The 57,671-nt window shown below is 38.5% G+C and carries 58 protein-coding genes; 34 read left to right on the plus strand and 24 right to left on the minus strand.

Annotation, left to right across the window (positions count from 1 at the left end; genetic code table 11):
* Positions 1 to 562 precede the first annotated feature (562 nt).
* Both GJU39_RS15075 and GJU39_RS15080 read right to left on the minus strand, forming a co-directional pair.
* Complete coding sequence (locus tag GJU39_RS15075) at positions 563 to 1,573, minus strand: inorganic phosphate transporter (protein WP_154281805.1); 1,011 nt, start codon at positions 1,571 to 1,573, stop codon at positions 563 to 565.
* A gap of 12 nt (positions 1,574 to 1,585) precedes the next feature.
* Positions 1,586 to 2,227: a DUF47 domain-containing protein gene (locus GJU39_RS15080; RefSeq protein ID WP_029281757.1), complete on the minus strand. Its 642-nt coding sequence runs from the start codon at positions 2,225 to 2,227 to the stop codon at positions 1,586 to 1,588.
* A 330-nt stretch (positions 2,228 to 2,557) separates the two neighbouring features.
* Here GJU39_RS15080 and GJU39_RS15085 point away from each other — a divergent pair, with 330 nt between their 5' ends.
* The 4 genes from GJU39_RS15085 (at position 2,558) to GJU39_RS15100 (ending at position 7,794) form a co-directional block, all read left to right on the plus strand.
* Positions 2,558 to 4,345, plus strand: coding sequence for a hypothetical protein (locus GJU39_RS15085; RefSeq protein ID WP_154281807.1), 1,788 nt, complete (start codon positions 2,558 to 2,560; stop codon positions 4,343 to 4,345).
* A gap of 64 nt (positions 4,346 to 4,409) precedes the next feature.
* Positions 4,410 to 6,230 (plus strand): hypothetical protein, encoded by a 1,821-nt coding sequence (locus GJU39_RS15090; RefSeq protein WP_154281809.1) that lies wholly within the window; start codon positions 4,410 to 4,412, stop codon positions 6,228 to 6,230.
* 50 nt (positions 6,231 to 6,280) lie between these two features.
* Positions 6,281 to 6,838, plus strand: coding sequence for a LemA family protein (locus GJU39_RS15095; protein ID WP_154281811.1), 558 nt, complete (start codon positions 6,281 to 6,283; stop codon positions 6,836 to 6,838).
* Complete coding sequence (locus GJU39_RS15100) at positions 6,838 to 7,794, plus strand: DUF3137 domain-containing protein (RefSeq protein WP_154281813.1); 957 nt, start codon at positions 6,838 to 6,840, stop codon at positions 7,792 to 7,794. Before GJU39_RS15095 ends, GJU39_RS15100 begins: the two co-directional genes overlap by 1 nt.
* Before the next feature lie 10 nt (positions 7,795 to 7,804).
* Here GJU39_RS15100 and GJU39_RS15105 read toward each other — a convergent pair whose 3' ends face one another.
* The 8 genes from GJU39_RS15105 to gltX form a co-directional block, all read right to left on the minus strand.
* On the minus strand, positions 7,805 to 8,170 hold the full coding sequence (locus GJU39_RS15105) for a response regulator (protein ID WP_154281815.1): 366 nt from the start codon (positions 8,168 to 8,170) through the stop codon (positions 7,805 to 7,807).
* Between the two features lie 30 nt (positions 8,171 to 8,200).
* Complete coding sequence (locus GJU39_RS15110) at positions 8,201 to 8,788, minus strand: chemotaxis protein CheB (protein ID WP_154281817.1); 588 nt, start codon at positions 8,786 to 8,788, stop codon at positions 8,201 to 8,203.
* Positions 8,773 to 9,591, minus strand: a complete 819-nt coding sequence (locus GJU39_RS15115; protein WP_342448214.1) for a CheR family methyltransferase — start codon at positions 9,589 to 9,591, stop codon at positions 8,773 to 8,775. The genes GJU39_RS15110 and GJU39_RS15115 overlap by 16 nt, the downstream gene beginning before the upstream one ends.
* A gap of 1 nt (position 9,592) precedes the next feature.
* Positions 9,593 to 9,964 (minus strand): response regulator, encoded by a 372-nt coding sequence (locus tag GJU39_RS15120; protein WP_154281819.1) that lies wholly within the window; start codon positions 9,962 to 9,964, stop codon positions 9,593 to 9,595.
* 15 nt (positions 9,965 to 9,979) lie between these two features.
* Positions 9,980 to 13,567 carry a response regulator gene (locus tag GJU39_RS15125; protein ID WP_154281821.1) on the minus strand — a complete coding sequence of 1,196 codons (3,588 nt, stop codon included), beginning with the start codon at positions 13,565 to 13,567 and terminating at the stop codon, positions 9,980 to 9,982.
* A gap of 23 nt (positions 13,568 to 13,590) precedes the next feature.
* A complete protein-coding gene (locus tag GJU39_RS15130) occupies positions 13,591 to 14,718 on the minus strand; it encodes a sensor histidine kinase (RefSeq protein WP_154281823.1) in 1,128 nt (375 codons plus the stop codon).
* Between the two features lie 105 nt (positions 14,719 to 14,823).
* Entirely contained in the window at positions 14,824 to 15,666 is an 843-nt protein-coding gene (gene ypfJ, locus GJU39_RS15135; RefSeq protein ID WP_154281825.1) for a KPN_02809 family neutral zinc metallopeptidase, read from the minus strand.
* A 148-nt stretch (positions 15,667 to 15,814) separates the two neighbouring features.
* Positions 15,815 to 17,320, minus strand: coding sequence for a glutamate--tRNA ligase (gltX, locus tag GJU39_RS15140; protein WP_154281826.1), 1,506 nt, complete (start codon positions 17,318 to 17,320; stop codon positions 15,815 to 15,817).
* A 136-nt stretch (positions 17,321 to 17,456) separates the two neighbouring features.
* On the opposite strand from gltX, the gene GJU39_RS15145 reads away from it, so the two are divergent.
* The 3 genes from GJU39_RS15145 to GJU39_RS15155 are packed head-to-tail and all read left to right on the plus strand — an operon-like array spanning position 17,457 to position 19,567.
* A complete protein-coding gene (locus tag GJU39_RS15145) occupies positions 17,457 to 18,665 on the plus strand; it encodes a sensor histidine kinase (RefSeq protein WP_154281827.1) in 1,209 nt (402 codons plus the stop codon).
* A complete protein-coding gene (locus tag GJU39_RS15150; protein WP_154281828.1) occupies positions 18,646 to 19,155 on the plus strand; it encodes a DinB family protein in 510 nt (169 codons plus the stop codon). The genes GJU39_RS15145 and GJU39_RS15150 overlap by 20 nt, the downstream gene beginning before the upstream one ends.
* Positions 19,145 to 19,567: a hotdog fold thioesterase gene (locus GJU39_RS15155; RefSeq protein ID WP_154281829.1), complete on the plus strand. Its 423-nt coding sequence runs from the start codon at positions 19,145 to 19,147 to the stop codon at positions 19,565 to 19,567. Before GJU39_RS15150 ends, GJU39_RS15155 begins: the two co-directional genes overlap by 11 nt.
* Before the next feature lie 51 nt (positions 19,568 to 19,618).
* On the opposite strand, the gene GJU39_RS15160 is transcribed toward GJU39_RS15155, so the two are convergent.
* Positions 19,619 to 19,984: a DUF6249 domain-containing protein gene (locus GJU39_RS15160; protein ID WP_154281830.1), complete on the minus strand. Its 366-nt coding sequence runs from the start codon at positions 19,982 to 19,984 to the stop codon at positions 19,619 to 19,621.
* A 116-nt stretch (positions 19,985 to 20,100) separates the two neighbouring features.
* Between GJU39_RS15160 and GJU39_RS15165 the strand changes: the two genes are divergently transcribed.
* From GJU39_RS15165 to GJU39_RS15180, 4 genes are all read left to right on the plus strand, one after another.
* Positions 20,101 to 20,664, plus strand: coding sequence for a Crp/Fnr family transcriptional regulator (locus tag GJU39_RS15165; protein ID WP_154281831.1), 564 nt, complete (start codon positions 20,101 to 20,103; stop codon positions 20,662 to 20,664).
* Between the two features lie 68 nt (positions 20,665 to 20,732).
* On the plus strand, positions 20,733 to 21,053 hold the full coding sequence (locus GJU39_RS15170; protein WP_154281832.1) for a DMT family transporter: 321 nt from the start codon (positions 20,733 to 20,735) through the stop codon (positions 21,051 to 21,053).
* 224 nt (positions 21,054 to 21,277) lie between these two features.
* On the plus strand, positions 21,278 to 21,859 hold the full coding sequence (locus GJU39_RS15175) for an RNA polymerase sigma factor (RefSeq protein ID WP_154281833.1): 582 nt from the start codon (positions 21,278 to 21,280) through the stop codon (positions 21,857 to 21,859).
* On the plus strand, positions 21,856 to 22,338 hold the full coding sequence (locus tag GJU39_RS15180; protein WP_154281834.1) for an anti-sigma factor family protein: 483 nt from the start codon (positions 21,856 to 21,858) through the stop codon (positions 22,336 to 22,338). Before GJU39_RS15175 ends, GJU39_RS15180 begins: the two co-directional genes overlap by 4 nt.
* A 78-nt stretch (positions 22,339 to 22,416) precedes the next feature.
* On the opposite strand, the gene GJU39_RS15185 is transcribed toward GJU39_RS15180, so the two are convergent.
* The 6 genes from GJU39_RS15185 to GJU39_RS15210 all read right to left on the minus strand — a co-directional run bounded on the left by GJU39_RS15185 (position 22,417) and on the right by GJU39_RS15210 (position 29,141).
* Complete coding sequence (locus tag GJU39_RS15185; protein ID WP_154281835.1) at positions 22,417 to 22,944, minus strand: RBBP9/YdeN family alpha/beta hydrolase; 528 nt, start codon at positions 22,942 to 22,944, stop codon at positions 22,417 to 22,419.
* A gap of 102 nt (positions 22,945 to 23,046) precedes the next feature.
* A complete protein-coding gene (locus GJU39_RS15190) occupies positions 23,047 to 23,238 on the minus strand; it encodes a cold-shock protein (protein ID WP_025141747.1) in 192 nt (63 codons plus the stop codon).
* Between the two features lie 104 nt (positions 23,239 to 23,342).
* Positions 23,343 to 24,269 (minus strand): hypothetical protein, encoded by a 927-nt coding sequence (locus tag GJU39_RS15195; protein ID WP_154281836.1) that lies wholly within the window; start codon positions 24,267 to 24,269, stop codon positions 23,343 to 23,345.
* A 14-nt stretch (positions 24,270 to 24,283) separates the two neighbouring features.
* Positions 24,284 to 25,150 carry a phosphodiester glycosidase family protein gene (locus GJU39_RS15200; RefSeq protein ID WP_154281837.1) on the minus strand — a complete coding sequence of 289 codons (867 nt, stop codon included), beginning with the start codon at positions 25,148 to 25,150 and terminating at the stop codon, positions 24,284 to 24,286.
* 140 nt (positions 25,151 to 25,290) lie between these two features.
* Positions 25,291 to 27,804 carry a zinc-dependent metalloprotease gene (locus GJU39_RS15205; protein ID WP_154281838.1) on the minus strand — a complete coding sequence of 838 codons (2,514 nt, stop codon included), beginning with the start codon at positions 27,802 to 27,804 and terminating at the stop codon, positions 25,291 to 25,293.
* An 89-nt stretch (positions 27,805 to 27,893) separates the two neighbouring features.
* On the minus strand, positions 27,894 to 29,141 hold the full coding sequence (locus GJU39_RS15210) for an aspartyl protease family protein (RefSeq protein ID WP_154281839.1): 1,248 nt from the start codon (positions 29,139 to 29,141) through the stop codon (positions 27,894 to 27,896).
* Between the two features lie 49 nt (positions 29,142 to 29,190).
* Here GJU39_RS15210 and GJU39_RS15215 point away from each other — a divergent pair, with 49 nt between their 5' ends.
* The 4 genes from GJU39_RS15215 to GJU39_RS15230 all read left to right on the plus strand — a co-directional run bounded on the left by GJU39_RS15215 (position 29,191) and on the right by GJU39_RS15230 (position 33,705).
* The gene (locus tag GJU39_RS15215) at positions 29,191 to 30,522 is read left to right on the plus strand and encodes a D-alanyl-D-alanine carboxypeptidase (RefSeq protein WP_245227929.1); all 1,332 of its coding nucleotides are present in this window, start codon (positions 29,191 to 29,193) and stop codon (positions 30,520 to 30,522) included.
* 7 nt (positions 30,523 to 30,529) lie between these two features.
* Positions 30,530 to 31,543 carry a glycosyl hydrolase family 18 protein gene (locus tag GJU39_RS15220; protein WP_167515701.1) on the plus strand — a complete coding sequence of 338 codons (1,014 nt, stop codon included), beginning with the start codon at positions 30,530 to 30,532 and terminating at the stop codon, positions 31,541 to 31,543.
* Between the two features lie 3 nt (positions 31,544 to 31,546).
* Positions 31,547 to 32,593: an aminotransferase class I/II-fold pyridoxal phosphate-dependent enzyme gene (locus GJU39_RS15225; protein WP_154281841.1), complete on the plus strand. Its 1,047-nt coding sequence runs from the start codon at positions 31,547 to 31,549 to the stop codon at positions 32,591 to 32,593.
* A gap of 611 nt (positions 32,594 to 33,204) precedes the next feature.
* The gene (locus GJU39_RS15230) at positions 33,205 to 33,705 is read left to right on the plus strand and encodes a SixA phosphatase family protein (protein WP_154281842.1); all 501 of its coding nucleotides are present in this window, start codon (positions 33,205 to 33,207) and stop codon (positions 33,703 to 33,705) included.
* 62 nt (positions 33,706 to 33,767) lie between these two features.
* On the opposite strand, the gene GJU39_RS15235 is transcribed toward GJU39_RS15230, so the two are convergent.
* The 4 genes from GJU39_RS15235 to porX form a co-directional block, all read right to left on the minus strand.
* Positions 33,768 to 34,451, minus strand: coding sequence for a M15 family metallopeptidase (locus GJU39_RS15235; protein WP_154281843.1), 684 nt, complete (start codon positions 34,449 to 34,451; stop codon positions 33,768 to 33,770).
* Positions 34,452 to 34,572: 121 nt separating this feature from the next.
* The gene (locus GJU39_RS15240; RefSeq protein WP_154281844.1) at positions 34,573 to 35,799 is read right to left on the minus strand and encodes an alanine dehydrogenase; all 1,227 of its coding nucleotides are present in this window, start codon (positions 35,797 to 35,799) and stop codon (positions 34,573 to 34,575) included.
* Positions 35,800 to 35,874: 75 nt separating this feature from the next.
* On the minus strand, positions 35,875 to 36,291 hold the full coding sequence (tsaE, locus tag GJU39_RS15245) for a tRNA (adenosine(37)-N6)-threonylcarbamoyltransferase complex ATPase subunit type 1 TsaE (protein ID WP_154281845.1): 417 nt from the start codon (positions 36,289 to 36,291) through the stop codon (positions 35,875 to 35,877).
* Positions 36,292 to 36,527: 236 nt separating this feature from the next.
* Positions 36,528 to 38,081 (minus strand): T9SS response regulator signal transducer PorX, encoded by a 1,554-nt coding sequence (porX, locus tag GJU39_RS15250; RefSeq protein WP_154281846.1) that lies wholly within the window; start codon positions 38,079 to 38,081, stop codon positions 36,528 to 36,530.
* 111 nt (positions 38,082 to 38,192) lie between these two features.
* Between porX and GJU39_RS15255 the strand changes: the two genes are divergently transcribed.
* From GJU39_RS15255 to GJU39_RS15295, 9 genes are all read left to right on the plus strand, one after another.
* Positions 38,193 to 39,416: an HD domain-containing protein gene (locus GJU39_RS15255; protein WP_167515702.1), complete on the plus strand. Its 1,224-nt coding sequence runs from the start codon at positions 38,193 to 38,195 to the stop codon at positions 39,414 to 39,416.
* Between the two features lie 122 nt (positions 39,417 to 39,538).
* Positions 39,539 to 40,615: a UDP-3-O-(3-hydroxymyristoyl)glucosamine N-acyltransferase gene (gene lpxD, locus GJU39_RS15260; protein WP_154281847.1), complete on the plus strand. Its 1,077-nt coding sequence runs from the start codon at positions 39,539 to 39,541 to the stop codon at positions 40,613 to 40,615.
* Positions 40,605 to 42,020: a bifunctional UDP-3-O-[3-hydroxymyristoyl] N-acetylglucosamine deacetylase/3-hydroxyacyl-ACP dehydratase gene (locus tag GJU39_RS15265; protein WP_154281848.1), complete on the plus strand. Its 1,416-nt coding sequence runs from the start codon at positions 40,605 to 40,607 to the stop codon at positions 42,018 to 42,020. Before lpxD ends, GJU39_RS15265 begins: the two co-directional genes overlap by 11 nt.
* A complete protein-coding gene (lpxA, locus tag GJU39_RS15270; RefSeq protein WP_154281849.1) occupies positions 42,017 to 42,802 on the plus strand; it encodes an acyl-ACP--UDP-N-acetylglucosamine O-acyltransferase in 786 nt (261 codons plus the stop codon). Before GJU39_RS15265 ends, lpxA begins: the two co-directional genes overlap by 4 nt.
* 40 nt (positions 42,803 to 42,842) lie before the next feature.
* Positions 42,843 to 43,304, plus strand: a complete 462-nt coding sequence (locus tag GJU39_RS15275; RefSeq protein ID WP_154281850.1) for a GNAT family N-acetyltransferase — start codon at positions 42,843 to 42,845, stop codon at positions 43,302 to 43,304.
* 50 nt (positions 43,305 to 43,354) lie between these two features.
* Positions 43,355 to 43,969: an ABC transporter ATP-binding protein gene (locus GJU39_RS15280; protein ID WP_154281851.1), complete on the plus strand. Its 615-nt coding sequence runs from the start codon at positions 43,355 to 43,357 to the stop codon at positions 43,967 to 43,969.
* A gap of 658 nt (positions 43,970 to 44,627) precedes the next feature.
* The gene (gene efp / locus GJU39_RS15285) at positions 44,628 to 45,188 is read left to right on the plus strand and encodes an elongation factor P (protein ID WP_154281852.1); all 561 of its coding nucleotides are present in this window, start codon (positions 44,628 to 44,630) and stop codon (positions 45,186 to 45,188) included.
* A 104-nt stretch (positions 45,189 to 45,292) separates the two neighbouring features.
* Entirely contained in the window at positions 45,293 to 45,853 is a 561-nt protein-coding gene (locus GJU39_RS15290) for a 5-formyltetrahydrofolate cyclo-ligase (protein ID WP_154281853.1), read from the plus strand.
* A gap of 6 nt (positions 45,854 to 45,859) precedes the next feature.
* On the plus strand, positions 45,860 to 46,018 hold the full coding sequence (locus GJU39_RS15295; protein WP_154281854.1) for a hypothetical protein: 159 nt from the start codon (positions 45,860 to 45,862) through the stop codon (positions 46,016 to 46,018).
* A gap of 28 nt (positions 46,019 to 46,046) precedes the next feature.
* On the opposite strand, the gene GJU39_RS15300 is transcribed toward GJU39_RS15295, so the two are convergent.
* On the minus strand, positions 46,047 to 46,814 hold the full coding sequence (locus GJU39_RS15300; protein ID WP_154281855.1) for an exodeoxyribonuclease III: 768 nt from the start codon (positions 46,812 to 46,814) through the stop codon (positions 46,047 to 46,049).
* Positions 46,814 to 47,542 carry a peptidylprolyl isomerase gene (locus tag GJU39_RS15305; protein ID WP_154281856.1) on the minus strand — a complete coding sequence of 243 codons (729 nt, stop codon included), beginning with the start codon at positions 47,540 to 47,542 and terminating at the stop codon, positions 46,814 to 46,816. Before GJU39_RS15305 ends, GJU39_RS15300 begins: the two co-directional genes overlap by 1 nt.
* Before the next feature lie 94 nt (positions 47,543 to 47,636).
* Here GJU39_RS15305 and GJU39_RS15310 point away from each other — a divergent pair, with 94 nt between their 5' ends.
* The 8 genes from GJU39_RS15310 (at position 47,637) to GJU39_RS15345 (ending at position 53,123) form a co-directional block, all read left to right on the plus strand.
* Positions 47,637 to 48,041 carry an HYC_CC_PP family protein gene (locus GJU39_RS15310; RefSeq protein WP_154281857.1) on the plus strand — a complete coding sequence of 135 codons (405 nt, stop codon included), beginning with the start codon at positions 47,637 to 47,639 and terminating at the stop codon, positions 48,039 to 48,041.
* 161 nt (positions 48,042 to 48,202) lie between these two features.
* Positions 48,203 to 48,739 carry a heavy-metal-associated domain-containing protein gene (locus GJU39_RS15315; protein ID WP_154281858.1) on the plus strand — a complete coding sequence of 179 codons (537 nt, stop codon included), beginning with the start codon at positions 48,203 to 48,205 and terminating at the stop codon, positions 48,737 to 48,739.
* A gap of 4 nt (positions 48,740 to 48,743) precedes the next feature.
* Positions 48,744 to 49,556 carry a transporter family protein gene (locus GJU39_RS15320; RefSeq protein ID WP_154281859.1) on the plus strand — a complete coding sequence of 271 codons (813 nt, stop codon included), beginning with the start codon at positions 48,744 to 48,746 and terminating at the stop codon, positions 49,554 to 49,556.
* Between the two features lie 7 nt (positions 49,557 to 49,563).
* Positions 49,564 to 50,067, plus strand: a complete 504-nt coding sequence (locus GJU39_RS15325) for a DUF3347 domain-containing protein (protein WP_154281860.1) — start codon at positions 49,564 to 49,566, stop codon at positions 50,065 to 50,067.
* Positions 50,067 to 50,627: a helix-turn-helix domain-containing protein gene (locus tag GJU39_RS15330; protein WP_154281861.1), complete on the plus strand. Its 561-nt coding sequence runs from the start codon at positions 50,067 to 50,069 to the stop codon at positions 50,625 to 50,627. The genes GJU39_RS15325 and GJU39_RS15330 overlap by 1 nt, the downstream gene beginning before the upstream one ends.
* Positions 50,628 to 50,736: 109 nt before the next feature.
* Positions 50,737 to 51,219 (plus strand): YceI family protein, encoded by a 483-nt coding sequence (locus GJU39_RS15335; protein WP_245227932.1) that lies wholly within the window; start codon positions 50,737 to 50,739, stop codon positions 51,217 to 51,219.
* Between the two features lie 178 nt (positions 51,220 to 51,397).
* Positions 51,398 to 52,222 (plus strand): 4,5-DOPA-extradiol-dioxygenase, encoded by an 825-nt coding sequence (gene ygiD / locus GJU39_RS15340; protein WP_154281862.1) that lies wholly within the window; start codon positions 51,398 to 51,400, stop codon positions 52,220 to 52,222.
* Between the two features lie 181 nt (positions 52,223 to 52,403).
* The gene (locus tag GJU39_RS15345; RefSeq protein ID WP_154281863.1) at positions 52,404 to 53,123 is read left to right on the plus strand and encodes a heavy-metal-associated domain-containing protein; all 720 of its coding nucleotides are present in this window, start codon (positions 52,404 to 52,406) and stop codon (positions 53,121 to 53,123) included.
* Between the two features lie 53 nt (positions 53,124 to 53,176).
* On the opposite strand, the gene GJU39_RS15350 is transcribed toward GJU39_RS15345, so the two are convergent.
* The gene (locus GJU39_RS15350; RefSeq protein WP_154281864.1) at positions 53,177 to 53,704 is read right to left on the minus strand and encodes a YfiT family bacillithiol transferase; all 528 of its coding nucleotides are present in this window, start codon (positions 53,702 to 53,704) and stop codon (positions 53,177 to 53,179) included.
* Between the two features lie 110 nt (positions 53,705 to 53,814).
* Here GJU39_RS15350 and GJU39_RS15355 point away from each other — a divergent pair, with 110 nt between their 5' ends.
* Complete coding sequence (locus GJU39_RS15355) at positions 53,815 to 54,999, plus strand: hypothetical protein (protein ID WP_154281865.1); 1,185 nt, start codon at positions 53,815 to 53,817, stop codon at positions 54,997 to 54,999.
* Between the two features lie 169 nt (positions 55,000 to 55,168).
* On the plus strand, positions 55,169 to 57,553 hold the full coding sequence (locus tag GJU39_RS15360) for a S9 family peptidase (protein ID WP_167515703.1): 2,385 nt from the start codon (positions 55,169 to 55,171) through the stop codon (positions 57,551 to 57,553).
* Positions 57,554 to 57,671 lie beyond the last annotated feature (118 nt).

A 57,671-nucleotide genomic window follows, 5' to 3' on the forward strand; every position in this document is an offset into this window, starting at 1 on the left:
GTAAGAGAAGGCGCAAAGAGCGCAAAGTTGGGTGGTTAGTAAAGTTGGTTTTACTACAGAGCACTGATAACACAGAATTGGGTGGATAGTATAGCGAGGTTTAACCGCAAAGAGCGGTAAGAGAAGGCGCAAAGAGCGCAAAGTTGGTGGTTAGTTAAAGTTGGTTTTACCACAGAGCGCACCAAGGAAGGCACCGGGAATACAGAGGTGGCGGCGGCTAGTTTATAGCGAAGTTTAACCGCAAAGAGTAGTAAGAGAAGGCGCAAAGAGCGCAAAGTTGGGTGGTTAGTAAAGTTGGTTTTACTACAGAGCACTGATAACACAGAATTGGGTGGATAGTATAGCGAGGTTTAACCGCAAAGAGCGGTAAGAGAAGGCGCAAAGAGCGCAAAGTTGGTTGGTTAGTTAAAGTTGGTTTTACCACAGAGCGCACCGAGGAAGAACACAAAGCTGGATAGACAATCAACGGGAATGTAATTAAAAGAAAGTAGGTAAAGGTGAAAATTACAAAAAAAGACCAAAGCCGTTAAGCCTTGGTCTTTAATATTTTAAAGGGCGTCTTCTATTTAAAGAAATAAATACCGGCGTAAATAATTGCAGCCAAAGTAGCTGAAACAGGAATGGTTAATACCCAGGCCCAGATTAAATTGATGGTTACACCCCAACGTACAGCGGAAACACTTTTCACTAATCCTACCCCTACAATTGAACCGGTAATGGTGTGTGTGGTAGAAACCGGAATAGCGAAATGCTCTGTAATTCCCAGCGTTACTGCGCCGGCAGTTTCAGCAGCAACACCTTCCAGTGCCGTAACTTTAGTAATTTTTGATCCCATTGTTTTCACAATTTTCCAGCCACCGCTCATGGTACCTAATGAAATTGCAGAGTAACAGGCAATCGGTACCCAAGTTGGTAAGGCTTCAAAATTTGGAATTACTTTAGAAGCGATTAAAGCAGTCGCGATAATTCCCATTACCTTTTGTGCATCGTTACCCCCGTGGAAGAAACTCAAGGCCGCAGATGATAGTAACTGTAAGCGCTTAAACCATTTTTCTGCTGTTGATGGCTTAGCATAACGGCAGATATTGATAATGATTAACGTGATCACCACCGAAATTACCATACCAATTATTGGTGCCAATACAATGAATGATACAATTTTTACCACATAACTCATGTTTACGGCATCCAGCGGACTAGCGCCAGTAAGCAAGGCATGTGTCATACCAGCACCTGCGAAACCGCCGATAAGTGTATGCGATGAACTGGAAGGAATACCGTACCACCAGGTTAACAGGTTCCAGATAATTGCGGCAACAAGTCCGGCAAGAATCACTTCCAGTGTAATATAATTTTCAATTACCGTTTTAGCAACCGTGTTGGCTACCTTATGATCGGTAAAATAAAAGTAAGCAGCAAAATTGAAAAGTGCAGCCCACAAAACCGCCTGAAAAGGCGTAAGAACTTTTGTAGAAACAACCGTTGCGATCGAATTCGCGGCATCGTGAAAGCCATTTATGTAATCGAAAGCAATGGCCAGAATTACAACAACAACCAATAAGGTAGTTACCATGTTTGTGTTTTATTAAGCGTTTTTAACCAGGATAGTTTCAAGTACATTCGCTACGTCTTCACACTTGTCTGTCGCTTTCTCTATCGTTTGTAAAACCTCTTTTTGTTTAATTAATTCGATTGCATTGGTTTCATATTCAAATAAACGGGCAACCGCCAAAGTAAATACATAGTCTGCCTGGTTTTCGCCGCTGTTAATGCGGATACAAGCATCTGCAATTACACGAATATTTTTGAAACTGCGCAATTCTTTAATCGCCTTATCAATATCAGTACACATTTCTACCAATAGCTCAGCGATTTTTACAATTGGCTCGTTAATGGTGTTCATATTATACATTTGCATGCGATTTGCAGTGCCGTAAATATAATCTGCAACATCATCTACCGCAGTAGCCAGCTGGTGAATATCTTCACGATCAAATGGTGTGATAAAGTTCCTGCTCAGCTCTAAGAAAATTGAATGGGTAATATCATCACCTACGTGTTCTAAACGTTCAATTTCCTTGAAAATAGTTTTTCTGCTTTCAGCATCAGCTGTGCTAACCATTTCTAAAAGAGATTCTGCGATTTTTAATGCATTACTGCCAGCTTGCTCAAAAAGAGGATGAAACTTTCTATCTTGAGGGGTAAAGAACTTAAAAATATTGTTCATGTTAATTCTTAATATGTTACAAAGCTACACGCTCAATGTTAAGTTAATGTTAAGTTACAGATTATTATTAAGGATTCAGGCAAATTTATCTAAGTTTCTGATTATCTGCGGATAATAAATCGTATCCCAGGTGTAGCCCAACCTGTTATCGTATGCTATTTATTAAACTACTGGTTAGAATTAACATTGGGTTTTAAAATTCCTCTTATTGAGCATTGGATTGAGAGTAACCTGATTAAGAGGTGCTTATATCTACCTATAACCGGTTAGACAAATGGTTGGAAAAAACCTTTCTAACGTTGGTGTGTTTAATAGCGATAACCCACAAAGATGACAGCTCAGAACAGAACCAAACTTTGGGTTTGGATTGGAAGTATTTTCGGATTGTTAATATTAATTCTGGCTTTCGGCGCCATGTTCATCAGCGCCAGATGGAAGCCTATACTCACAGAAAAGATCAAGCAGAGTGTTTATAATGGGTCTAACCATCTTTACACGATAGATTTCAAAAGCATTAACTTAAATGTCGTTACCGGGAGTCTTGCCTTACGGGAGGTTACTTTAATACCGAACCAATCAGTTTATGACAGTTTGAAAAAACAAAGGCTGGCACCGACACATGTTTTCGAAATTAAACTTAAAAAATTACAAATTACCAGGGCCAGTATCTTAACCGCTTACTTTAAGAAACGGCTGGATATTAATGCCATTATCCTCGATCGCCCATCTATTAACGTTACCTTCAATAGGGTTCCGAAACAGATCGATACGAACAAGGTTGAAAAATCACTTTACGGGCAAATCTCCAATACCTTTAAATCTGCCAGAGTTCATGCCATTAAAGTGATCGATGCCGACTTCAGCTACATCAATAGCGGTGCCCCTAAAAAAACCAGAAATGTGATCAAACATTTGGATATTACTGTTAAGGATTTCCTTTTAGATTCCCTTTCTGGTAAAGACACTTCCAGATTTTATTATACCAAAGATATTTCTTTTGAGATTGCGGGTTATAAATCTGTTACAAAAGATAAAATGTATAACATGAAGGTTGATACCATCAGGGGATCTACATCTTCAGAAAAAATATCAATCAAAGGCCTAAAATTAACGCCCCGCTATCCTGAATTGGAATTTACCAGAAAGTATAGTATTCAAAAAGATCGTTATGACCTTACTTTCAATGACATCGAATTTAATGGAATGGATTTTACCAGCCTGAATACCGATGAAAAGATCTATTCAAGGTCTGTAACTATCGGTCCGGCCAAGGTAGCGGTATTTATGAGTAGAGAGTCGCCACCATCTACCAAACTTGATAAAGGGGAAAACTATCCCCACATGGTACTAAAACGACTAAATATTCCAATTGCTATTGATACGGTAAGGCTTAAAAACGTTGATGTGAAATATTCCGAATATAGCCCGGCGAGTAAAAAAACCGGTACGGTATTATTTAGTTCGTTAAACGGAACTATCCTGAATGTGACCAATGATAGCTTAAAACTAATTAAAAACAACCATGCTAAAGCCAACCTGAATACACTCTTGATGGGTGCCGGAAAGATGAATATCAAAATAGATTTCAACCTTACCGATGCAAATGGTGCATTTGGTTATAGCGGAACCCTTGGTGCATTCAACTTCAAAAGGCTTAATTCGCTGGCTACTGCTTTAGGCCTGGTTAAAATTGAAAGCGGAAATATTCAACATCTTGATTTTAAAGCAAACGGAAATAAAACTAGCGCCTGGGGTTCGATTAATATGCTTTATACTAATCTCAAGGTGAAGTTATTATCAGACAATATCGATGGCGAAGGAACCAAAGAAAAAGGCCTTTTATCATTTTTAGCAAACTCGATTTTAATAAAAGATGCTAACCCTATAAAAGGAGACGTTCCCCGGACTGCAACAATGACGAATACCCGACTTAAATCTGCATCCTTTTTTAACCTGATGTGGAAAACCGTTTTCGTTGGGATAAAGGACATTGTTGGCGTAGGCATCGTGCCTGAAAAAAACCCGGTGAAACAGCAAAAAGATATTGCTAAAAAGATCCGTAAACAAAAAAGAGCTGATAAACGGGAAGCAAGAAAAGCAAAACGAGAGAAAAATTAATGTGCAGGGTTTAAGAAATACGTTTATAAATGTATATTGCTGTAGAATCCAGTCCATTCGTTAAATGCCAGAAACCAGAAGATACAGATATAAAATTATTAAATGGATTGCAGCGACATTTGTTATCGCTTTCGGCCTCCTGGCAGCCATTGCCTGGTTTTTAAATGTAAAATCGCGCCCACTTCTAACTGAACAAATTAAAACGCTCCTATACAAATCTACAGATAGCCTGTATACCATCAGTTTTTCAAAAGTTACCACCAATGTTTTAACGGGTAGTGCCACTTTGCAAAATGTTAAGATAACGGCTGATACCGTACGGTTTAAAGAATTAATCCGGTTAAAAAGAGCGCCAAACAACCTTTACACAGTTACTTTAAAAAAATTAGTCGTAAGGCATTTCCATCCCATCACCCTGTATCGTCAAAGAAAACTTCAAATTGAAGAAGTCATTTTTGATAAGCCGGAGGTACTTATGATGAACAGGCAGTTTGATTTTAATGAAGACAGGCCCCCCAGGCCAATTAAATCTCCTTACGCTTTCATTTCCAAAAATCTGGAAGAGTTCAGAATCAAAGCCATTCGTTTTCAGGATGCGAGTTTTAAATACGTTAATAAAAATGTAAATAAGCTGAATGTATTTGCTATTGACGACCTAAACATTACACTTACAGATTTACTGGTTGATTCTACTTCTGCTGATGATCCAACGAGATTCTACTTATTAAAAGACGTAATTATCAACCTCAATGATTATCAATACACCACACCCAATAAAATGTACAATATTAAGCTCAATAAGCTCGATTTTCGTGCATCAACCGGGAAGTTACGGGTAAATAAATTTGAACTCGAGCCACGTTATGATGAAATGCAATTTGCTAAAGTTGCCGGTCATGCCCTTGATCGGTTTCATATCCAGATGAGTGATATTTCCATGAGCGGCATAGATTTACCGGTTTACATTAGTAAACAAGAATTACGGGCAAAGGAAATGGGAATTACCAATGGCTTTATTTCTGTATTTAATAATGGAAGCGTTGACCAACAAGTGGGAGAATTAAAGATAGGCCGGTTTCCACACCAGCTCTTACAGAAGTTAGCCCCGCCTGTGCTGGTACAAAAAATTAAGTTAAAAGATGTTGATGTAAGTTACATCATCTATAATAGTGAAAGTCAGCAAAGGGGCAGAATATCTTTTGAGCATACATCCGGCATATTTAAAAATGTAACAAACCTTCCTAAAATTAAGGCTATAAATCCAACAATGGAGGCCAGCTTAAATACCCAGCTATTGGGGCAGGCCAGCTTGGATTTGAACTTCAAATTCAATTTAGAATCACCAAAAGGATATTTTGAATATAAGGGTGTTTTGCACAATTTTAATGCTAGGGTGCTCAATCAGATTACAAAACCATTAGGCCTGGTCAGAATAAACAGGGGAATTGTAGATAAGTTACAATTTGATTTTAAAGCCGATAATACCGGTGCTGTAGGAAAGGTAGATTTCTATTATTATGATTTATCCGTTGCTTTAATGCGAAATGATCCTGCTAAGGATCATCTGGTGGCTCGGGGTTTAATTTCAATTCTTGCCAATGCGCTGATCATTAACTCAGAAAATCCAAACCGAAATAATGAGTTCACTTCTTCTGTGGTGAATTATAAAAAACCTGACAGCTCATCATTTTTCAGTCTGATTTGGAGAAGCTTGTTTGAAGGCATTAAAAACAGTATTGGCATTACCGAAGAAAAGCAAAATGAAATTAAGCAACATATTGCTAATTTTAAGGAAATGCAGATAAACCACCAGATTAGAAAGCGTAATCGTTTAAAGCGGAGGCAACAGCGGGCACGCGAACACAGGCTAAATGAAGCGCGATAGGTGGCATGTTATTATATGTTTAGCTATATTTAAAAACAAAAAAGACAGATATGATTATTGTTTTAGTTATTCTAATCGCCTTATTTTTATTCGGCATTTTCTTCTATAATGGTTTAATTGGTAAAAAAAACCAGGTTACCAATGCATTTTCAGCCATAGATGTGATGCTTAAGAAACGTTTTGATTTAATTCCAAATCTGGTAGAAGTGGTTAAACAATATACCACCTACGAACAGGAAACGCTTACAAAAATTGTAGCGCTCCGCACAAAAGCTACAGCCGGAAATATTTCCGAAGCAGAAAAGGCAACCCTTGACGCGCAACTCAGTAGCAGCGTTAACGGCTTAATGGTCAATGTAGAAAACTATCCTGATTTAAAAGCAAATACGAATTTTATTAACCTGCAAACCACCTGGACAGAAAGCGAAGAACAAATTGCTGCTGCCCGAAGAACTTACAATTCTGCAGTGACCAGTTACAATAATTCCATTATGATGTTTCCGGGAAGCATTTTTGCTGGCATGTTAAATTTTCATCCTATCGCTGTTTTAGCTACCGCGGAAGAGGAACGAAAAAACATTAGTGCGAAAGACCTTTTTAACAATTGATGCAAGACTTTTTAGCGGGTAATGTGGCTTTACAAAATACTCTGGCCACCATGGAAGTTGAGCGCAGGAAAGTTGCTGCCGAGCAAAAAAGGGGTATTATTTACATTGGGATTGGCATTGGAGTTTGCATTGTTGGCCTTTTATTAGGCCTTCTTTTCTGGGCAGTGCTTGCTGGTTTAATACCCGTTATATATGGTATAATTGTGTTAGTTAAGATCCGCGAAGCAACGAAAGCTTACGAACGCGCTTATAAGCAAAATGTAATTGGCGAGGCGTTAAAGTTTATCGATCCAAATTTAACTATAAATCCTCTGGATGGAATTTCATCAGATGAGTTCAGTTATGCACAACTGTTTAATAAGCAGATTGATCGTTACAAAACAGAAGATCTGGTAAGCGGAAAAATTGATAAAACAAGCTTTTATTTTGCCGAGGTTCATGCAGAATACAAAACGGAGCGGGAAACGAAAGATGGCACAAAAACTTCCTGGATCGATATTTTTAGAGGCATTGTATTCGTTGCAGATTTTAATAAACACCTGAGCGGTGTAACTATTGTTAAACCGAAAGATCTGGTAAATACAGTAGGCTCATGGTTTTCAAAAAACATTTTTTCCTTCAGTGATCAGCATGTGATTCAATTGGAAAATCCTGCTTTCGACAGAACGTTCGTTACTTATGGAACTCATCAAATTGAATCCCGGTATGTTTTAACACCCGCTATGATGGAACGAATCCTGTATCTTAATGCCAATGCCCTTCAAAGTATTTCCTTATCTTTTATAGAATCGAAAATGTATATTGCTTTCCCTTTAGATCGAAATTATTTCGAAGCGCCCATATTTGAATCGTTACTTAATCCGGTTTCTCTAAATACAGATATCAATACCATTCGTTTCCTTTGCGATATTGTAAAAGAGCTTGATCTTAATACCAGAATCTGGGGTAAGGAATAATTGAAATGGCCTAACTCAAATGTTTTTTAACAATGTCTTCTAATGCAGCAATATCGAAAGGCTTAGAAAGATAGCTATCTGCGCCAGCCTCATCAGCTAATGCAGAAATATCATTATTTGCAGAGAAATAGATTACCGGGATATGTTTCAATGCAGGGTTGTTTTTTATGGCACGTGTAGCTTGTATACCACCCAAATCAGGTAGCCAGTTATCCATAAAAATAATATCTGGCATAAAAGCCGAAACTTGCTTTTCTATCTCATTTGCACTCTCTGATGTTTTAATTTCATAACCCGCATCCTCCAAAATGAATGTACACAGATCTAAAATATCTCTGTTATCATCGAAAACAAATACTTTTTTCGTATCAGCCATAACTCTATCTCCCGAAGGCAAATCTAACTACTATTTATTAATTAACCCGTTTATAAATGCGGCCATTTTTAAGCTATCCAATATAATACTGGGTTTCGCATAATTTAACGCCTGCTGAGGCATGTACGGCATAATAGCTGTTTCCGGATTCTGTATAACCGCTAAACCGCCATATTTCTTCACTATTTTCAATCCTTCTACACCATCTGCATTTGATCCCGACAATAGAATACAAACCAATTCATCTCTAAATACCTCTGCAGCAGACTGAAAGGTTACATCGATAGATGGACGGGAATAATTTACCTTTTCTGAATAATCCAATGATATCGTGTGGTTATTCTCAATCAGCAAATGGTAATCTGCGGGAACAATATAAATATAACCAGGCAATAATTTCGATTTTTCTTCTGCCTCCTGAACGGTTAAACTGGTTCTGTTTTTCAACAGATCCGTTAGCAATGAATCATTGCCAGATTTACGGTGCGTAACCACAAGAATTGGAAAGTTGATCCGGGTACTCAAATTCGGAAAAATTTCCAGCAAAACATCTAAACTTCCGGCAGAACCTCCAATGACCAAGGCACTACATTTACCATGAATTAAAGTTTCCGCCATATTTTTTCGGTTTTTATGCGTTTGTAGTCTTTTGCATTGGACCAAAAATCAAGACTTTCTTTACTTCCCAATGCCAGATAGCCAAGTTTTTCCAGGCTGTTATCAAATAATTGGAAAACTTTGTGCTGCAAATCCTTATCGAAGTATATTAATACATTTCTGCATAAGATAAGCTGAAACTCATTAAAGGAGTGATCAGAAACTAAATTATGCGTGGAAAAGATCATTTTACTGCTCAGAGACTCATCGAACTTAGCCAGCGTATAGTTTGCTGTATAATAGGATGAAAAATCTTTCAATCCGCCAGATTGTACATAATTTTCAGAATACCCCTTCAAATAATTTATTGGGAACATGCCCTGCTTTGCCTTTTCCAAAACCGAAGGATTAATATCAGTGGCATAGATGAGCGATTTGTTTAACAGATTGAGCTCTTTTAAAACTATAGCTAAAGAATAAGCCTCCTCGCCAGTTGAACATCCTGCCACCCAAATCCGAATAAAAGGATAGGTGCCCAATGCTGGTAAAACATCGTTCCGTAACGACTTATAGAAAGTTGGATCGCGAAACATTTCGGTCACGTTTACCGTAATTTCCTCTAAAAACCGCTTAAAATATTTATTATCGGTTCTAACAGCGTACCTGAACTCCGCAAAACTCACAAAGTTATCCAGCGTATATAAACGGGTAATTCGTCTTTTGATCGATGCATGAGAATACTCCAGAAAGTCGTATCCGTGTGCTTCCAGTACATCATTCAGAAGCGTTTCTACCTGTTCATTATCTATTGCGTCAATTATCACCTTATTTTGTTACCTCTTCTATTTGCTCTAATAATTCATCAACATTTATGGGCTTGGAAACATAGCCCGAAGCTCCGGCACTGAGGCAACGCTCCTTATCGCCAACCATGGCTTGTGCAGTTACGGCAAGTACCGGAATATTCTGCATTTTCGGCGATTTCTTCATCGCAGCCATTGCCTGGTAACCATCCATATCCGGCATCATCATGTCCATCAATACTACAGAAACATTTTCCCTTTCTTCAATAATGGCAAAACCATCCCGGGCACTTATAGCCGATAAACACTCGAAACCCTTAGCCTTTAAAACAGCTTTTAAAGCAAAAATGTTTCGGTTATCATCGTCTATTACAAGAATTATCTTTTGAGGCATATAATGTTAAACGTACTAAGATTTATAATGATTTTCATAGAGCCAAACGCGTAAAAGCGATACCAGCTGATCCATATCTACCGGCTTACTGATATAATCTGAAGCACCGGCAGCAATGCACTTTTCACGGTCGCCCATCATGGCTTTTGCTGTAACAGCTAAAATGGGTAAATTTCTGTATTTAAAATCCTGTCTGATGGCTGTTGTTGTTTCATAGCCATCTAACTCCGGCATCATCATATCCATCAAAACTACATCTACAGACGGGTTTTCATCCAACAATTTCAGGGCTTCTTTTCCATCTGTAGCAGCCAGCACCTTCATCTGATGCTGTTCTAACATTTTTGTTAGGGAAAAAATATTTCGAATATCATCATCAGCAACCAGAACAGTTTTGCCTTTCAGCACATCCTGCAACTCCGAGAATTTTTTGGGTGCTTTTGTTTTTTCCTTACTTTTTTCTTCTACCAGGTGGAGAAACAAACCAGCTTCGTCTAAAATTCTTTGATAAGAATGGGCAGTTTTAACCACAATCGAATCTGCATACTGCTTAATTCGGTTTTCTTCGCCTTTGGATAAGTTTTTACCTGTAAAAATAATAATCGGCAGGTTTTCCAGCCCTGGTGTTTTTTTAACAACTTCAAGGGTTTCATAAGCGTGTTTATCTGGAATTCCCATATCTAGAATTACACAATTAACATCTGTCTTATGCAATGCTGATACGCTTTCCCCTACCTGGTTTACAATTTCTGTTTGAATATTGAAATTGCTTAAGAAGTAACTTAATGCTTTTGCATGTTGCTCATTTTCTTCTACAATTAATACTTTTTTCGGGTGGCGGCTTAAGGCATGCTCCAACTTTGAAAAAATTTCCTGCATGTGCTCAAAAGCGAAAGGCTTATTGATAAAATCTACTGCTCCTTTAAGCAAACTCTCTTTTTTAACCTGAAGAGATGACATAATGTGAACGGGAATCGGACGTGTCTCCGGATCAGATTTTAACTCTTCCATTACCTGCCATCCATCTTTTACCGGCAATTGGATATCCAGCAAAATCGCCACAGGTTTATAAGCCTTGGCCATTTCGATACCCACATCTCCGCGAACAGCCACTAAACCCTTATAATTTCTTTTTCTGGTAAAATCCAATAGCGTTTTGGCAAAAGGCGTATCATCTTCAACAATCAGGATAACCTTATCGCCACTTTCGATATTATCACGGTCATCATCAATTTCCTGAGGAATATTCTCAACGGTTAAGTAACTTACCTTAGCTACCGGCGCTTCAACCGGTGCTATAAAAGATTTTTCCACCAAAGGCAGCGAGCCTTCAAAACCTTTATTTTTGTCGATTGGAAGGGTTAATGTGAATATACTTCCTTCATTTTCTTTACTTTTCAAATCGATGAAACCACCTAAAAGTTTCGCCAGTTCTCTACTGATTGATAAACCTAAACCGGTGCCACCAAACTTACGTCTGGTAGAGCCATCAGCTTGCTGAAAAGCTTCAAACACCATTGCCTGTTTATCCTGTGCAATGCCTACCCCGGTATCAGTAACCTCAAAAATTAAAGCATTTAGTTTCTCGTTTTTGCTGATCTTAAGCGTTACTGAACCATTCGGTGTAAATTTGATTGCGTTTGAAAGCAGATTTTTAAGAATCTGTTCTAAACGCATTTTATCGGTATTAAAATACTCAGGCACATCATCAGCCTTACTGATCACCAGTTCGAGTACTTTTTCTTTTGCAAGGGGATTAAACAACGACCGCATATTTAAAGCAATATCACTCACCTTAACATTGGTGCGATCGAGTTCCATTTTACCGGCCTCGATTTTAGATAAATCCAAAATCTCATCAATCAGGCTAAGCAAACCTTGCCCTGAACTTTGGATAACTTCAGCATATTCCTGATGTTCTTTATCGATCTCCTCATTCTCTGCCATCAACCGTGAAAGCAATAGAATCGAGTTTAGGGGAGTTCTTAACTCATGAGACATGTTGGCCAGGAATTCAGATTTATATCGGGTGCTTAGCTCTAGGGCTTCTGCTTTTTGTTGAATTTCCAGATTCCTTTGCTCGATCAATTCGTTTTTTTCTTCCAGTAGGCTGCTTCTTTCTTCAAGTTCCTGATTGCTCTGTAAAAGTTCTTCCTGTTGAACACGTAACTCCTCTTCAGAGGCTTGTAATTTTTGCGACTGGGCTTCAAGCTCAGCATTCATGCCCTCGAGCTCGTTATGCTGCACTTGTAATTCCTCAGACTGCGCCTGTGTTTCTTCTAATAACTGTTGTAATTTCTGCCTGTTCTGTGCACCCAGCAGTGCTGTTCCAACATCAGATAGAATTAAGTTTAAAAAGTGTAATTGTAGATCAGACAGCGGTTTTACTGCCCCGATCTCCATTCCTCCAACAGATATGCCGTTTCTAATAATTGGCAAGACAATTAATTGAGCCGGTTTTATATTTCCTGTGGCGTGTGTAATGGTGAGTTCATTTTGTGGTACATCATCCAAGATAATCGCTTTGCCAGATTTTACTGACTGACCGATTAAACCTTGCCCTAATTCTAAAACCGGCACCAGATTTTGCCCTTCTAGTGCATATTTGCCTTTTAAATGGAGGTAGCCGTCATCTTTAAATAAGTAGATCGCTCCGATCTGGCTTTTAGTATAAGTAACCAGAAAATCAATAATATCATCCGCCAGGTGGAAAACATCTTTCTCACCAACCATTTTCATATTAAGATTGGCCACACCTGTTTGAATCCATTCATTCTCTGCCAGTGTATCAAAAGATTTTTTCAAAGAAGAAGACATTGCATTTAAAGATCCCGAAAGTTCTCCAATGTCATCACGCGTTTGCGTATCTAAGGTAACGCCATAATTGCCGTTTGAGATTTGATGCGCAATTTCCTTTATGGCGATGATACGTTTCTCCATCTCCGTTTTCTTATCTTCAATCTCCTGCTGAAGCTTAACCCGCTCATCAAAATCCACGGATACCTTTTTGTAGAAAAACAGCGTAATCAATATGGCTAAAAATGCCGCCATCATGATCAAAATCGGAGTATAAGAAGTTAATTTGTTAAGTTCATTCGTACGGTCGACTAACAATCTCCGCTCCTCTTTCACCATCTTATTTACCGCACCGCGGGCCTGGTCCATGTATGTTTTACCCTGAAGCAGCACTGTTGGATCTATTCTCCCGCCAAGGGTTTTAATTTCAATAGTGGAGGTGATGATGTTTAAGCGCCGAACCAGAATCTCTTTTAGTTCTCCAATTGTTTTCTGCTGTGCAGGATTATCTTGTGTGGCTCTCGAGATGGTATCGATTGTTCTGAGCGCCAGGTCAGTAGCTCCGTTATAAGGCTCCAGGAATATTTTATTTCCGGTTAAAAGGTATCCTCTTTGTCCGGTTTCTGCATCTTTTAAGGTGGAAATTACACCTTCTAAATTCAGGATTACCTGATCGCTGTGCTTTACCAGTTCTGTGCTTTTAATCAGGTTCCGAATGCTTACGTAAGAGGCCAGCGAACTGATAAAAAGAATAATAAGCGACAAGCCTAAGCCTAAACGTAGATTATTTTTCAGGGTGGTTTTCATTAATATATTTTAGAGATCTTAGATTAATTATTGGGTACCTGTTCTTCGGTAATGGGAATGATGAAATAGAATTCAGAGCCTTCATCGGGCACGCTGTTTACACCAATGGTACCGCCATGTCTGTTGATAATTTCAGAACAGATGTACAGCCCGATGCCTAAGCCATTGAAACGATTGCTGTGTTCTTCCACACGATAAAATTTATCAAATATTTTAGCTTGCTGTTCTGAAGAAATGCCGATTCCGAAATCTTTAACAGCAAGGTAAAGTTTGCCATTTTTAATATTGGTGGTCACATTTACCTGGTTGGTTCCAGGAGCGTATTTTATGGCGTTGGTAATGAAATTGATCACCACCTGCTCCAAGCGCATTTCGTCGCCGTAAATATTGTCATCTGTTTTCCCAAGTTTGTTGATGGTAAAACCCGGGTTGGATTGTTGCAACATTTCTATGGCATTATTTACCATATTATCAGCGCAAAAATATTGCATGTTGAACTTCATTTTTCCACTTTCAATTTTGGAAATATCAAGTAAATCAACAATCAGTTCATTCAGTTTTTCTAACTGCACGCTGGCTTTGGCCAGGTGGTTCTGCGCCATGGTTTTATCATCCTTATTTAAACTGCGCTGAAGCAATTGAATGTAACCTTTTACACTGGTTAAAGGAGTTTTTAATTCGTGACTGGCAATGCTGATGAATTCGTCTTTTTTATTTTCTGCTTGTTTCCGAAATTCGATTTCTTCTAAAAGCTTCTCCTGTACTTCATTTAGCTTTCTGCTTTGCTCATAGATGCGGTAAAATGTTTTGATTTTGAGCAGCAGGACATTGATATCTACAGGTTTGGTAATATAATCGAGGCCGCCGCTGAGGTAACCTTTTGTTATAAATTTAAGTTCTGTATTTACTGCTGAGAGAAAAATAATGGCTGTGTCTTTGGCTTTACTAAAGCCCGAGATGGCTTCTGCTACTTCAAAACCATCCATATCTGGCATCTGAACATCAAGAATGATCAGCACATAATTGTTTTTCAGGACTTTTTTAAGCGCATCTTCACCTGATGATGCGGTATCAACCTCAAAATTGTGTGCTTGGAGTACTTTTTGTAAGGAGATCAGGTTTTCAGGCCTGTCATCAACTATAAGAATCATCTTTTATTATACAAATGAGAAGCCCGAAATAATTACGTTTGGTTCAGATACAAAATATCTTTAAATGTACACAAACATCCGACTTCGTAAAAAAGTTTTAATTATTTATAAATTATTTGAACTAAAGGTATCCCCTTGTTTGAAATCTCCGGTTTCGAAACCCTTTTTAAACCAGAACATCCGTTGTTCCGAAGTACCATGAGTAAAAGAATCTGGCTGCACATCGCCTGTAGCTTGCTTTTGCAGCTTATCATCGCCAATGGCATTGGCAGCTGTTAATGCTTCTTCTATATCGCCTTCTTCTAATTTAAAATCTTTTAGGTTTTGAGCATGATGAGCCCATAAACCTGCTAAAAAATCAGCTTGTAGCTCTAATTTCACTGATAGCCTATTGTATTCTTTTTCGCTTACCTGCCCACGGGCCTGATCCAGTTTTTCTGAAATGCCTAAAATATTCTGAACGTGATGACCAACTTCATGTGCAATTACATAAGCCTGCGCAAAATCACCAGCAGCACTGAAACGGTTTTTTAAATCATCATAAAAAGATAAATCAATGTACACTTTTTGGTCGCCAGGGCAATAGAACGGGCCTACATTCGCGTTTGCATTTCCACAAGCCGTTTGAACACCTTCTCTAAAAAGTCTTAGTTTCGGATATTCATATTGCTTACCCATTGCCTGGAATTGTTGGTCCCAAACCTGCTCCGTAGACTCCAAAACGCCAGAAACAAACTGGCCCTGTGCATCATCTGCAGGCACACCTTGTTTTACCTGCTCCGTACCTCCATTTGAAGGTAACTGACTCACTACACCTGTTAAATCTTTTCCAAATATTAAGCCTAATACAACGACGATTATTCCAATTCCGCCGCCCAAAATAGTTTTTCCACCGCCACCACTTCTTCCGTCTTCAACATTATTACTGCCTTTACCAAACCACTGCATAATTTATTTTTTTTTATTGTATGAATAACCTGATTACCAAAAAATTGTTATGCTAAAATAGAAAATATTTTACGCAATATCTTTTAGTGATAATATAGATACAAAAAGGGCCAAACAACCTATGTCTGGCCCCTCTTCTATTTTATTATTAAACGTTAAATGCCGCTATGGCTTTTGCTATTCTTGCTTTTGTTTCTTCCACGCCTAATAAAAGGGCGATATCGAAAACACCGGGGCCAAATTTACCACCTACTAACATGATCCTAAAAGGTAACATCAACTCACCAGGTTTAAAACCCTTTTCTGCTGCCAAAGTTTTGAAGGCTTCTTCTGCAGAGACTGCGTCTGTTAAAGATAAATTTTCAGCATAAGCATTAAAAAATGCTGCTTTTTCTTCCGTCCATTTTGGTTTAACAGCGGCTACATCATATGCTTTGGGGCTTGCGAAAAAGTATCCGCTTTGTGCTACAAAATCAGGCAATAACGTACAACGATCTTTAATTAAATCAATAATGGTATTTAAAAACGCATCATCACTAACATTAATTTCTGCCTTTTGCAATTCGTTTTTGACTGGTACGTGCAAACTTTCTGCTGATGACTGCTTAATCCACTCATGGTTATACCATTTTGCTTTTTCGAAATCAAACTTCGCTCCGGCCTTGCTAATTCTATCAATAGAGAATTTTTCTTCCATTTCTTTTAAAGAAAATAATTCCTGATCAGTTCCATCGTTCCAACCCAACAAAGCCAACATATTTACAAAAGCTTCCGGTAAGAATCCCATTTCTTTGAATCCATTGGTGGTGCTTCCTGTTGGATCTGTCCAGTTCATGGCATACACCGGAAAACCTAAACGATCCCCGTCACGTTTGCTTAATTTACCGTGACCATCTGGTTTCAAAATTAATGGCAAGTGAGCCCATTGAGGCATGTCGGCTTCCCAACCCAAATATTTCCATAATAAAATGTGCGTTGGTGCAGATGGCAACCATTCTTCCCCGCGGAAAGCATGGGTAATTTCCATTGCTTTATCATCTACCACAACGGCTAAATGATAGGTTGGCATTCCATCTGCCTTTAATAAAACCTTATCATCTACCAATGACGTTTCGAAGCTTACATCGCCACGAATTAAATCAGTGAAATGTACAATCTCATTTTCAGGCACCTTGATCCGGATCACATGCGGTGTTTTCGCAGCAAGCAAATCTTCTACTTCACTAATGGTTAAAGTTAAAGAGTTGCGCATTTGCATCCGCGTAGTTTGCCCATATTGAAAATTAGGAATCTCCTTTCGCTTAGCATCTAATTCGTCAGGCGTATCAAAAGCATAATAAGCATAACCATCGCTAATTAGTTGTTCTGCAAATTTTCTATAACTTGGTTTGCGTTCACTTTGGCGATACGGACCGTAATTACCAGGATTGGATGGGCTTTCATCGGGCGTAATGCCACACCAGTTTAAACAATCTACAATGTATTCTTCTGCACCTTCTACAAAGCGGTTCTGATCTGTATCTTCCACACGCAAAACAAAGGTTCCGTTGTTTTTTCTGGCAAACAAATAATTGAATAAAGCCGTGCGAACACCGCCTAAATGTAGGCCTCCGGTTGGGCTTGGGGCAAATCTTACTCTAACTTTCTTATCCATAATTAGTGTGTTGAGCGGTGGGCGGTGGGCGTTAGGCGTTTGAGACGCTTATCGCCTGGCGCTAAACGCAAGACGCCACAAAGATATGTTTTTTCTGTTTTTTTCGTTTTGTTATTGTAATTTGGCTACCCAAAGCATGAATCCCTATCAAAAGAAACGCCGCTGGAAGTTTTTCCTTCTCATTTTTGCAATCTTAATTGGCATTGCCTCAGTGTTTTACACGGATTCTTTTGTAAAGAAAATGGAACGCGAAGAAGCTGATCAGTTTCACCTTTGGGTAAAAATTCAGGAACGGGCGATGTTTTTATACGATAATGATGATTATCGGGTGGTTGTAGAAACCGTAAGGGAAAACACCAAAACGCCGGTAATTATGGTAGACTCTTCCGGAGTGATCAGCTCATTTTTCGGTTTAGATAGTACAAAAACCAATTATCCAATTGCCGATACCAAGCTAACTTATGACAGTGTTTACTTTGTTCGCCAGTTGCGGCAAATGAAGGCGCAGCATCCACCCGATGAAATGAATATTTTCGGGAAAAAGTTTAAGGCGTACTATCGTGATTCGTTTGTGCTCACACAACTTCGCTATTTCCCCTACATCCAGATGACGGTAATTTTTCTTTTCCTGCTCACCGCCTATGCTGCATTTAGTTCTGCAAGGAAAGATGAACAAGATCATGTTTGGGTAGGTTTGGCAAAAGAGACTGCACACCAGTTGGGCACGCCAATCTCATCATTAATGGCCTGGACCGAATTAATGAAATCCAAATTTGATGCAGAAGATGATCCTTTAATTGCCGAAATGGAGAACGACATTAAACGCCTGGAAATCATTGCCGATCGCTTTTCAAAAATCGGATCTAAACCCATTTTAGAAGATCATACGGTTTACATTGTGATCAGTGATTTTATCAGGTATTTTAAAGTAAGAACATCTGATAAGGTAAAATTCAGTATTTCTGGGGATGAACAGGTAAGGGCATTATTAAATGTTCCTCTTTTTGACTGGGTGACGGAAAACCTATTGAAAAATGCGGCAAATGCTATTGAAAATGAGGGATCAATTTCTATCAATATTATTGAAAATTTAGCCAAAGAACAGGTTTTTATTGATGTAACCGATACGGGAAAAGGTATCCCCAGATCAAAATTTGATGCCGTTTTTCAGCCTGGCTATACTACCCGAAAACGCGGCTGGGGGTTGGGTCTTTCACTTACCAAACGGATAGTTGAAAATTATCACAGCGGTGAAATTTTTGTAAAAGAATCTGAAATTGGCAGGGGAACAACCTTTAGAATAATATTAAAAAGCAGCTTAAGATATGAACCGACCACAGCCTAACGATTACCCGATCTGGGCAGAAGCCTATATTAACAAAGTTGAGCAGGATATTTTTGAAATTCTGGAAGAACAGGTTTTTAGCCTTCCTGCTTTGTTTGAAAGAAATAAAGACAAAGAGAATTATGCCTACGCAGAAAATAAGTGGACGTTAAAAGAAATGCTCGGGCACATTATCGATTGCGAGCGTATTTTTGCTTACCGAATTACCTGTTTTGCTAGAAATGAACAACAGCATTTACCTGGCTTTGATGAAGATGACTACGTTTCAAATGCCCGTTTTGGAGAACGCAATTACGAAGACATGATTGAAGAGTTTGCCACGCTGCGAAAAGCAAACCTTTATCTTTACCGCAGTTTGAATGATGATGAACTTCATCGGACAGGAACAGCATCTGGCAGAGCCATCAATGTGAAATCAATTTTATTTGTTACAGCCGGACATATTATTCACCATTTTGGCATCTTAACAGAACGTTATCATGTGGTTTAAGGAGTTTACCGTAGAGGAATTAAACAGTCGTCCGAAAAACCATATAGGCGCATTACTTGGCATTGAGTTTACCGAAATTGGCGATGATTTTATCAAAGGTACCATGCCTGTAGATGAACGTACCCACCAACCTGCTGGTATTTTACATGGCGGTGCCTCTGTTGTTTTAGCAGAAACCCTTGGCAGCATTGCTTCTTACATGTGTATTGATCCTGAAAAGTATGTTGCGGTGGGCTTAGAAGTTAATGCAAACCACCTTCGGCCAGTGAAAAGTGGGCTCGTAACCGGAATCTGTAAAGTTATTCACCGTGGCGCGAAAACACATATCTGGGATATTAAATTATATGATGACCGGGGAAAGATGAATTGCATCAGCCGGTTAACGGTTGCGGTGATTAATAAACCTCAATAAAAAAATCGCTGCCAGCTAATTGCAAACAGCGATTTTTTATCTGTCAAATACTTATTTTGAGGGATCGGTATCAATAGCTTTCTTCTCGATGAGGAACGAAGTGATAAGTCCGAGGCCACCAAAAATACCTAAGAATCCAAAGTAAATTGCTGCCGCCTGGCCTTCTTCTCCTCGGGTAATTTCCGGACCGAAAACATTTTTTACTGTAAATAGTGCTACTAAAAGGCCAATTCCTAACCCGACCATCAACAAGCCGAATTTTAAACTTAAATAAGGCTTTGGGGCAGATCTGGAAACGCCGGGATGAATGCCTCGTTCGATCATCGCCATTTTTTCTTTGTTCGATAAATAACGGATTCCGAAAACCATTGCGAAGGTGCCCAGGAAAATTGAGATAGGTACTAATATGTCTTGCATGATAATATATGTTTATTGTGAGTTTGTATTGTTTGAACGTGTTCTGTGTATTATGACTACAGCATTTTGAAACAGGTTACACCCTGCCTTGAAAAAAATGTATAGCTTTAACAATCTTGTATCAACAACTGAAACATATAGACATTTTTAAATCGCTCAGCAATGATGCGCTGATAGAGATTTCTAAGCATGTTCTTGGAGTTACTTATCCAAAGGGAACCATCCTGATCCATGCTGATAAAATAGAACCTTACTTTTATATTCTTCAAAGCGGCGTTGCCCGGGCTTATTCGGACGGTGAAAATCAACAAATCACTTTTTGGTTTGGCGAAAGCGGAAGCGTGTTGTTTTCCTTTAACAGCTACATTAATAATAAGCCGGGCTACGAAAACATCGAGCTTTTGGAAGATTGTGCCTTGATTCAGATTAAACTCGCTGACTTATTTAACCTTTATCATGCGAATATAGAGATCGCGAACTGGGGTAGAAAAATAGCTGAACAGGAACTGATCGCAACAGAAAGGCGATTAATTGACCGATCATTTAAAGGCGCAGCAGAACGCTATCAGGATTTTTCAAATCATTCTCCATCGCTACTTAAACGGGTGGCGTTAAAACATATCGCCTCTTACCTGGGCGTTACGCAGGTAACTTTGAGTAGAATAAGAGGAGGAAAATAATTCATTTTTTAACAAATGTAAAAGGTGGGCTAACAGCTGCCTGGTATCTTTGTAGAAATACATGCTACATGAACTGGATCATTTTAATTATAGCCGGACTTTTTGAAGTTGGTTTTACCACCTGTCTGCAATTATCTAAAAATTTTACGAATATAAAGTGGACCGCAGCTTTTATTGTTTGTATCGGCCTGAGTTTTCTACTGTTAAATAAGGCCACACAAACGCTTCCTATGGGAACTGCTTATGCCGTATGGACAGGAATTGGTGCCGTTGGAACGGTAATCGTTGGCATCATCTATTTCAATGAGCCTGCTACCTTTTGGCGAATATTTTTCATTTGTACATTGATTGGATCTATCGCAGGATTAAAGTTTTTTGCAGCGCATTAGCTTTTGTCATTTTTCAGCCCATATTCAGATCTGTGGAGGAACAAAATTTTTAATTAACACAACTCCTAATCCTTTAAAATCTGCCGGAGGAAAATCGTCACTGCAAACCTATGGGCTAAACAGCATGTTGGCTTAAAGCAATCTTTTAAACAACATCGATATTAATTTATTTAAAATTATTTGACTGTAACCTCCATGCAGCAACTGTAGTCTTATGGCTAAACATGGAGCAAACAAATACAGATTTAATGCTGATCGACAGCGTATTGAACGGGCAAACCGGGCAATATTCTGTATTGGTGAAGCGTCATCAGCGATTTGTATTTACGCTTGCCCTGCGTTTCGCAAAAAACAGAGAAGATGCAGAGGAAATTGCACAAGATTGTTTCGTAAAGGCCTACAAAGCATTAGGAACATTTAAACAAACTTCGAAGTTTAGCACCTGGCTTTATACCATTACCTATACTACAGCCATGACTTTTCTAAGGAAAAAGCGATTAGATACGCTATCAATTAGCGACGATGAAACTTTTATCCAACTGGAAAACCATACTTCAGGTTTTATGGCGAATGGATACGAAAGAAAAGATAGTTATAAATTTTTAAATGAAGCCATTACGCAGTTAGCCACGGATGATGCCGCAATTATAACCCTTTTTTATCAGGGAGAGCAAAGTTTGGAAGAAATTGGTGCAACCCTAGGTATGGCACCAAACACCGTAAAAGTAAAACTGCACCGGGCCAGACAACGGTTAAAAGAAAAATTACAATATTTGTTAAAGGATGAAGTAAAAGAGCTATTATGAGCACAATAGAACAACAACTTTGGGATTACGTTGATGGAAATTTAGATGCAGCCCAGGCAAAAATCATTCAGGAAAAGATTGATAATAACCCAGAAATCAACCTTCAGTATGAAGCTTTATTGAACCTGAATCTTGCTTTTAATGAATTGGATCTCGAAGAGCCCTCCATGTCTTTCGCTAGAAATGTGATGGAAAGTGTTAAATCGGAACCTGCACCGGTAGCCCTCAAAACGAAGGTAAATACAAATATTATTTACGGCATTGGCGGATTTTTCGTGACTTCCCTCCTCGCATTATTTGGTTATACGCTTTACCATTCGAACTTAAAATTTGCAGGTTTCGATGCAGAATTAAACCTCAATATTGATTGGAATAAGATCGTGACTCCGACAGCTATTTACGGTTTCTTGTTTATTGATTTAGTGATTGGCCTGGTATTTTTGGATTATTTACTTAGGAAAAAAGCAGCTCATAAATAATTTTATTATTAGTCATCTAAAGTATAGTCATCGGATGAATACCGGAGTGATGTTTATATTCGTCCGATGGACTAAATATCAGCTCAATCTTTTCAAAATCTCCGCACCTTCATCCCATTTCCCATATCCAGAGACTGCATTAATATGGCCTGCATCACCAATATTAATGAACTCGCTTCCCCAATGCCTAGCAAAAAAAGTTGCTCTTTCGATGCTTACCCATTCGTCATTTGTACTCGCTACTACAATGGTTTTAAAATTGAATTTATCCAGCGGAACATGATCAAAACCAACTGTTGGAAACGTATATCGCGGCGCTTCCAAATCACTTGGTGCAACCAATAGTGCTCCTTTAATTATTTTTTGGTATTGCTTAGCCCAATTGGCAATTGCCGTACAACCTAAACTATGGCCGATTAAAACAACAGTAGAAAGGTCATAGCCTGATAATGCATCATCCATATTTTTAACCCAATCGGCACTGGCAGGTGCTTCCCAATCTACCTGATCAATTCTAAAGAAATTTTCTCCTGAGTTTTCAAAATGTGTTTGCCAATGGTCCGGGCCTGAATTACCAAGTCCGGGTACAATGAAATAATTCGTCATGGGTAAAAATAGTATTGGTTATTGATCAATAAAATCTCAGAAAATTTGGCAATAAAAAAGCCTCGATTGTGATCGAGGCCCCTTTGTAAATATGATAATAAATTAAATTACTTTCACATTAACGGCATTTAAGCCTTTTTTACCGTTAGCAACTTCGTACTGTACTTTGTCGTTTTCACGGATTTCGTCGATAAGACCTGTTGAATGAACAAAAATTTCGCTATCGCCGTTAGCAGGTACGATAAAGCCAAAACCTTTAGTTACATTGAAGAATTTTACTGTGCCTTCTTGCATTGTATTAAATATTAAATTAAGTCTGCAAGGTAAGTTTTAATTTTTAAAATCAAAATAAATTTCAACATTTTTTTAACGTTTAAAAAAATGTAAACATCAGATTACTAAGGGCTTTTAATTTCCTTCCCAACAATCATCACCGTAATTTCACTATTATGTGGAATTCCAAGTGTGGTTCCGGGGATAACATTAAAAAGGTTTCTGATGTAAATATCCGCCACTCCTTGCATCATCCTTTTTTTACCCTCTGCAGCCTCTGGCAATACTCCGTTTACCGTCAGGATTTTCATATTTCCGGTATAATCGACAACGGCTAAACATTCATAAGCGAAATCCTTATAAGCCCTTTGAATTTCTATCCGGTACTTTGGAAACATATAATCATAAGCGGAAGTTCTTTTTTGCAACTTATCTACCGAACTAAACTTTTCCACTTTTACAATTTTGCTTTTAGGGATAAACTGTACGGGTACTCTGGCCGCAAAAGCAGCAGTGTCTGTTCGGTTAACCACTGCAGATCGTGCTTTGATAAATAAGGTATCCGCTTTGGCAGGCCTTTGCAAAACTGACGCAGTTGTTTTCAGTTTATTTTTAATGTAAGTCTGCGCATAGAACGTCATGTTTACATCCGAACGGATATCATCGGCGATTACTTTTCCATCTACCTGGATGCGTTGAAAAACCAGGCTATCTTTACTAATGTGTTTAACCTTAAAGAATTCTTCGGCAAAGTTGTACACGTTTCCATGATCATACTGCAGATAAAATTTCTGCATAATTTGCTTTTGAGGGCTCCAGGCCATCATCGTATCTTCAGCAGCCACTTCAATAATCCAGGAAGGTTCCTGCATAAAGCCGTCTTTATTGAATGATAGATTATCGCTGAAACGACGCTTCACTTCCTCATACCGAATACCTTTCACCGGCGCAAAGGAGAAGTCGCGCAAAGTCGCATCATTCTTTTTCGACCGGGAATTACATGCTGATAGCATCAATACGATAAAAAAGAATCTTAAAATATTTTTAATCATTGGCGCTAAAATAATTATTTCTTTTTAACCAACACCACATTGGCTACTTTACGCTCGCCCTGATGGTCCCATTTTTTGTTGTCTGAAGGATAATTGATCACGCCATTATCCGGCATTCCAGCAATCCATAAGGTAGTTGAACCACCGCCATCAAAGTTAATCGTGCTCGTACAACCCAGCCACTTCATCAGCCTGGTTAGTTCTGGTAAGCTCATCCCTGCAGAATTTTCGTTCCGGCCATCAACAGTTAACAAAATTACCCTGCCATTTGGTTTGATGCCTAAACAGGTTCTCGGATGACGAAGGAGCGTGAAAGACGTCGTATCCAAATCTTCATTCTGGCTGTTGTAAGTTAATAACGGACCATTAAGCAAAACATTTTCTTCGCTAAGTTTTGTTTCCCCATCTTTGGTACCATCCCACTTTTTGATACTTATTTTACCCTTCTCTATAACCACCGCCGCTTGCTGATGTTTTGAGCGGTTATTGTTTTTATCCAGCCGGTTAGTATTAATCACTTTTCCATTAACCCGTACAAAATCAACTGACCCTCCATATTTTACATCAAAGAAATTGCCATTAAGGGCAACGATTGCTGTATCTCTTTTACCGAAATTGCCCGTAGTTACTAACTCCTTTTCCTCAGCAGCTAAGGCAAAAACGGCTTTCCTTCCTGAATTTTTTATTTCAACAAAAGAGATATTTTCATTTGCGCCAAAAAGATTTTTGTTGTTAAAATGATGGCAAAATAGTTTCACCTGCCGGGCAATTCTGGTTTTTTGCCATTTGGTTTTCACTACACTAACCGAATCTGCATTTTGTGCAAAGCCAGGAATAACATAGAGAAATAATAAAACAGTGATTAATGATTTTCTAAACATTGGAATCCGATTTTACCATAAAACTAATCATTGTGCTAAACTTCGAATTAACCCATCAATAATTATACATTCGGTTTTAGCAAAAAAAAACGGAGCGATCATTTTATTGACCTGCTCCGCTCCTTTAAATTGATTGATAATTATTTTTTAGGATCTAAAATATCTTTGATTCTGATATTTAAATCTTCATAATGTGCTTTTGTAATGGCATCTCCGGCAGCTGATCTCGCTTTAGTGGTTGCCCATAACGTTTTAAGTTCTGCCCTAACCAATGGTCTGATATCTGACAAGGCAACGTTAACAGGCGTTAAGCCATAGCTTGCCGCAGACTCCACCGGAAATCCTACCGGTAATTCAGATTCTTTAGTCATTAGATTTTCCAAACGATCTACGTAAGCACGCTGTAAATTGCGTTTAAATGCATCGGCCATGCCTGCCGCAAATACCGAAGACCTTAAATCTGTAAACATTTCTGGTAAAGTATAAGCTTTTGCCGGTCCGTTTTTGGTTTCATTATCCAATAAACGGGCAAGACGTGGTGCTGCTAACAGGTTTCCAAGCGTATTGGTTTGAACCGCTTTGATGCGGTTGAGTAAAGTGCCGTTATCAAACTTATTCAACTGATCGTTACTAATTAACCATAACGGCGTAGTAAACAATTGCTGATTAAAAAAAGTAATCGCTTCTTTTTGTTTAGTTTTTGGTAAATAAGCATAAACTGGTCCTGCCTGATCATACGTTTTGAAGTTTTCACTTAAGCCACCAACATTGGTTGTTACGTGCCCCATATAACGGTTAAACTGACCTACAATTTCTGTGTAGATTTCTTTTAAATCGCTATAATCTTTTCCTTTTTGATAAGTCCATTTTTCTACGTTTGGCAAAATGCGTTTTAAGTTAGCAATACCATAAGTACTTGCTTTCATTGCATTATCGCCTAAATCTTCGCTTTGCAAACGTGGATCAAGACTTGTACCCTGGCGACCATAGAAATACAATGGATTATCAGCATTCTTTAATACCCATTGGTTCAGGATTTCTTTTTCCTGCTCTGCAGTTTTATTTCCTGGAATCCAAGAATAGCCCCATTTAATTGACCATTTATCGTATTCACCAATTTGCGGGTGCAATTTGGTCACGCCATCACCTGGTTGGGCAATGTAATTGAAACGGGCATAATCCATAATAGAAGGAGCTGTTCCATGTTTATCAGTAAAAGCTTTAGATCTTAATGAATCTACCGGATAAGCGTAGCTGGAACCAAAATTATGGGGCAGGCCTAAGGTATGACCAATTTCATGGGATGACACAAAACGAATCAATTCTCCCATCTGTGCATCCGTAAACCTGGCTTTACGCACTTCAGGATTAATTGCCGCTGTTTGCACAAAATACCAGTTGCGCAATAAGTTCATCACGTTATGGTACCAGCCAATATGCGTTTCTAAAATTTGTCCGGTACGTGGATCACTTACATGCGGACCATAAGCATTTGCAATATCTGAAGCGAAATAACGCACCACAGAATACCTGGAGTCTTCTACACTAAACTGAGGATCTTCCAGCGGCGTTGGCGCTTGTTTACCTATAATGGCATTTTTGAAACCGGCGGCTTCAAAACCAGCCTGCCAATCGTTTATACCCTGGATTAAATAAGGCACCCATTTTTTCGGCGTTGCCGGATCAATATAAATTACAATCGGCTTAACTGGCTCAACTAGTTCACCCCTCATGTAGGCAGCAGTATCTTTAGGCACTAAATTCCAGCGGTGGATGTAAGCGGTGCGTTCCGCTTTTTGTGCATCTGTTCCGTAATCTAACTGCGACTGTCCGAAGAAGCCCACGCGGCTATCCATAATTCTTGCCTTAACTGGCGTTTTTGGCAATAAAAGCATGGAAGTATTAAACTCGAAAGTTACCGCAGCATTGCTGTTATCTGTTGGAGATTCTGCCGCCTTATACGTTTTCTCTGTTTTAACCTCAATATTGATGGGAAAGGTCTTTACGGTATCAATATAAGAACGGGTAGCATCGTATGCAATTACTTTGTAGGCTTTACGAATCTGATCTGTCGCACCAATCGCCATAATGTCGCCGTTATAAAAATCGGTTACATCAATTACAAAGCCTGTGGTATCTTTATTATAGGCCTTAATGTCAAAGCCAGCTAAAATCTGATCAAGATTAGAGTTTTTAACTGACTCATACATATCGCTATTTGGATCTGCTTTGGTGGCGTAACTCGGTACACGGATGTAAACCTGCTTTCCTCTACGCTCCCATTTCCAGACTTGTTCGTTCAATTCTTCACCACCATACTGCTGGTTGCCCACTTTTACACCAACAGGTGCCTTTGCCAAACGCGTCACCACTAGCATTTCGCGGTTTACCAGACTATCCGGTATTTCGAAATACCATTTATCATCAACCTTATGGGTTTTAAACAAGCCGTTAGTAGTTCTGGCTTTGGCCGTAATCACTTCAGAAAATGGCTTAATGCCTTCTTTTTTTGCCGCCGCAGGTGTGGCTGTTGCCGGAGTTGCCGGGGTAGTTGTTCCCTTTTTATTTTTTTTCTGCGCAAATGCTGAATTTGAACTTGCCAAACCAAGCGCAACCATACCTGCAAATGCAAGTACGCTAAGCTGTTTCTTCATTTATGAGTTAGTTTATAAGAATAATAGAGTTCGAAGTTAGCCGCTTGTTACTGCAAAATCTTTGTGTAACCAGAAAATTACTGGCTGCTTCAGATCCTTTTTTCCAGGCGCACAAATTTGAAGAAAACACGCTTGTCGCGATAGATTTCGAAAATAAGCGTTCTGTTTGGCCATGACTTAAATAACTCATTAATGTCATTTAATGTATAAGAATCAATTGATTTAAAATCAATCCCGATTATCTCATCCTGCGGACAAAAACCTGCTTTTTCTGCTGGAGAGTCTTCGTCAATTTCACCGATTAATACTCTTTTAAATTGATTCTGTTCCAGGTAAACCACCATACCAAGCATATCATGCTGGAAAGCTTTTTTACGGTTTGAGTTCGGCCTGAGGTACAAAAAACCTTCCTGATAATTGAACTGAACATCAAATTTACGCAGAATTTCTCCACCTAAATTTCCATTCCGGCTAATCAGATCAATTTTCGATGAAATGGACTCAAAATTTGGAAATCCGGTGACCACATTTGCGAAAACATGTTTACCAATATAAAATTTAGAGATTCTGCCAACAAAGCCTTTAATCTGCCCGCTTAAACTCATGCCCAGGTTTGCTTTAATTTTTTGGTCTGGAACTGGAAATGCACGGCCATCCAGCATTTCCAATGATAAGGCATGGCTGGCTCCGGTATCAATAAGCAGGCGCGTTTTCACCCTTAACGTATCATTAATAACCACTTCAGTGGCGATATAAGGTTTATTTTTTTCAATCAGGATCGGAACCTTGCTCCCACGGTATTTTACCTTGCGTTTCAGATCACTAAAAATTAATTGATTGCTGCTATACCTAATGTCTACAACAAAACTATTGAAAAAATCGAAGCCGATTAATCCAAAGATTTTTATCCCTAAATGACCAGATAAATTAAAAAAATCTTCCTTCAAAACAGCTGTTGGAATATATTTAATTTTTGCACTCCCCAACTGCGCACTTACATTTTGAGATACATAAGCATCAACATGCTCTACACCCAAACCTGATAATTTAATTTTGCGCATGGTGCTGAAATTAACCGAATCAATAATGGAAGGTTCGGTTATGATAAGTGGCCCAACGCCAGTATCCAAAACGAAATCATAGGGCCCTTTACCGTTTACAAATAATGGAATGATGATGAGATTTTTAATGCACTTAAATGGTATCGACTGTTTGGTTCTGTTGCCAGAAAACGCAAAATCCTGAGCATAAACTTTAAAAAAAGACAAAAGGAAAGCCAGGCAAATCATTACTTTGCAAAACACCAAAAAGGTTACACAAGTATATTTGGCTAACATTAAATTAAATTTAATAAATTAGTTGGCAATTATCAATTTCTAATTGAGCATGATGTTTCACAATAAAGTTTACTATTCTTTTTTCGCCGCATCCCTCCTGTTTGTATCAGCCCTAACAAGCTGTTCTACAGACCATATCATTGCTAAAAAAGTTGCTAAAGAGTTTAAAAATTCATCGGTAATTAAGCAGTATCAGGTTGGTTTCGCATTGTACAATATGGAAGAGCAGAAAATGATCTTTCAAAAAGATGCCGATAAGTATTTTACACCTGCATCAAACACCAAGCTTTATACTTTTTACGCAAGTTTAAAAATGTTACCAGAGTTAATGCCTGCTTTGAAGTACGTAGAACAAAACGATTCTTTAATTTTCTGGGGAACCGGAGACCCTTCCTTTCTTCAATTTGCTGTAAAGGATAAATCGGCTTATAATTTTCTTAAAGCCACTAATAAAAAGTTATTTTTTGCGCCAGGGCGTTATGCCGGATCTTTTTTTGGTGATGGCTGGAGCTGGGATGATTACGATTATTATTATCAGCCGGAAATTACCGAAATGCCTGTTATGGATAATATGGTTACTTCGACATACGCTGGTGCGAATAAAATCAATATCGAACCCAAAGTTTTTGCACCTTGTTTCGAAGTAGACGCTACTAAAACCACCGGCAATTTTCAGGTAACCAGAGATTTCCTGACTAACCAATTCCGCTACCCGGCAGTTCCGGTTAAGCCTGGCTATAATCAGCAAAACCCTTATAAAACCAGTACACAAACGACTGTTGAAATATTAACAGATACGCTGCATAAACCCGTTGGCATAGTTAAAATGCAAATCCCTGCTGATGCAAAAACATTGCCTGGTGCCAAACGCGATTCTGTTCTAAAACACATGATGCTGCCAAGCGATAACTTTATTGCTGAACACCTGCTTTTGGTCTGTTCCAATCAAATCGGCGATACGCTGAGTACTACAAAAGCCATTCAGCACATCACTAAAAAATACCTTTCTTTTTTGCCCGATAAAGTAAAATGGGCAGATGGATCGGGCTTATCGCGACAGAATCTATTTACCCCACGGGATAATATTTACCTGCTTGATTCGATCTATAAACTGGTAAACAACAGGGAAAAGCTTTTTGATATGTTGCCTGCCGGAGGTAAAACCGGAACGTTAAAAAATGCTTACCCTAAAACAGATCAACCTTTTGTTTATGGCAAAACCGGATCGCTGGGGGGCGTGCATAACCAAAGTGGTTATGTGTTAACTAAAAAGAGCAAAACCTATATTTACTCCTTTATGAACAACAATTTTATCAACCAAACGGCAGAAGTAAGGGCAGAAATGGTTAGAATAATGACTTATATCCATGATCAGTTTTAATCATTCTATGAAAAAAATATATTTGTTAATCTTTGCTTCTGCGCTACTAGCCATAGCATCCTGCAAAAAAAGTGATGGTCTGCCTGATGCAACGCCTGCTACGCCTTACGTTGCAGATAATAGCTTTAAAATTGTTTCTTATTTCCCAAGTTACCGTGATCCGGCGGGTGTGGCAGATGCAAAATATAAAATGATTACGCATCTTTTTTACGCCTTTTTAAATCCAAATCCAGACGGATCTTTGGCACCACTGGAGCAGCCGGGAAGGTTTGCAACGGTAATGCAAAAGGCACGCGCTAATGGTGTTAAAACCGGCATCTCTATTTCCGGAACAAAAAGCATTTTCGTAACCATGGCGGCATCAGCAGCAGCGAGAAGCCTTTTCGTTAAAAACGTGTTACTTTTTTCCACAACAAATAATCTGGATGGTGTTGATCTGGATTGGGAATATCCAAGCACTGCCGATGGATCTGCAGACACTTATTTACTGCTGGTTAAAGAACTTTCAGATTCGCTCCATCATCACCATAAATTTCTAAGTGCAGCCATTACCCCTGGTGTTTACTCGGGCAGCGTTCGCGATGGCTTAAAATCGGAAGTTTTTCCTTTGATTGATTTTTTCAACATTATGGTTTACGATGGAATTGGCTGGGATAAGGAACAACCCGTTCAGCATGCCTCCTATAATATGGCCGTTGCAAGTTTAAATTACTGGCTTGGAACGCGTGGAATGCCAAAAGAAAAGGCCGTATTAGGGATTCCCGCTTACGGCAAAAACGCAGCAAATGCCAGTAAAGCCTATCGCGAATTTGTCGCCACCAACAATGATACGAGTTTAGATTTTGCCACCATAAACGGCGTGGAATATTTTTATAATGGAACCGTAACGACCAAACGAAAAGCTATGCTTGCTAAAGAAAGGGCAAACGGCATCATGTTCTGGGAGTTTTACCACGATGATAATTCAGATAAATCGTTGATAAAAGCGGCAAATGATGCGCTTGGCAGAAACTACAATTAGGCAATGAAACCGGAATTCCAATCGATCAATCAACCTTTTTCGAACGAGATCACGATCAATGAAAAAAGTTATCTGTATTTCGGTGGCACCGCTTATTTAGGAATTCCGCAACATCAGGAATTTCAGGATTTATATGTAGAGGGTATTAAAAAATTTGGATTAAATAACGGCACAAGCCGGAGCAATAATATCCAACTCGGCATTTACAATGAGGCCGAAAAAGTAGCCGCAGCCCGCTACCATGCCGAAGATGCGCTGATCACTTCTAGTGGATATCTGGCTGCTCAGTTAACAGTTAAACACTTCGCTGCTTTTGGTGCTATAGCATATGCACCAAACACCCATACTGCGCTGTGGCTAAATGATCCGCCGCCAGTTTCTGGTACTTTTACCAGCTGGAAAAACGATATTGTTGATCAAATCAATACCTCAACTGAAAAAAACTGGGTGCTGATTAGCAATTCAATGAATAATTTGCAACCTGAAATCTATGATTTTGGTTTTTTGAATGCCATTGAACCTGACAAAAACATCGTGCTCATTGTGGATGATTCTCATGGCATTGGCATCAATAATCAGGGCTTAAGTGTACTTAACGCACTGCCCAAAAACAAAAACGTCTCCTGTATCGTGATCGCTTCCATGGCCAAGGCGTTAGGTGTAGATGCAGGTTTAGTGCTTGGCTCCAAGAAAATCATTTCGGCATTAAAGAACAGCAATATGTTTGTTGGTGCTTCACCTCCCGCAGCCGCAGGGCTCCATGCCTTTATCCGGGCAGAAGGTATTTACCAGGATCAATGGTCTAAACTTCAGAAAAACATGGCTTTACTCCATAAAAGCTTAGGTAATAAATGGAAATTTGCTCCCGGTTTTCCTGCATTTTTAATTGATGATTCAACTATTGATCAATACCTTCTGGAAGAAAATATCCTCATCTCATCCTTCCCTTATCCCACAAAAGATAGTGATCCCATCAACAGGATTGTATTGAGCAGCTGGCACGAAGAAAAAGACATTATTTCTTTGGTAAAAACGCTTTCAAAAAGATAAGGAACGGCCCTGCTTTTAATGTTAAGCATTTAATAAAATAACACTATATTTATTTTAGCTAACATTAACCAAATAGTTTTGAGCTGTGGTGTCAAACTATATCCAAGAGATCAAACAAGGAGATCATTTATCATTTGAGATAGTTTTCAAACTATATCATAAGAAAGTGTATGCCTACTTTTTTAAGAAAACGCTTTGTCAGGATCAGGCAGAAGAGCTTACCCAAATGGCTTTCATTAAAGGCGTTTAGAGCACTTAACGCCGTGCGAACCCATGCAGCTGCAACAATAAAACTGCAGCATCTTAGCTACACAAAGTGATTTAGAAATGCAGTTACCTGGAAAGAAGACTTGAATTTGCGCTGGAGGCCGATTGGTGGTTCGACATTGTGCGAACAAATCAAATGGCAGCCGTTTTTCCAGGAATCGCATCTTTTAGAGGCATTTATCCTGTTCCTCAGGCAGGATTGATAATGTAAACAACAAAACAGGCTGGCAGAACACGGGCTACTAATTAAAAATTATTTAACAGAGCCGGTAGCGCAAAAGCGTTACCGGCTTTTTTATGAAGCGATTTACCTTCTTATCGAAAAAAATTTTAATCTTTATAAAATGAAAAAGCTTATCCTACTGCTCTCTTTAAGTTTCGTATTTGCTACTATTACTTTAGCTCAAACTACCGAAGTATGGATTGTAAGGCATGCCGAAAAAGATAAGACCAATCCTGAAGATAAAGATCCGGAGTTATCTGATGAAGGCAGAATCCGGGCAGGCGAACTGGCCACATTTCTAAAGAAAATAAAATTTGATGCTGCCTTTTGCACACCTTACAAAAGAACCCGTGAAACCTTAGATTCACTGATCATCCCAAAGGTGATCAATTACAGTGATCCAAAGGCTTTAGTTGATTCGGTAAAGAAAAATTATGCCGGCAAAAAAGTAATTGTGGCAGGTCATTCAAATACCGTACTGGAAATTATCGAAGCTTTTGGCGGGAAAAGGCCGAAAGAAATGCTAACCGACGATGACTATGATTACATTTTCCGATTAACCGTAAAAGATGATAAAGCTAAAGTGAAAATGGAGCAGTTTGGACGACCGCATCATTTGTAATTCATAACGCATCCTGCTGAACTTGTTTCAGTATCTTATCTATAATTGAGACTAAAATACACTTAAAGCTTCTCAAAAGGAATATCCATCAGATTATACTGTTGCCAACCAACAAAATCATAATGCCACCATTCATTTTCAAGTACGTTTAAACCATATTTTCTCATGGTAGCAATTAGAAAATTTCGATTTTTCCTCACCTCATTGCTTACTGGTTCATAATTTGCGGCAGCCGCAGCAGAGAAGCTATCATAAGGTGTGGGCATTGGAATTTCTTTTCCGGTTTTTAGATTGATTAGTGTCAAATCTACCGCACAGCCCCGGTTATGTTTTGATCCTTTTGCAGGATTAGCCACAAAGTTTTTATCACTTGCCTTCTTGTAAAACTCAACAGTGGTTGCATACGGGCGATAGCCATCAAAAATCTTTAATCCGTAGCCTTTCTTATTTAATTCTTTTTGAATTTTCTTTAATGACTCTATAACAGGTTTCCTGGCAAAAGCCCTGGCTTGCTTGTACATCACCTGCTTCATAAAATTATTCTTGGTCGCGTAGCGGATATCCAGCGTAATATTTGGAATGGCTTTTTTAATCTCCACCAATTCATTATTCGGATTGGTTTTTACCGATGCCAGGTATTGGTTATAGGAATTTACAACAACCAGTTTCTTTACCGATACTGCCTTTTTCTGTGCAAAGCCAGAAAAAGAAAAAAGAAGAAAAAATATTAAGAGTTTGATTTTCATAAAGGCTTGGTTTTAAGCAATTGCAAAGAATTGTCAACTTTCTAACCACATTGCTATTAAAGTTGACAACCTTAATGTCATTTATTTTTTTATGAAATCTCCCGCAATGAAAAAATAGTGATTACTGATTCGAAATAACCAATAACTCCAGATCTTTAAAAGGCAGGCTAAACATATCTGCCAGATCTTTATTGGTACAATTTCCCTGGTACATATAGAGTGCCTCGCGAATGCCGGGGTTATTCCAAACCATGTTCATTAAGCCTCCAAATTCACCGATATCTAATAAAATGGGCGCAAAAATATTGGTGAGTGCGTAAGATGCAGTACGTGGGACCCTCGAAGCAATGTTAGGTACACAGTAATGAATCACATCATATTTTCTAAATGTTGGATTAGTATGGTTGGTTACTTCAGAGGTTTCAAAACAACCGCCCTGATCAATGCTGATATCAATTACAACCGAATGCGGTTTCATCCGGGCTACGGTTTCTTCCATTACGACACAAGGGCTTCGTCCGTGACTGGCACGAATAGCGCCGATCACCACATCGCAGGTTATGATGGCTTTATTTAAAACAATAGGCTGCATGACTGAGGTAAAAACGCGGCTTCCTAAATTATTCTGCAGGCGGCGTAACCGATAAATAGAGCTATCAAAAACTTTTACTTCGGCACCTAAGGCCAGGGCTGTTCTGGCTGCATATTCTCCAACGGTACCTGCACCTAAAATTACAATTTCTGTTGGTGGCACGCCAGTGAAACCACCCAGCATCAAACCTTTCCCTCCGGTTACATTGCTTAAATATTCGGCGGCAATTAAAATAGAGGTAGAACCCACAATTTCACTCATTGCCCTTACCACACTTAATACATTTCCTTCATCACGCAGGTTTTCAAAACATAAAGCATTAATCTTTTTTTGCATTAAAGCTTTCAGATAATCTTGCTTTAGTGTACCCGTTTGCAAAGAAGAGATCAAAGTTTGGCCTTTATGCATCATGGCGATTTCTTCCAGCATTGGTGGAGCGATTTTCACTATGATATCTGCGTCAAAAACTTCTTTTTTGTCGTAAACAATCTTGGCTCCCTGTTCTGCATATTCTGAATCTGAAAAATTTGCAGCAATACCGGCACCACTTTCTAAAATAACATGGTGACCATTGTTAACCAACAGGGCAACGGATAATGGCGTTAAAGCAATTCTGTTTTCCTGAAATGAAATTTCTTTGGGTATTCCGATGTTCAGGCTGTTTTTCCTGTTTCTGGTCTCTAATGTCGCTTCTTGAGTTTGCAATAAACCCTGACGAGCGATATCCGCCATGCCTTCGCGTATTCCTGTAGCCATGCTGCTTATAAAAAATGTTTTTGTTTTAGGTTGTTCAAGGTACGGAAATTCTGTTAATTAAATCAGATCAAAATGTTATACCTTACTGAAATTGAAGACCCTCCGGTTTTCATCAACGATTGAAATTTCAACTTTTATCAAATGCTCAGGCAATAATTCCGCTACCCTTTCCGGCCATTCTATTAAACAGATTCCTCCACCGTAGAAGTATTCTTCATAGCCTAAGTCATACGCTTCCTGAATGTCTTTTATGCGATAAAAATCAAAATGGTATACGGGCCCATTAGCACTGTCGTACTCATTAACGATAGAATAAGTTGGGCTGGATACCACATCCCTTACTCCCAGAACGCGACAGAAAGTTTTGATAAAAGTCGTTTTCCCGGCACCCATATCGCCATCGAAAATAAAAATTTTCTGCTCTCCGGCAAAAGCAAGAAGCGCTGCGGCAGCATCAGGTAAATTCGATAAATCGTTAACTGCTATCTCCATTTTACATCAATAAAGGCAAAAGTAATATATAAATTCATTGCTTTTGCAGTTCAATTTCAAAAGAGAGTAGCTGTCTTCTATTTGGAATAGATACTTTATCAATACAGTATTCCAGATCCTGCTCAAATGCTGGAGTCGCCCTATATCCTCTCTTTAGGGTTAAGAGGAGGTTTTATTACATATAAAAACCCAATCCATAATTAAATGAATTGGGCTAAATCTATATTAACAGCATTCTATCTTGGTGAATACGTTACCACCGGAATAATCATTTCCTCCAATGAAATCCCACCATGCTGGAAGGTTTCATTATAATAATTTACAAACTGATTATAGTTGTTTGGATAAACGAAGTAACTATCTTCACGTGCAAAAATATAACTGCTGCTGATGTTAATTTTCGGCAATAATGCATCATGAGGGTTTTTAATCAGAAACACATCTTTTGCATTGAAATTCAAATTCCGCCCTTGTTTATATCTTAAATTGGTATTTGTAGCACGATCTCCTATTACTTTCACCGGCTTTTTAACGCGAATAGTTCCATGATCGGTGGTGATAACTACCTTAACTTGTTTCTGCGAGATCTTTTTCAATAAATCCCAAAGTGGCGAGTGTTCAAACCACGATAAAGTTAAAGAACGATAGGCCGCATCATCATTTGCCAGTTCACGAATCATTTGCATATCTGTACGCGCGTGACTCAGCATATCCACAAAATTGAAAACAATCGCATTAAAATCATTTTGCAAGAGGTTATTAGTTTGATCAACCAAATCTTTACCCTGCTCAAAAGTTAAAATTTTATTATAGCTGAATTTACAGTCTTTTCTTAAGTTGCGCTTAATATTATCCGCCAGAAATGCTTCTTCGTGCATGTTTTTCCCACCTTCATCATCATCATTTTGCCAAAGCTGCGGAAAACGTTTTTCCATCTCCAAAGGCATCAGGCCGGAGAATATCGCATTACGTGCATATTGAGTTGCAGTAGGAAGAATACTGGTATACATATCCTCCTCATCAATTCTGAAATATTCAGAAATTAAGGGGTTGATAATTTTCCATTGATCATAACGTAAATTATCAATCAAAATGAAAAATACAGGTGTGGTATCATTAATATGCGGGAAAGCTTTTTTCTTCAGCAACTCGTTAGATAATAATGGTGCCGTATCCTTATTTTTAATCCAGTCCAGGTAGTTTTCATCAATAAATTTGGTAAACTGGGTATTGGCTTCCTGTTTTTGCATGGTTAAAATTTCATGCATTTGCGGATCATCAAGCTTCTCTAGTTCTAATTCCCAGAAAACGATTTTTTTGTAAACATCAATCCATTCTTCATAGCTCAAACGATCACCCAAAGTCATGCCCAGGCGTCGAAAATCCTGCTGATAAGCCATTGACGTTTTTTCACTTACCAAACGTTTATTATCAATCAGCTTTTTGATGGTTAATAAAACCTGTTTAGGATTTACCGGTTTAATTAAATAATCATCAATTTTACTTCCAATGGCATCTTCCATCAGGTTTTCTTCTTCGCTCTTGGTAATTAATACCACCGGAACATCAGGATTTAAATTTTTAATGGCCGAAAGGGTTTCAATTCCACTCATGCCCGGCATGTTTTCATCAAGAAAAACAAGGTCGAAATGTGCTTTTCCGAATGCCTCTAAAGCATCATTTCCATTGGTAAAGGTTGTTACGTTATAACCTTTATCATTTAATAATAATATATGGGGTTTCAGCAAGTCGATTTCATCATCGGCCCACAAAATTTTAGTTTCTTGCATGTTTTTGTAAAAAAAGATATGTATTGCCTTTTAATTTCGGCAGGTAAATCAAACTACAAATAAAAATAGCAATTTTTGTACCGTATCTATCTATTTAACTATTTTTAACTATTGAATAAAAAGAAAATAATCAATGATCCCGTTTACGGTTTCATTAGTATTCCCTCAGAATTGGTGTATGATGTGATTTCACATCCCTATTTCCAGCGTTTGCGGTATATTAAACAACTTGGGATGACTCATTTGGTTTATCCCGGCGCTTTGCATACCCGGTTTCATCACGCCTTAGGTGCCATGCATTTAATGAGCCTGGCCATCGAAGTCTTGAGAAGCAAAGGGCATATCATTACCGAAGGTGAAGAAGAAGCAGCAACATTGGCTATTTTACTACACGATATCGGTCACGGGCCTTTTTCACATGCGTTAGAACACTCTTTGGTTACCGGAATTAAACATGAGGATATTTCAGCAAAGCTGATGCTTGATTTGAATCTTCATTTTGATGGAAAATTAACACATGCCATCGAAGTTTTTAATGGTACTTACCACAAAAAGTTTCTTCATCAGCTAATATCCGGTCAGCTGGATTTAGATAGAATGGATTATTTAAATCGCGACAGCTTCTTTACCGGCGTAAGCGAAGGCGTAATCAGCTTCGACCGGATTATTAAAATGTTTAATGTTTTTGATGATAACCTGGTGATCGAAGAAAAAGGGATTTACTCTATTGAAAAGTTCCTGATTGCCCGCCGTTTAATGTATTGGCAGGTTTATTTACACAAAACGGTAATTTCTGGTGAAATGATTTTAGTGAAGCTATTGGAGCGCGCAAAAGAGATTGCGGCAGCTGGCCAGGGTTTGTTTGCCTCACCATCATTGCATTACTTTTTAAGTAACGATATCAACGAAAATAACTTTTTTGCCAATCATGATCATCTGGAACATTTCACCAATCTGGATGATCAGGATATTTACGCGGCAGTGAAAGTTTGGACAAAACATCCCGATAAAATACTTTCTACACTTTGCCAGATGCTTACCACCAGAAATTTATATAAGGTTGAAATGGGAAATGAGCAGGCGAATGCAGACCGGGTAGCGTTTTTAAAGGATGCAGCTGTTCACCTGTTGGAAATCAGACCAGAAGAGGCCCGTTTTTTTGTGTTTACCGATGCGATTCAAAACCGGGCTTATAATGCTGGTGTAGGGAATATCAAGATATTGATGAAAAATAACGATATTGTTGATATTGCAAAAGCGTCCGATTTATCGAATCTGGAATCACTACAAAAAACTGTAGAGAAGTACATTCTCTGCTACCCGCGAGGGATTTAAGATTTTTTAACAAAATATTTGACTTCTACTGCCGTTTTAAGTCTTACTATTGTGTAAAATATACACGCCTTAACCCTTACAGGTTTTTTTGTTCATATCAATTTAACATATACCTTTGTACGATGCAATTTACTGCAAAGCAGATAAGCGAGTTTTTAGAAGGTTCCATTGATGGCAACCCAGATGTAGCCGTTACCGAACTTTCTAAAATAGAAGATGGTAAAGAAGGATCATTATCTTTTCTTTCCAACCCGAAGTACGAGAACTTTTTGTATTCCACGCAGGCATCAGTTGTTATCGTTTCAAAAGATTTCATCCCCAACCAGCCGTTTACCAGCACCTTAATCCGTGTGGAGAATCCATACAGTTCATTTACTGTTTTACTCGATAAATATAATGAAGCGATAAATGCACAAGCGGCTTTGTCTGGAATAAACAAACTGGCTTTCGTTCATCCAACGGCCAAAATTGGTTCGAATGTATTTATAGATGCCTTCGCATATGTTGCTGAAAATGTGATCATTGGCGATGGCAGCAAGCTTAATGCACAAACTTTTGTTGGCGCTAATTCCAGAATTGGCGAAAACAGCACTTTTTTCTCTGGCGTAAAAATTTACCACAACTCCATAATTGGAAGCAGGGTAATTATACATGCCAATACCGTAATTGGCAGTGATGGATTTGGTTTTGCACCACAAAAAGATGGCACTTACAATAAAATTCCGCAGATCGGTAATGTAATTATCGAGGATGATGTAGAGATTGGTGCCAATACCACTGTAGATCGGGCAACAATGGGATCTACTATTATTAAAAAAGGCGCGAAAATTGATAACCTTATTCAGATTGCACATAATGTTGAGATTGGAGAAAACACTGTTTTAGCTGCACAATCGGGTATTTCCGGCAGTACAAAAATAGGCCCGAACAGCGTTGTAGGCGGACAGGTTGGTATTGCCGGCCATTTAACTTTAGCAAAAGGTACTCAAATTGGCGCACAGGCAGGAATCAACTTTAACATTACAGAAGAAAATAAACAATGGCACGGCAGCCCGGCGCAACCTTTGCGGAACTGGATGCGGGCCTCAGTAATTTTCAAACATCTTCCAGATGTAGAAAAAAGAATAAATACGCTCGAAGAGGAATTGAAAAAGCTTACGGCTGAACTGGAAAAGAACACAATACACAATGAACGTTAGACAAAAAACGATTAAACAAGAAGTATCAGCATCTGGTGTTGGTTTACACACAGGCGCTAATGTGACTTTAACATTTTGCCCTGCCCCTGAACATCATGGGTTTAAATTTCAACGTATTGATTTGGATGGTCATCCCATTATTGATGCAGATGCAGATAATGTAACAGATACTTCCCGTGGTACAACCTTAACCCAAAATGGCGCAAGCGTAAGTACGGTAGAACATGTTATGGCTGCTCTGGTTGGGATGGATTTAGATAACGTACTTATTAAATTAGATGGTCCGGAAACCCCCATTATGGATGGAAGTTCTATCCAGTTTGTAGACCTTCTTGAAGAAGTTGGAATAGTTGAGCAAAATGCAGATCGTGAATATTTTACCATTCCCCATAACATCACTTATACCGAAGAAGATAGAAAGGTAGAGATTGTAGCCATGCCATTGGATGACTACCGTTTCACTTGTATGATCGATTATAATTCGCCGGTATTAGGGAGTCAGCATGCGGGCATTAATACCATTGCAGAATTTAAAAAAGAAATTGCTTCGTGCCGTACTTTCTGCTTTTTACATGAACTGGAGTATCAGCTTTCACACAATTTAATCAAAGGTGGCGATTTAAATAACGCCATTGTGATTGTAGATAAAGAGGTTACAAAAGATGAGTTGAGCCACCTGGCAAAGCTATTTAACCGCGCAGATATTGATGTAGCCCCTCAGGGAATCCTAAACAATATGGAGTTACGTTACCAAAACGAGCCTGCCCGCCATAAGTTATTAGATATGATAGGTGATCTGGCTCTTGTTGGTATGCACCTTAAAGGCCACATTATGGCGGCTCGTCCTGGCCATGCGGCGAATGTTGCTTTTGCAAAAAAGATTAAGGCAGCCATTAAAAAAGAGAAAAATAAAAAAAATCAAAAGGTATACGATCCAAGTGCAAAACCATTGTATGACGTTGTTCAGATTATGGATATTTTGCCTCACCGTCAGCCTTTTTTGTTTGTCGATAAAATTTTAGAACTCTCCAAAAACCACGTGGTTGGCGTTAAAAACGTAACCATGAATGAGGAGTTTTTCAAAGGGCATTTTCCTGGTACACCGATTTTCCCGGGTGTGATTCAGATTGAAGCCATGGCTCAGGTAGGTGGTATTTTAGTGTTAAGTACCGTTCCGGATCCACGTAATTATTTAACCTATTTCTTAAAAATAGATAACGTTCGCTTTAGGGCTCAGGTTCTTCCCGGCGATACCATCATTTTCCGTTGCGATTTACTTGAACCCATCAGAAGAGGTATAGCTCAGATGAAAGGTGTGGGTATGGTTGGCGAGAAAATCGTTGTCGAGGCCGAAATGATGGCACAAATTTCAAAAATTAAACAAGCAGAACCAGCCGAATCATGATACAACCCTTAGCATATATACATCCACAGGCAAAAATTGCCGAAAACGTAGTGATCGAACCTTTTGTAGTGATACACAAGGATGTTGTGATCGGCGAAGGAACATGGATTGGCTCGAACGTTACCATTATGGATGGCGCCCGGATTGGTAAGAACTGCCGCATTTTTCCCGGAGCAGTAATCTCCGGTGAACCTCAGGATTTAAAATTTGCAGGGGAAGTAACTACTGCAGAAATTGGAGACAATACCACTATCCGCGAATGTGTAACCATTAACCGTGGTACCAAAGATAAATGGAAGACTGTGATTGGCAGCAACTGCTTAATTCAGGCGTATTCTCATATCGCACATGATTGCGAAGTGGGCGATAATTGTATCTTCTCAAACAGCACCACTTTGGCTGGTCACATTACCATTGGAAACAATGTGGTTTTAGCTGGTTTAGTGGCGATTCACCAATTCGTAAAGGTTGGTTCTTATGCTTTTGTAACTGGCGGATCATTGGTTCGTAAAGATGTTCCTCCATACGTTAAGGCGGCTCGAGAACCACTTTCTTATGCCGGAATTAACTCCGTTGGTTTAAGAAGAAGAGGCTTTACGAACGAACAGATCGATGAAATTCAGGAAATTTACCGCGTACTTTTTGTAAAACATAATAACGTAACCAAAGCTTTAGATATGATCGAAGCAGAATTCAAGCCAACGGAAATCCGCGATGAAATTGTAGATTTTATCCGGAACTCAAACAGAGGGGTGATGAAGGGTTTCGGCATGGGTAGTTAAGCTTTAAAGCAGAAAGATCAAAGCATAAAAACAATAATTCATGACTGATTTAAAGTTGATTAGAACTGATTCGGATGATGTCGATTTCAAACAATTGATAATACTATTAGATCAGGATTTAGCGATTAGAGACGGTGATGAACATGCTTTTTATTCGCAGTTTAATAAAGTTGATGCGATTAAGGAAGTGATTGTTGCCTATATAAATGAAACTCCGGCAGGCTGTGGAGCGATCAAAAAATTTTCTGATGATACAGTAGAGGTTAAAAGGATGTTTGTTCATTCAGATTACCGTAAAAAAGGTACAGCGGCCAGAATAGTAGGTGAACTTGAAAACTGGGCTGCCGAATTGGGTTTTTCTCAATGTGTATTGGAAACTGGTAAAAAACAACCTGAAGCCATTGCACTTTATCAAAAATGCGGATATCAGATTACGCCAAACTATGGTCAGTATATTGGTGTAGAAAATAGCATTTGCATGGCAAAAGCTTTAAATGCCTGAATTAAATCTTGCTGCTTGTTACTCAAATCCTGATACTTGATACTAATAAAATGAAGATAAGTTTAACAAAAATCGGCAGAAGATTTAACAAGGAGTGGATTTTTAGAAATTTAAGCACAGAGTTCTCATCTGGCAACCGTTACGCAATTTTAGGACCAAATGGTTCTGGTAAATCTACATTATTAAGTGTATTAACCGGAAGTCTAACCCCGTCTGAAGGACAAATCTCATTTTCAGGGGATAAAGATATTCCCGTTGAAGATATCTACCAGCGGATCAGTCTGGCTGCCCCCTATCTCGAATTGGTAGAAACTTTTACCTTGAAAGAAATTATTGATTTTCATTTCAAATTTAAAAATTTTGCCCCGGGCATCGATCAAAAATCCCTTATATCCATTCTTGGTTTAGAAAAGTCTGCTAACAAAGAAATCAAGTATTTTTCATCAGGAATGAAGCAACGAACTAAACTTGCTTTAGCATGTTGCTCAGACGCTCCTATTCTTTTCTTAGATGAGCCAACAAGTAATTTAGATGTTCAGGGTGTAGACTGGTATCGCGATTTAATTGAAAACTTCACATCAGGAAGATTAACAATTATAGGTTCAAATCAAATTCATGAATATGATTTTTGCGATAAAGAGATACAAATATCTGATTATAAGTAATTTGTGTCGTTTTTTACATCGATAAGACGCGAAGCATTTGTCATTTATTTGTATTATAAAAAAATTTTAATAAATATATTTTGTAATTGATAAATAGTTCTTACCTTTGCACCACCAAAAAGAGAAACAATTATCCAATTAATCTCTTTTAGTAATTGATTGTTTTTTCTGCTTTTGCAGAATCAAATATAAAGCCTGAAAAGGCAAAGAGTTTTTCATAGTTTAGTTTGAGGTTTAGGTTGATTATGCCTTTGGAGTGGTTCCCAAAGGCATTTCTTTTATCCGGAGTTTTTTTAAATGATGGATTAGCCAAAGTCTGTTTTCTTTTTAAACCTCACTAATGGAGAGAGATCAAAATTCCTTTTACTAAACCTTAAAGCTTTTAAAAAAACAATCAAATTTCTCCTGATGACGATCTTATGTCAACAAAATCAAGCTTTGCTTTTCAAATCAACCCTGATTTATTTAACTTTGATGTTCGGAAAACAGCAACAAGATAATTCAAGACAGGAGCCTATATGGAGCGTGTTAAATAGGTGCTGATATGGCGAAAACCATAAGCCTGAAGCACGAATCCCTTTATAGGTTTTAAATAAAAAAATTTTACCTTTGCGGTCACAAAAAAACTAAATATAAATCCAATTAAGGATCACATAATATGGCTAAAGCATCAGAAATTAAAAATGGTAACATCCTTCGTCTAAATGGCGAATTGGTTACGGTTGACGAATGGAATCACCGCACACCAGGTAAAGGTGGTGCTTTTTACACTGGCAAATTTCGTAACATTAAATCAGGGAGAATTGTAGAAGCGCGCATGAATACCGACGAGGTTGTGGAAATTTGCCGCGTAGAAACCAGTGATTATCAATATCTATATGAAGATGGCGATTATTTAGTGGTAATGGATAACAACACTTACGAACAATATAATGTAGAAAAAGCATTATTCGGTTCTGCCATTAAATTCTTAAAAGAAGGCATGAGTGTAATTGTTTCTATGGAAAGCGATGAAGCCATTATGGGCCAATTGCCAAACTTTGCTGAATTTGAAATTACCTATTCTGAGCCAGCGGTAAAAGGTGATACATCTACCAATGCATTGAAAGCAGCAACACTAGAAAACGGTGTGGAGGTTAAAGTACCCATGTTTGTAAACCAGGGCGATAAAATCAAAGTTGATACACGTACAGGCGAATATGTTGAACGTGTAAAATAGCATTTTACATTTATAGAAAGCCCTTGAATTTATTTCAAGGGCTTTTTGCGTTAAGCCAAACCTCCTTAGCCCAACTTGTCATAAAAATTATTAATTTGAGCCTGATGTTAAAAGCTGAAATAAGAAAGCAAGCCCTAAAAGAAAGATTATCACTTGGCGAGGCTGAATACAACCTGCTAAATGAGGACCTTTTAAATCACTTTAAATCGCTCGATTTTACTCAAGTCAATACAATTCATATCTTTCTGCCTATTACGAAAAGAAAAGAACCTAATACTTTTTTGTTAATCGAATGGCTTGCAGAAAATCATCCTCACATCAAAATAATTGTTCCAAAAGCTGATTTTGAAACTGCACTGATGACCCATCATGAATATCTTGGTATTGATGACTTACAGAAAAACATTTACGATATTCTTGAACCTCAAAAGGGAACTATTCACAATGGTGAAGTGGATATGGTTTTAGTTCCGCTTTTAGCATTTGATCAATACGGTTATCGTGTGGGCTATGGAAAAGGCTTTTACGACCGCTTTCTCGAAAATTTAAATGCTAAAAAAATAGGCTTATCTTTGTCGCCTGCAATAGAAAAGATAGATGATGTAAATGAATACGACATCCGTTTAGATTTTTGCATTACACCTACAGAGATTATTAAATTTTAAGCAATCATGGCAACCGAAATCGTTATCAAAACAGAAAAACAGTACGAAGACAATATGATTGCCGTATTTGAACTACAGGAAAAAGAAGAACTTACCGCTGAAGATTTAAAGCAAATTGACCTGATGCTAAAGGCTGGCGAGAAATACGAAGCTGAGCATCTGTAATCGCCTCGCCTTTTAGATTAAACTTCAGTTAATCTATTTCCAATAGCACCGGACAATGATCTGAATGAATTGCATCGGGCAAAATTCTTACATTTTTTAGCCGGCTTTCCATTTGTTTGGTAACGAGGTGATAATCAATCCGCCAGCCTAAATTTTTACCTCTCGACCCTGCCCGGTAACTCCACCACGTATAATGATGCGGATCTTTATTGAAATAGCGAAAAGTATCGATAAATCCATTATCTAAAAACAGTTGCATCCATTCTCGTTCTTCTGGTAAAAACCCAGATGAATTGGCATTTGATTTTGGATTATGAATATCAATAGAGGTATGGCAAATGTTATAGTCCCCACTCACAATTAAATTCGGCAGTTCCTTTTTCAATTCTTCTATGTAAGTGTCAAAAAACCGCATAAATGCATATTTCTTCACCTGTCTTTCATCCCCACTGGATCCTGAAGGCATATATAAACTCATTAAGGAGAATTCGTCGAAATCTGCCCTAATAATTCTTCCTTCCTGGTCAATCCACTCTTCGCCGCAGCCAAAAACCACCTGATTTGGTTTAATCTTAGTGAGAATGGCTACACCGCTATACCCTTTCTTTTGTGCCGGAAACCAATAATGATGATAGCCGAGTTGTTCAATCAGGGCGATAATTTCTGTTATTTGTTCAGGCAATGCTTTCACTTCCTGCAAGCAAACCATATCTGCATTTGTAGCTTGTAACCAGCCAAAGAAGTTTTTTGTACTTGCCGCACGGATGCCATTAACGTTGTAGGAGATGATTTTCATTAGGATCTAGCCGTTTCTTTATCTTTCAACACCCCTTGCGCCAGTTGTTTCTCTAGTTTCTTTGCCTCGCGTTTCTTCAAAATCGATATATCCATTCTAACATCCTGTTTAGGCCGGTCGTTTTTATCCGTTTCCATGGCTGCAATTTTATCAACCAGACCTAAACCCATTACAATTTCACCATAAACCGTATAGTTGCGATCCAAATGTGGTACGCCGCCAATGGTTTTATAAACCTGTCTTTGCCATTCGGGAATTTTGAATTTCAATCGTTTTTCTTCTAAAGAATTTAACTGTTCATCCGTAAAAATCTTCCCTTGCACCAAGTAAAACTGGCTTCCGCTGGATGCCTTTTCCGGATTAACCAGATCTCCTTCTCTTGCCGCGGCCAGCACACCCTTTTTATGAAAAAGGCTATCCTGAAATTCGGCAGGAATAGTGTATTTTGGTCCACCTTCGCCAAGCAAAGAATCAGGTTTTGCATTTTTGGAGTCCGGATCTCCGCCCTGAATCATAAAGGATTTAATTACCCGATGAAACAATGTACCATTGTAAAAACCTTTTTTGGTAAGCTTTAGAAAGTTATCTCTATGTAAGGGCGTTTCATTGTAGAGCCTGATTACACACTCACCATATTCAGTTTTAATGCGCACATATTGATTTTTGGGTTTTGCTGCGAAAGTTGAAATTGAACTTAAAACCAAAATAAACAGAAGGAATCTTTTCATTTGAAAAATATTTTGCTCCTAAATTACGCTAAATATGATCTTCGTTAAAGAATTATTATACTATCCTGTAATTTTTTGCGTTACATTTGTTAAAATGAAACTCAAACAGAAAATAGCACTTAGCCTGACCGTATTTTACGTGGTTAGCGTAATGGGCTTTGCTTTAAGTTTACATTTCTGCGGTGGAAAACTAGAGAATGTAAAACTTTTCAGCAATGAGATTTCATGTAAATTCTGCAAGGAAATTCCTGCGGAGAAGAAAAAAGATGATGGTTGCTGCAAAAACACCCAGGTAACTGTTAAAGTCAAAGATAGTCATCAGACGGAGGCACAAATCCAAATGCCAAAGTTGTTTTCCATTCAATTATTTCTTCATCCGCCAGTTTTAGAATTTCTAAGCAACATCACTCCGGAATTTTATAATAAAATTTCAAATAAAGCACCTCCACTCTCCTCAAGGGTTGCTTTACATGTTTTCAACTGCATTTTCAGAAATTAGGCTAAAATAAATCCGTTAGCTGACACTTGTTTTACAAGCGCAGGTACGCTATCTGACATATCTTTTAGCGACTTCTTAGTCAGTATCTATTCCTATCGGGGCTTCGATATCAATTTGGTATAACTGCCCGATAACTATCGTTTATTCTAATTCAAAAAATCATGAAAACAATAAAATTGTTAAGCATTATCATGCTTATTTTCGCCGTAAAAGTATCGGCTCAACAAATATCAAATGCAGATTTACAAGTGACTGGTTTAACCTGTTCTATGTGTTCAAATGCAACCCAAAAATCGCTGGAAACGTTGAGTTTCATTTCTTCAGTAAAGCCTGATTTAAATAAAAACATCTTCGTACTCACCTTTAAAAAAGGAGCAGATATTAACCTGGATCTGGTTCGTAAGAAAGTGCAGGATGCCGGTTTTTCGGTAGGCGGGTTAACTGCAGATTTTGCATTCAACCAGGTAAAAGTAGACGATAAAGGCCAGGCGATCGTGGATGGAAATGTTTATCGTTTTGTAAATGCGAAAAGCAAAACTTTAAACGGAACGGTAAAAGCCTCCGTTGTAGATAAAAATTTCATCTCTGGGTCTGCTTTTAAAAAACAAGCTACTGCAATCAGCTCTGATGCTTATGCAAGCGGTGTCGCTATAGTAAACGGAAAGAAAACACGTGTTTATCACCTTGTTCTTTCTTAAAAAAATGAAGCGACTAATCATTATAGCGCTGGTGTTGTCCAGTGCTTTTCAGCATGCTTTTAGTCAGGAATTGTATGTATTTACTGAGCCTGCAAGCAATATGCCTACAAAGTCAATTGGCGTTCGCTTAACCAACGAAGGGATGTTTAACAACCCTGGTTTTGTAAGCAGAACCATTCCTGAAGTAATGTTTGGTTTTAATAAAAACCTCATGATGCATGCGCAGGCTTTTTTATCAGATATGGACGGAAAGTATCGCTTAGAAGGCGGAAGTTTATATGGTAAATATCGGTTTCTTTCTATTGATGAAGTACAAAGTCATTTTAGAGCTGCAGCATTTGGGAGAATTAGCACCAGTAAACGGCCAACTTACACCAGGGATATTAACCTGGAAGGCGATAATAGCGGGGTGCAAGGTGGATTTATATTTACACAATTGCTCCATAAACTGGCCCTTTCCGCTACCTTAGGTTATGCACATGCATTTAAAGACCACGATAGACAAGTACCCGGAATGCCAGGGCCGAATAATATGTTCTCCTATAGCTTATCGTCAGGATATTTGGTATTGCCTTTTATTTATAAGAACTACAAGGAACCAAATGTTAACGTATACTTTGAAATGCTGGGTAAAACGGATCCAGGTTCTGGCCAAAGTTATCTGGATTTAGCGCCGGCCGTTCAGGTGATATTAAACAGCACAACCAGAATTGACCTCGGATATCGCTTCCAGGCGACTGGAAATATGACTGACAGATACACTAAAAATATGTATCTGGTAAGAGCAGAATTTAACTTTTTTAATGCTTTAAAATAAAATTAAGATGAAAAAAATTATGATCATGGTGGCCATAATCGCCATTGCAACTACAAAATTAACATTTGCTCAAAGTAAAACTGATGTAGCATTTAATCAGCTATTAAGTGCCTACTACGATGTAAAAAATGCATTAGCAACCGATAAAATGGCTATCGCTAAAGAACAGGTTAAAGTTTTGACAGCAAAAGTTGATGCCATTCCCCATAAAGATTTACCTGCAATACAACATACACTATGGATGGAGCAATCTGAAGTTATTAAGGCAAAAGCAACTGAACTGGCAGCTGGTAAAGACATCAAATCGCAAAGAAAATCTTTCGAAGGCATTTCTTCTGCAATGATTAAAACCATTAGGAACATCAAATTTAACAATACTACTGTTTACGTTCAACATTGCCCTATGGCGAAAGCAAGCTGGTTAAATGAGAAAGAGAACATCGAAAATCCATATTATGGAAGCATGATGTTCGACTGTGGCGATATTGCAGAAACTATTAAATCGAAATAATGATACTACATATCAAAAATATGGTATGTAACCGTTGCAAAATGGTGGTTAAAGCCGAGCTCGAGCAGCTTGGCTTTAACCCTGTTTCCGTAAAATTAGGTGAAGTTATCCTCTCAGAAAACATTTTTCCTGCTGATAAGGCGAAAATTGCAGAACGCTTAAACCGGTTTGGCTTTGAGTTATTAGAGGATAAAAAAACTCAACTGGTAGAGCAGGTTAAAACTTCTATCATTAATCTGATTCATTATGCTGAAGAGCCTCTGAAAATCAATTTATCTGCCCATCTAAGTGTGCAACTTAACATAGAATATCACCAGTTAAGCGCCGTTTTTTCTGAAGCTGAAAACCAAACCATTGAGAAATATTTCATTGCACAAAAAGTAGAAAAAGCTAAAGAAATGCTCACTTATGGGGAGTTAACTTTAAGTGAAATTGCTTTTCAACTAAATTATAGCAGCGTAGCTCATCTTTCTGCTCAATTCAAAAAAGTTACAGGTTTAACGCCATCGGCCTATAAAGCGGAGACTTCAAATAAACGGAAGACTCTCGATGAAATCTGACTATTTCTAACCATCGGCTTCAGCCGGCGGTTAAGTATCAAACTTTTCTTATCATACATCAACAGTTGATTTAAGATGGCGGCGTACTTTTGTTGAATAAATTAAAGACATGAAAAAATTATTCTTATTTCTGATCGCTACTTCGATTAGCGTAGCATCTTTTGCACAAACCAGCTGGAAAATCGACCCCATGCATTCATTTGTTAACTTTTCTGTTAAACACATGGGCATTTCTTTTGTTGATGGTTCATTCAAAAAATTTGATGGTTCAGTTGCCGCAGCGAAACCTGATTTAACTGATGCAAAAATTGCTTTTACGGTTGACGTAAACAGCATCACAACCGGGGTTGATATGAGAGATGGTCACTTAAAAACCGACGATTTTTTCAACGCTGAGAAATTTCCAACGATGAAATTTGAAAGTACTTCATTAAAGAAATTAAGCGGAAACAACTATGAATTAAATGGTAAACTAACGATTCGTGATGTAACGAAAGATGTGAAATTTGCTGTGGTATACGGTGGAACAGCAAAAGATCAGCAAGGAAATACTAAAGCTGGTTTTGGTGCAACAACTACCATTAACCGTTAGATTACAACATTAAATATGATCCGACTGGTGCTGGTGTAGCTAAAGATGTGACCATAAAATTGAACTTAGAATTTGTTCAGGCAAAATAAATAGGATCGTTATTCCGGGCTTGCCCCGGAATCTTTCTTTCCAATAAGCTCCTGAATCAAGCTCGGTACAACGGCGATAAAAAATTACAATGTCAGCATTATCTCAATTCAGAAACTTTACTCAAGGCCTGGCTCAAACAGACTTAATGCCTACGCTTTTTATCGGTCACGGCTCGCCGATGAATGGTATTGAGCACAATGAGTATAGCGAAAGCTGGGCCAATCTGGCAAAAAATATTCCTGTTCCAAAAGCAGTATTGGTTGTCTCAGCACATTGGTACACGCACGGAACGTTCGTAACAGCAATGGATTTCCCACCTACCATTCATGACTTTGGCGGTTTTCCGCAAGCCTTGTTCGATGTTCAGTATCCCGCACCCGGAGATGCAAAACTGGCTTTAGAAATTCCATCATTAATTCATTCCACACCTGTTGAACCGGATCACGACTGGGGATTAGACCATGGCACCTGGACCATTGTAAGACACATGTATCCGGAAGCCAATATTCCTGTTCTCCAACTTAGCATCGATTATACCAAATCTCCGGCGCAGCATTACGAAATCGCAAAGGAAATTTATGCCCTTCGAAAAAAAGGCATTTTGGTTATCGGCAGCGGAAACATGGTGCATAATCTTCGGATGTTAAGCTGGGAGATGATTAACGGCGGTGGCTACGATTGGGCAAATGAGATGAACGACAAATTCAAAAATCTGATTGCAAATGGTGATCATCAACCTCTAATTGATTACCGCAGCTTAGGCGCTGATGCTATGCTGGCCATCCCAACACCAGAACATTATTTACCGCTTATTTATACGCTGGGATTAAAGAACGACAAAGAAGGGCTTTCTTTCTTTAACGATAAAGCTGTAGGTGGTTCGCTTACTATGACTTCGGTTTTGGTGGGATAAATAGGTTTAGGGTTTAGGGTTTAGGGTTTAGGGTTTAGGGTTTAGGGTTTAGGGTTTAGGGTTTAGGGTCAATGCTTTTTCTAACAGGGTTGTTTTAGTTAACCAAAATTCTATAACATTTTCTGATTATTCTATAACGGTTCTAACCGCTTTTAGGGGTAAATTTGTAGAAACTTTTAAGATGACACATACCTATCAACTTACCGGAATGACTTGCGGCGGTTGCGAAAATAAAGTAAAAAGCAACCTTTTAATCTTACCTGATGTAACTGCTGTTGAGGTTTCTAAAGACACAAATTCGGCAACCATTAGCATGGATAAACACATCAGTTTAACTGCGCTTCAACAAGCATTAGGCGGGCCAGACAGCAAATACAAAATCACCAGCGAGTCGGCGATCGAAACGGTTACAGATACTAAATCCTGGGTAGAAACTTATAAGCCAATTCTATTAATTTTTGGTTACGTTACCGCCATTTCTTTTATTGCTTCCTGGCAGCAAAATGCAATAGATTTCATGTTATTTATGCGCATTTTCATGGCTGGATTTTTCCTTACTTTCTCCTTTTTCAAAATGCTGAATTTAAAGGCCTTTGCAGAAAGCTATGCGATGTACGATATTGTGGCTAAAAAATTAAGCACCTGGGGTTACATTTACGCATTTATTGAGCTTGGTTTAGGTTTTAGTTTTGCACTCAACCTATCTCCTGCTGTCGTAAACTGGGTAACGCTTGTGGTAATGACTGTAAGCATCCTCGGGGTTTTAGAGAGCGTAATCAACAAGAAAAAGATTCAATGTGCTTGCCTTGGTGCTGTATTTAACTTACCAATGAGTACGGTAACCATTGTTGAAGATGCCATTATGATTGCCATGAGCGCAACCATGTTGATACTCATGTAATGCGAATAGGATTTACATCCTTCGCATCATAGAATAGATCCGAAGGATGTAACTCAAACGGGGCGCACCGTGTTGGTAATATGTGCCAAATGATGTTTACCATGCCATGCGTACATCCCAAGCATGTTGGCCAGAGTAAGTTCCTTTCCTTGTGCAGGATGAATATATTTTCTCTGGTAATCCTCCATCTTTATTGTTTTTAAAAAGGCTACCCAACGTTGGTGTAGCGCCGTTAATAAAGCAACTGACGTTTGAATATCTCCATTTTTGGCCTCTTTTGTTTCAGCCCACAACTCTTCATGGTAAGGCCTGATTACCGGAACATCTTCCGTAATGGCCTGTTTGAAACGAATGTATGCATTCATGTGGCTATCTGGAAGATGATGGATCACCTGCCTTAATGTCCAGCCTTCCGGGCGATAGGTTTGATTTAATTCCTCATCGGTCAGTCTTCCTGTTGCTTCGATTATTTGACCCGGAAGTGCTTCAATTTCAGAAATCCAGATGCCGGCTTGTTGCGCATTGAAAATATCAGGCATTGTAAATTGCCCAATTGGGTATTTTAATTTTGCTAAATCCATAGTGCCAAAATATGTTTTTTACACAACATTTTCCCTTTTCGTTAAAATGAATTCATTTCATTAAAAATTCATTCATTTAAAGCATATTGCAATTAATTTAAATTACGCAAATGAAGCAGTTATTTTTGGCTTTTGCATGCCTGATTCCAACAATCATATATGCTCAAACTGTTAAAACAGACGTATTGGTTTTAGGGAACGATGATGCAGCTTATTCTTCCGGATTGCAGGTTGCACGTTCCGGCGCTAACGTTGTGATTTTAACACAAAGCGCTGCTTTCAATTTAGACGAGATCAAGTCAAAAAAATCAGTAGAGATCTATAAGATGTATGTTAGTGCGCAGCAGAAAATTGTAGCTTTTTCCAATAATTTAGCGAAAAATACCACCATTGATAAAAAGAAAAAATCAGCAAAGGTGAAAATCGACAGCACTAAATTATTCAGCGTAATAAACAATGCTCCTTTATTAGAAATTAAACGATCAGGCAGTGGATGGGAGGCGAAGATTAGCAAAGATAAAAGTATTAAAGCTAAGGTTCTAATCATTGCAAACAATGGTAAAGAGGTGCTCCCTATGTTAAATATGACCAATTTGAAAACTGCAGATTTGAGCACCTTAAATTATTCCGGGAACTTATACCGCACCACAATTGCAGGCGTTAGTGGCACACCTGATTTTTTATCATTATATCATCTACTCCTTCCGGATCAGGAAAACTTACTTTATATTAATCAAAGCAATGCAGAAATCGGTCAGGCGGCCGGAGCCGTTGCAGCTTATGCCTCATTCTTTAAAACCAAAACCAGTTTATCCAACTTAAAAATAATTCAGGGTGAACTTTTAAATTATAAGCTGTCGCTAATGCCTTTTGATGACGTGAAAATTACCGATTCTAACTGGCTGGCGATTCAAAAGACTGGAATTACTGGGATTTTAAAAGCTGATCTAAAAAATGGAAAAGCCTTTTTTAACCCTGAAAATGAAGTGCTTTATGACGAAATTAAACAACCCATAAAAGATTACTATTATAAGGCTCAAATCTGGTTTGATGATCATCAAAATATCCCTATTAATTTAGAAAATACCATTTCGATGGTTTCTTATGTAGGTAATAAAGCCATTGATGCGACCAAGGCAGAATTAGAAAAAAAGTGGAACAAGAACTATAGGTTTTCCTCAAAGTATGACCTGAAAAAAGTATTAACCAGAAGAGAATTCTCTGTCATTATCAACGAGTACCTGAAACCTTTTGATGATGTGAATGTGGATAGAACTGGTAGCGTAATTCGGTAGTTTTAACAGCTGATTTTTTGCCACGGAAACACGGAGCAACACAGATTTAAAAATTATGATTCTGTGTTTCCGTGGCGACAAGCTTTTACTGTTACGCGGTTGTAACATTTCCATTTCCTTGGCTATTTAGTTTGCGCATTATCTAAATTGCGGCATCCAAACTAAATTCATGAAGAAATATCTACTTTTTCTCTTGCTTTGCACGAGCGAATATACCTTTGCACAGCAGATCGGTCCGTTAACTGTCGAAAAAATTATGCGTGACCCAAAATGGATGGGTACTGCACCAAGTAATTTTCGCTGGACAGCTGATAGCAAAACACTTTATTTTAATTGGAACCCCGATAATAAAGCAAAAGAAGACCTTTATAAAATCGCCGGCACGTCTACAAAACCTGTTAAAGCGGTTGAGAAGGAAGACGAGAAACTGCTGGCCTTAAACTACGTTTACAATAAAGATCAATCAGCTGGGCTGGTTGAGAAAAATGGCGATATCTACCTTCAAAATTTCAAAACAAAGAAAGAAACCCGTTTAACCAATACACTGGAAAGAGAAAGCAATCCTGTTTTTTTAGTGAATGGCAATGTGGTATACCAACTAGGAGATAATCTTTTTGAGATAAATTTAAAATCGGCAGAAACGATCCAACTTACCAATTTTGTTAAAGGTAAAAAAGCCGGAAAAGCAGAAACCAAATCGGGTACCGAGCAAGACAAATGGTTAAAGGCTGAGCAAACTGCATTATTTGATATCATCAAAAAAAGAAATGCAGAATCTCGTACGGGTACACGTGGAGGGCGAGGACGGTTTGGTGCACTTTCAGCTGATAGCAAATCGTTAAAGGAATTATATACTGAAGATAAGTTTCTAAATGGAGTTATTATTAGTCCGGATGGGCGTTATATCACCTATAAGCTCACTACTCCTGCCCCAAATAACCACAATACCATTGTTCCCAATTACGTTACGGCTTCTGGTTACACAGAAGATATTCCCGGAAGAACTAAAGTCGGAGAAAATGAAAATTATTCTCAGGGATTTATATACGATACCCAAAGGGATACGGTTTATGCGATTCAAACATCCAGTATTCCCGGCATTAAAGATCTTCCAGATTATTTAAAAGATTATCCTAAAGAACTGGATACATTGAAAAAGAAAAACGCAGATCGTCCTGTTAATTTATTTGGTCCGCTATGGAATGAGAATGGAACTACAGGAATAGTGATCGCTACTTCTCAAGATAATAAAGACCGTTGGATTCTAAAACTGGAAGCATCCACCGGGAAGTTTTCTCTGGTAGATCGCCAGCGGGATGAAGCGTGGATTGGCGGTCCTGGCATTAGTGGGTTTTATCAGGGGAATACTGGCTGGATGGATAATAATCGCTTCTATTACCAAAGTGAAGCAACAGGCTACTCGCATTTATATGTCGTTAATATTTCTACCGGAGCAAAAAAACAATTAACTTCAGGTAAATGGGAAGTTCAATCTGTGCAACTTTCCATAGATAAAAACACCTTCTATTTTAAAGCGAATAAGGAACATCCGGGCATTACTAATTTCTTTAAAATGAGTGTGGATGGTGGTCAGCCTATTCAAATTACCACGATGAAGGGCTTAAATGACATCACCCTTTCTCCTGATGAAAAATATCTTGCCATTAGCTATTCTTATCTGAATAAACCTGGCGAGTTATATCTCCAGCCAAATAAAGCCGGTGCTAAGGCAATAAAAGTCACAGCATCTACCACTACCGAATTTAATTCTTATAAATGGCGTGAACCGGATATGGTCACTTTTAAAAACCGTTATGGTGCTGACGTATATGCCAGGGTTTATAAATCGGAGAAGCCACATCCAAATCATCCGGCCGTTGTTTTCGTACACGGCGCAGGCTATTTACAAAATGTTCACTTTGGTTGGAGTACTTACTTCCGCGAGTTTATGTTTAATAATTTACTGGCGGATAATGGCTACACCGTAATTGATATTGATTATACAGGGAGTTCTGGTTATGGCCGGGATCACAGAACAGGAATTTATCGCCATATGGGCGGTAAAGATTTAACCGATCAGGTTGACGGTGTGAAGCTTCTGGTTCAAAAATATGGCGTAAACCCTAAGCATGTCGGCTTATACGGCGGTTCGTACGGTGGTTTTATTACACTCATGGCCATGTTTAACGAATCTGATGTATTTGCCAGTGGTGCAGCATTACGTTCGGTTACAGATTGGGCACATTACAACCACGGTTATACTTCGAATATCTTAAATGAGCCTTTTAATGACCCAATTGCTTATAAAAGAAGTTCACCTATTTATTTCGCCGACAAACTGAAAGGAAATTTGTTGATGGCGCATGGAATGGTTGATGTGAATGTTCACTTCCAGGATATTGTGCGCATTTCGCAACGATTTATAGAATTGGGTAAAGACAATTGGGAACTGGCAGTTTACCCGGTTGAAGACCATGGCTTTCTGGAGCCGAGCAGCTGGACTGATGAGTATAAAAGGATCTTAAAATTGTATGAGAATACCTTAAAGAAATAGGATTCATTGCCTTTAGTAATTTTTAACATGTTATATAATTTTTTTAGCGCTGAAGTATCTGCACCTTGTTTCCACGCCGGAGCGGAATTAGAGGGGTTGGTTTTCCGCCAGCGATTCA

Origin of the sequence: Pedobacter petrophilus (assembly GCF_009674725.1) — a bacterium.
GTDB classification, from domain to species: Bacteria; Bacteroidota; Bacteroidia; order Sphingobacteriales; family Sphingobacteriaceae; genus Pedobacter; species Pedobacter petrophilus.

Excerpts from the sequence above, each read along its gene's own strand:
- GJU39_RS15155 (WP_154281829.1), top strand. The coding sequence starts at position 19,145 with ATGTGGTTTAAGGAGTTTACCGTAGAGGAATTAAACAGTCGTCCGAAA.
- GJU39_RS15335 (WP_245227932.1), top strand. The coding sequence starts at position 50,737 with ATGAAAAAATTATTCTTATTTCTGATCGCTACTTCGATTAGCGTAGCA.
- GJU39_RS15210 (WP_154281839.1), bottom strand. The coding sequence starts at position 29,141 with ATGTTAGCCAAATATACTTGTGTAACCTTTTTGGTGTTTTGCAAAGTA.
- GJU39_RS15345 (WP_154281863.1), top strand. The coding sequence starts at position 52,404 with ATGACACATACCTATCAACTTACCGGAATGACTTGCGGCGGTTGCGAA.
- GJU39_RS15330 (WP_154281861.1), top strand. The coding sequence starts at position 50,067 with ATGATACTACATATCAAAAATATGGTATGTAACCGTTGCAAAATGGTG.
- GJU39_RS15355 (WP_154281865.1), top strand. The coding sequence starts at position 53,815 with ATGAAGCAGTTATTTTTGGCTTTTGCATGCCTGATTCCAACAATCATA.
- GJU39_RS15325 (WP_154281860.1), top strand. The coding sequence starts at position 49,564 with ATGAAAAAAATTATGATCATGGTGGCCATAATCGCCATTGCAACTACA.
- ypfJ (WP_154281825.1), bottom strand. The coding sequence starts at position 15,666 with ATGCAGTGGTTTGGTAAAGGCAGTAATAATGTTGAAGACGGAAGAAGT.
- GJU39_RS15290 (WP_154281853.1), top strand. The coding sequence starts at position 45,293 with ATGTTAAAAGCTGAAATAAGAAAGCAAGCCCTAAAAGAAAGATTATCA.
- GJU39_RS15230 (WP_154281842.1), top strand. The coding sequence starts at position 33,205 with ATGAAAAAGCTTATCCTACTGCTCTCTTTAAGTTTCGTATTTGCTACT.
- lpxA (WP_154281849.1), top strand. The coding sequence starts at position 42,017 with ATGATACAACCCTTAGCATATATACATCCACAGGCAAAAATTGCCGAA.
- GJU39_RS15205 (WP_154281838.1), bottom strand. The coding sequence starts at position 27,804 with ATGAAGAAACAGCTTAGCGTACTTGCATTTGCAGGTATGGTTGCGCTT.
- GJU39_RS15265 (WP_154281848.1), top strand. The coding sequence starts at position 40,605 with ATGAACGTTAGACAAAAAACGATTAAACAAGAAGTATCAGCATCTGGT.
- GJU39_RS15240 (WP_154281844.1), bottom strand. The coding sequence starts at position 35,799 with ATGGCTACAGGAATACGCGAAGGCATGGCGGATATCGCTCGTCAGGGT.
- GJU39_RS15120 (WP_154281819.1), bottom strand. The coding sequence starts at position 9,964 with ATGCCTCAAAAGATAATTCTTGTAATAGACGATGATAACCGAAACATT.
- GJU39_RS15195 (WP_154281836.1), bottom strand. The coding sequence starts at position 24,269 with ATGATTAAAAATATTTTAAGATTCTTTTTTATCGTATTGATGCTATCA.
- GJU39_RS15235 (WP_154281843.1), bottom strand. The coding sequence starts at position 34,451 with ATGAAAATCAAACTCTTAATATTTTTTCTTCTTTTTTCTTTTTCTGGC.
- GJU39_RS15150 (WP_154281828.1), top strand. The coding sequence starts at position 18,646 with ATGAACCGACCACAGCCTAACGATTACCCGATCTGGGCAGAAGCCTAT.
- GJU39_RS15090 (WP_154281809.1), top strand. The coding sequence starts at position 4,410 with ATGCCAGAAACCAGAAGATACAGATATAAAATTATTAAATGGATTGCA.
- GJU39_RS15100 (WP_154281813.1), top strand. The coding sequence starts at position 6,838 with ATGCAAGACTTTTTAGCGGGTAATGTGGCTTTACAAAATACTCTGGCC.
- GJU39_RS15225 (WP_154281841.1), top strand. The coding sequence starts at position 31,547 with ATGAAACCGGAATTCCAATCGATCAATCAACCTTTTTCGAACGAGATC.
- GJU39_RS15190 (WP_025141747.1), bottom strand. The coding sequence starts at position 23,238 with ATGCAAGAAGGCACAGTAAAATTCTTCAATGTAACTAAAGGTTTTGGC.
- porX (WP_154281846.1), bottom strand. The coding sequence starts at position 38,081 with ATGCAAGAAACTAAAATTTTGTGGGCCGATGATGAAATCGACTTGCTG.
- GJU39_RS15180 (WP_154281834.1), top strand. The coding sequence starts at position 21,856 with ATGAGCACAATAGAACAACAACTTTGGGATTACGTTGATGGAAATTTA.
- GJU39_RS15095 (WP_154281811.1), top strand. The coding sequence starts at position 6,281 with ATGATTATTGTTTTAGTTATTCTAATCGCCTTATTTTTATTCGGCATT.
- GJU39_RS15350 (WP_154281864.1), bottom strand. The coding sequence starts at position 53,704 with ATGGATTTAGCAAAATTAAAATACCCAATTGGGCAATTTACAATGCCT.
- GJU39_RS15310 (WP_154281857.1), top strand. The coding sequence starts at position 47,637 with ATGAAACTCAAACAGAAAATAGCACTTAGCCTGACCGTATTTTACGTG.
- GJU39_RS15125 (WP_154281821.1), bottom strand. The coding sequence starts at position 13,567 with ATGAAAACCACCCTGAAAAATAATCTACGTTTAGGCTTAGGCTTGTCG.
- GJU39_RS15170 (WP_154281832.1), top strand. The coding sequence starts at position 20,733 with ATGAACTGGATCATTTTAATTATAGCCGGACTTTTTGAAGTTGGTTTT.
- lpxD (WP_154281847.1), top strand. The coding sequence starts at position 39,539 with ATGCAATTTACTGCAAAGCAGATAAGCGAGTTTTTAGAAGGTTCCATT.
- GJU39_RS15175 (WP_154281833.1), top strand. The coding sequence starts at position 21,278 with ATGGAGCAAACAAATACAGATTTAATGCTGATCGACAGCGTATTGAAC.
- GJU39_RS15145 (WP_154281827.1), top strand. The coding sequence starts at position 17,457 with ATGAATCCCTATCAAAAGAAACGCCGCTGGAAGTTTTTCCTTCTCATT.
- GJU39_RS15200 (WP_154281837.1), bottom strand. The coding sequence starts at position 25,150 with ATGTTTAGAAAATCATTAATCACTGTTTTATTATTTCTCTATGTTATT.
- GJU39_RS15300 (WP_154281855.1), bottom strand. The coding sequence starts at position 46,814 with ATGAAAATCATCTCCTACAACGTTAATGGCATCCGTGCGGCAAGTACA.
- ygiD (WP_154281862.1), top strand. The coding sequence starts at position 51,398 with ATGTCAGCATTATCTCAATTCAGAAACTTTACTCAAGGCCTGGCTCAA.
- GJU39_RS15315 (WP_154281858.1), top strand. The coding sequence starts at position 48,203 with ATGAAAACAATAAAATTGTTAAGCATTATCATGCTTATTTTCGCCGTA.
- GJU39_RS15160 (WP_154281830.1), bottom strand. The coding sequence starts at position 19,984 with ATGCAAGACATATTAGTACCTATCTCAATTTTCCTGGGCACCTTCGCA.
- GJU39_RS15360 (WP_167515703.1), top strand. The coding sequence starts at position 55,169 with ATGAAGAAATATCTACTTTTTCTCTTGCTTTGCACGAGCGAATATACC.
- gltX (WP_154281826.1), bottom strand. The coding sequence starts at position 17,320 with ATGGATAAGAAAGTTAGAGTAAGATTTGCCCCAAGCCCAACCGGAGGC.
- GJU39_RS15280 (WP_154281851.1), top strand. The coding sequence starts at position 43,355 with ATGAAGATAAGTTTAACAAAAATCGGCAGAAGATTTAACAAGGAGTGG.
- GJU39_RS15105 (WP_154281815.1), bottom strand. The coding sequence starts at position 8,170 with ATGGCTGATACGAAAAAAGTATTTGTTTTCGATGATAACAGAGATATT.
- GJU39_RS15110 (WP_154281817.1), bottom strand. The coding sequence starts at position 8,788 with ATGGCGGAAACTTTAATTCATGGTAAATGTAGTGCCTTGGTCATTGGA.
- GJU39_RS15215 (WP_245227929.1), top strand. The coding sequence starts at position 29,191 with ATGATGTTTCACAATAAAGTTTACTATTCTTTTTTCGCCGCATCCCTC.
- GJU39_RS15080 (WP_029281757.1), bottom strand. The coding sequence starts at position 2,227 with ATGAACAATATTTTTAAGTTCTTTACCCCTCAAGATAGAAAGTTTCAT.
- efp (WP_154281852.1), top strand. The coding sequence starts at position 44,628 with ATGGCTAAAGCATCAGAAATTAAAAATGGTAACATCCTTCGTCTAAAT.
- GJU39_RS15075 (WP_154281805.1), bottom strand. The coding sequence starts at position 1,573 with ATGGTAACTACCTTATTGGTTGTTGTTGTAATTCTGGCCATTGCTTTC.
- GJU39_RS15305 (WP_154281856.1), bottom strand. The coding sequence starts at position 47,542 with ATGAAAAGATTCCTTCTGTTTATTTTGGTTTTAAGTTCAATTTCAACT.
- GJU39_RS15130 (WP_154281823.1), bottom strand. The coding sequence starts at position 14,718 with ATGATTCTTATAGTTGATGACAGGCCTGAAAACCTGATCTCCTTACAA.
- GJU39_RS15275 (WP_154281850.1), top strand. The coding sequence starts at position 42,843 with ATGACTGATTTAAAGTTGATTAGAACTGATTCGGATGATGTCGATTTC.
- GJU39_RS15185 (WP_154281835.1), bottom strand. The coding sequence starts at position 22,944 with ATGACGAATTATTTCATTGTACCCGGACTTGGTAATTCAGGCCCGGAC.
- GJU39_RS15220 (WP_167515701.1), top strand. The coding sequence starts at position 30,530 with ATGAAAAAAATATATTTGTTAATCTTTGCTTCTGCGCTACTAGCCATA.
- GJU39_RS15320 (WP_154281859.1), top strand. The coding sequence starts at position 48,744 with ATGAAGCGACTAATCATTATAGCGCTGGTGTTGTCCAGTGCTTTTCAG.
- tsaE (WP_154281845.1), bottom strand. The coding sequence starts at position 36,291 with ATGGAGATAGCAGTTAACGATTTATCGAATTTACCTGATGCTGCCGCA.
- GJU39_RS15295 (WP_154281854.1), top strand. The coding sequence starts at position 45,860 with ATGGCAACCGAAATCGTTATCAAAACAGAAAAACAGTACGAAGACAAT.
- GJU39_RS15085 (WP_154281807.1), top strand. The coding sequence starts at position 2,558 with ATGACAGCTCAGAACAGAACCAAACTTTGGGTTTGGATTGGAAGTATT.